Here is a 57,671-nt window from a genome sequence, read left to right on the forward strand (position 1 = left end):
GATCCCCGCTCCGAAAAGCGAATCGGCCGCAATCCAATAAAACGAGCACACCGAATAAGAACCAAGCCGCGACAAGACGCGACCCAGCCCGAACCAGGAAATGGTGTTTCAAAAGGATTGGCCGCCCCGGGACCGTCCGCGCCGATGCGTGTCCGGTGCTCCCAGCCAGGCAGCTCGAAGAACTCTACGCGTGATCGCGACCGGATGCAAACGGGGTGCAAAGGGCCGGCCGGACCCCGGGGAGAGGGGTCCGGCCGGCACGACCGCGGGGCGGGGGGATCAGCTGTTGGTGGGGAACCCGAGGTTGATGCCGCCGTGCGAGGGGTCCAGCCAGCGCTGGGTCACGGCCTTGCCGCGGGTGAAGAACTGCACGCCGTCCGGACCGTACGCGTGGGCGTCGCCGAACAGGGAGGCCTTCCACCCGCCGAAGGAGTAGTAGGCGACCGGGACCGGGATCGGCACGTTGATGCCGACCATGCCGACCTCCACCTCGAACTGGAAGCGCCGGGCCGCGCCGCCGTCGTTGGTGAAGAGGGCGGTGCCGTTGCCGTACGGGTTGGCGTTGATCAGTGCCAGGCCCTCGTCGTAGGAGGCGACGCGCACGACGGAGAGGATCGGGCCGAAGATCTCGTCGTTGTAGACGGACATGCCCGGCTTCACGTGGTCGAACAGCGTGGGGCCGAGCCAGAAGCCGTCCGAGGTCGGGGCGCCGTTCTCGTCCTCGGCGGTGACCGGGTGCTTGCGGCCGTCCACGGCGAGCTCGGCGCCGTCGGCGACACCGGACTCGACGTAGGAGGTGACCTTGTCGCGGTGCTGGCCGGTGACCAGCGGGCCCATCTCGGAGTCGCCGTTGCAGCCGGGGCCGACCTTCAGGGTGGCGATCCGCTGCTTGATCTTGTCGACCAGCTCGTCGCCGATCGGGTCGACCGCGACCAGGACGGACACGGCCATGCAGCGCTCGCCGGCCGCGCCGAAGCCCGCGTTGACGGCGGCGTCGGCGGCCAGGTCGAGGTCGGCGTCGGGCAGGACCAGCATGTGGTTCTTGGCGCCGCCCAGGGCCTGCACGCGCTTGCCGTAGCGCGTACCGGTCTCGTAGACGTAGCGGGCGATCGGGGTGGAGCCGACGAAGCTGACGGACTTGACGTCCGGGTGCTCCAGCAGGCGGTCCACGGCGGCCTTGTCGCCGTGCACGACGTTGAAGACGCCGTCCGGCAGGCCTGCCTCCTTCCACAGCCCGGCGAGGAAGTTGGCGGCGGACGGGTCCTTCTCCGAGGGCTTCAGGACGACGGTGTTGCCGGCCGCGATGGCGAGCGGGAAGAACCACATCGGCACCATGGCCGGGAAGTTGAACGGCGAGATGATCGCGACCGGGCCGAGCGGCTGGCGGATCGAGTAGACGTCGACGCCGGTGGACGCCTGCTCGGTGAAGCCGCCCTTGACGAGCTGCGGGATGCCGCAGGCGTACTCGACGACCTCCAGGCCGCGGGCGATCTCGCCGAGCGCATCGGAGTGGACCTTGCCGTGCTCGGACACGATGATCGCGGCCAGCTCGTCGCGGCGGGCGTTCAGCAGCTCGCGGAAGGCGAACAGCACGGTGGTGCGCTTGGCGACCGAGGCGGTGCGCCACTCGGCGAAGGCCGAGGCGGCGGCGGCCACGGCCTGGTCGACCTCGGCGATCCCGGCGAAGTCGACCTGGCCGGCGACCTGGCCGGTGGCCGGGTCGAAGATGTCACCGCGGCGGGGCGCCGCGCCGGCGGTGGCGACGGGCTCGCCGCCGATCCAGTGAGTGATGTGCTTGCTCAAGTCCGTCTGCCTCCGAAGTCCCGGGCGGCGTCCTGCCGCCGGTCCTGTCTGGCGCCGCCCGCGAGTGGGCCGGGCGACGGGATTCACGGGGCTACCGCGTTCGTCTCCAGTCTGGTGCCCGCCGTGCCAGGCCTCAACGAACAGGCTGACGGGGATCGCGGATTCAGCCTTACAGGTCGTCCGGTTGCTCGGCCGAATGCGTGAGGGGGCACGAACGAACGTGTGAAGCCGGACCCGCAAAGACGACCCCGCAAGACGAACACGCCAGGACGAACGCGGCAGGACGAACGCGCCAGGACGAAGCGCCGCCACCCCGCGTTCAGGACTCCTCGTCCTCCAGGTACGGGTCGTGCAGACCGTCGGCCGCCTCCTGGGTCTCCAGCAGGTCCAGCCGCAGGTCCTGGGCCCAGGCGAGCGCCCACCGCTTCAGCCCGCCGACCGCGCGTGCCGCGACACCCCGGGCCCGGAACCGGCCGTCCGCCGCCTCGGCCAGCGTCTCCAGCCGGTCGGCGAGCGCCGCGGGCTGGAAGTCCGCGTCCAATTCGCCTGCCAGCGCGATGAGTTCGCCCTCCCGGTAGCAGTCGGTGAGGGCGTGCACGTCGACCAGGTCCCGCGGCATGCCACGGTCCACCAGCAGCGCGGTGGTGAGCGCGGCGGCGTCCTCCAGGGCGACGACCGGCAGCACAACTGGCAGGACGACCGGCAGCGCCACCGGCAGGGCCGCCGGCAGCGCCACCGCCGGCTCGCCGGGCGGGGGCGCGGCGAGGTCGAAGCGCACCGGCCGGTGGGCCAGCGGCTCCTTCCGCAGCTCCACCGAGTGCGACCGCCCGCCGAGCGCGAGCCGGACGGTGAGCTGCTCCAGCCGCGGCGTGCCCGGGCGTTCGGCGACCCCGCCGCCGGCCGCGCGGTAGGCCTCGCCCAGCGCGGCGGCCACCTCCGGCAGGTCGGCCCCGCCGGTCACCAGGGTGAGTCCGTCCTGCGGGCAGGCCGCGACACCGTGGGCGCGCAGCGCGTGCCCACCGGCCAGGGCGAGCCCGTACCGGTCGCAGACGGGGGCCGCCAGTGCGGCGAGGCGCAGCTGGGTGTGGCCCGGTCGAAGGGGCGCGTCGACGGCGTCCGGGGCGGTGGTCACGTTTCCAGTCTGACGCGACCGCCCGCTCCGCGCGCCACCGCCGGCCGGGGGCCGGAGTCCGGACCGGGGGATCACCAGCCGCTGAGCCCGGCCGCGGCCTCGTGCAGGGCGAGCTCCAGCAGCACCGGGTCGTTGAGCCGTCCGGAGCCGTCGGGCGGGACGAGCCAGCGCACCCCGCGGCTGCGGCGCTCGGGGTGCGGGACGACGATCCAGGTGCCCTCCCCCGCGCTGCGCACGCCCGTCCCGATCCAGCGGGCGGCGGTGCCGACGGGGACCAGGAAGCTGACGTGTTCGTCCCCGAAGTCGGTGAGGACGGGGCCGCAGGAGCCAGGGTCCAGGATCTCCAGGGCCGGGCGCCCGAGCCGTCCGGGGACGGAGAGGACGTCCCAGCGGCGGCCGGCCGGTAGCAGCATCAGCCCCAGCCCGGTGCGCTCCCATTGCTCCCGGAAGGCCTCCGGGTCCGCTGCCACCTGAGCGAGCCAGTGCAGTCCGGTGCTCTCCATGTCTGTCCCCGCTTCTCGCCGCTGGTTCCGGTCGGGTCGTCCTGGTCGGGACGCGGCGGGGAGACCGAGACCCGCCGTCACCAAGGAGAGGCGGACGGCGGGTCTCTCTTACACGGATAGCAGGGATAGCACGGATAGCAGGGATAACACGGATGGCGAGGTCAGCTCACGGACAACGAGGTCAACTGTCGAAGCCGAGCCCCATGCGGTCGAGCGTGCGCAGCCAGAGGTTGCGGTGGCCGCCGTTGCGGTCCGCGCGCTCCAGCGAGCGGGTGGTGATCTCGATCCCGGCCCAGCGCACCGGCTCGGGCGGGAACGGCAGCGGCTTGCTGCGCACCATGTCCAGCGAGGTGCGCTCGGTGCGCTCGCCGGACAGCAGGTCGAGCATCACCTCGGCGCCGAAGCGCGTCGCGCCGACGCCGAGCCCGGTGTACCCGGCCGCGTACGCGACCTTGCCCCGGTAGGCGGTGTCGAAGAACGCCGAGAACCGGGTGCAGGTGTCGATGGCGCCGCCCCAGGCGTGGGTGAACCGCAGGCCCTCCAGCTGCGGGAAGCAGCGGAAGAAGTGGTTCGCCAGCGTGCGGAAGGTCTCCGGCCGCTGGTCGTACTCGTGCCGGACGTGGCCGCCGTAGTGGTAGACGGCGTCGTAGCCGCCCCACAGGATCCGGTTGTCGGCGGAGAGCCGGAAGTAGTGGAACTTGTTGGCGCTGTCGCCGAGTCCCTGCCGGCCGCGCCAGCCGATCGCGGCGAGCTGCTCGTCGCTGAGCGGCTCGGTCATCAGCGCGTAGTCGTACACCGGCACGATGTACGGCCGGACCCTCTTGACCAGCGACGGGAACACGTTGGTGCCGAGTGCGACGCGCCGGGCGAAGACCCGTCCGTACGGGGTGCGGACGGCCATGCCGCTGCCGTACTCCCGCAGGTCGGTGGCCCGGGTGTGCTCGAAGATCCGCACGCCCTGGCCGAGGCAGGCGTCCCGCAGGCCCCAGGCGAGCTTGGCGGGGTGGACCATCGCCACGCCCTCCTTGTCCCAGAGGCCGCCGAGGAAGGTCGGCGAGTCGACCTCGGCGCGCAGCTCGTCGGCGTCCAGGACGGTGATGTCGAAGCCGTACCGGGCGACGGCCTCGGCGATCTCGTGGAGTTCCTCGACCTGGTGCGGCTGGGTGGCGACGTCGATCTCGCCGGTGCGCTCCCACTCGGCGTCGATGCCGTAGCGCTTGAGGGTGGCCTCGATGCCGTCCAGGTTGGCGGCACCGAGGCGTTCCAGCTGGGCGAGTTCGGCGGGCCAGCGTTGCAGGCCGTTGCCGAAGCCGTGGGTGAGGCTGGCCGCGCAGAATCCGCCGTTGCGCCCGGACGCGGCCCACCCGACCTCGTTGCCCTCGACCAGCACGACGTCCAGCGAGGGGTCGCGTTCCTTGGCGATGAGGGCGGTCCAGAGGCCGGAGTAGCCGCCGCCGACGACCAGCAGGTCGCAGGTGGTGTCGCCGACCAGGGCGGGCAGTGCCGCCGGCCGGCCCGGGTCCTCCAGCCAGAAGGGGGTGGGCCTGGCGTCACTGAGTGCGCGGGCGGAGTCCATGCATTATCAGCCACTTTCTGTACTTAGGCGATGGTTTGTTCGGCCACCACACCCGACCGTACGTCAGGCGGTGGCCTTCCGGCGGTTGCCCAGCCACTGGCCGGCGACGGTCAGCGCGACGGCGGCGATGAACATCGCGGTGCCGATGACGTTGACCTGTACCGGGATGCCGCGCTGCGACGCGCCCCAGACGAACATCGGGAAGGTGACCGTGGTCGGGCCCGAGTTGAACTGGGTGATGATGAAGTCGTCGAAGGAGAGCGCGAAGCTGAGCAGCGCTCCCGCCGCGATGCCGGGGGCGGCCAGCGGCAGGGTGACCCGCAGGAAGGTCTGGGTGGGGGTCGCGTAGAGGTCCTGGGCGGCCTGTTCGAGCCTCGGGTCCATGCTCATCACGCGGGCCTTGACGGCCGTCACCACGAAGCTGAGGCAGAACATGATGTGCGCGATGAGGATGGTGGTGAAGCCGAACGGGATGCGCATGTTGAGGAACAGGGTCCCGAGCGAGGCGGCCATGACCACCTCGGGCATGGCCATCGGCAGGAAGATCATCGCGGTGGTGGCCGAGCGGCCGCGGAAGCGGTAGCGGGCCAGCGCGAAGGCGACCATGGTGCCGAGCACGGTGGCGCCGATGGTGGCGAGCACCGCGATCTGCAGGCTGAGCGAGAGCGACTGGCACATGTCGGCCACGCCGCAGGGGTTGGTCCAGGCGTCGGTGGAGAACTCGTTCCACTCGTAGTTGAACTTGCCGACCGGCTTGTTGAACGAGAAGGCGAGCACGACCAGGTTGGGCAGCACCAGGTAGGCGAGGGCCAGCACGCCGGCCAGCACCACCAGGTGGGCGCGTATCCACTTGGTAATCCGGGACATCAGACCAGTTCCTCCGTCCCGGCCTTGCGCATGTAGACCGTCACCATGCCCAGGATCAGGGCCATCAGGATGAAGCTCAGTGCGGCAGCCGTGGGGTAGTCGAGCACGTTCAGGAACTGCTTCTGGATGCCGTTGCCGACCATCTGCTCGCTCGGCGAGCCCAGCAGCTGGGCGTTGATGTAGTCGCCGGAAGCCGGGATGAAGGTGAGCAGGGTGCCGGCAACCACGCCGGGCAGCGAGATCGGGAAGGTGACCTTGCGGAAGGTGGTGAACGGCCGGGCGTACAGGTCGCCGGCCGCCTCGTGCAGGCGGGGGTCGATCCGCTCCAGCGAGGTGTACAGCGGCAGGATCATGAACGGCAGGAAGTTGTAGGTGAGACCGCAGACCACGGCGAGCGGCGTGGCGAGCACCCGGTCGCCGGAGGTGAGGCCGAGCGCGTTGGTGACGTCCAGGACGTGCAGGGTGTTGAGCACCCCGACCACCGGCCCGCCGTCGGACAGGATGGTCTTCCAGGCCAGCGTGCGGATCAGGAAGCTGGTGAAGAACGGCGCGATGACCAGGATCAGGATGACGTTGCGCCAGCGCTTGCCGGCCTTGAAGGCGATCGTGTACGCGAGCGGGTAGCCGACGGCCAGGCAGAGCACGGTGGCGATGCCCGCGTAGGAGAACGAGCGGACGAAGTGCCACTTGTACTCGACCAGGGCGTCCCAGTAGGTCGCGAGGTGCCAGGTGACCTTGAAGCCCGCTTCGAGCGAGCCGGTCTGCAGCGAGGTGGACGCCTGGTAGACCATCGGGACGGCGAAGAAGACGACGAGCCAGGCGATGCCGGGCAGCAGCAGCCAGTACGCGGTGAGCTTGCGCTTCGGCTTCCGTGCCGGTTCCGCGAGCGGTATGACCTGTGACGGAGCGGCCGGGGTGGTGGTGGTCATGCGGCCTCCTCCGCGGTGCCCGCGTCGATCGCCTGCGCGGCGTCCAGGGCGAAGGAGTGCGCCGGGTTCCAGTGCAGCAGGACGGGCGCGCCGGGGACGATCCGGGCGTCGCGCTCCATGTTCTGCTCGAAGACGGTGACCTCCTGGCCGCCGTCGGTGCGCACCACGTACTGGGTGGAGACGCCGATGAAGCTGGAGTCGAGGACGGTGCCGGCCAGCCGGTTGCGGCCGTCGGCGACCTCGGCGGAGGCGTGCGCGATGGTGATCTTCTCCGGGCGCACGCCCAGGTGAACCTGCCTGGCCTCGGTGGCGCAGCGCGCCTTGGGCACGGCGAGGCGGACGCCGGCCGCGGTGAGCAGCAGGTCGCCGCCGTCGGTGCCGGTGACCTCGGCGGGCAGCAGGTTGGACTGGCCGAGGAAGTTGGCCACGAAGGTGGTGGCGGGGTTCTCGTACAGCTCGGCGGGGGCGCCCAGTTGCTCGACCCGGCCGCCGTTCATCACCGCGATGGTGTCGGCCATCGTCATGGCCTCCTCCTGGTCGTGGGTGACGTGCACGAAGGTGATGCCGACCTCGGTCTGGATCCGCTTGAGCTCCAGCTGCATCTGGCGGCGGAGCTTGAGGTCGAGTGCGCCGAGCGGCTCGTCGAGGAGCAGCACCTGGGGGTGGTTGATCAGGGCGCGGGCGACGGCGACGCGCTGCTGCTGGCCGCCGGAGAGCTGGTGCGGCTTGCGCCGGGCGTACTGGCCGAGTTCGACCAGCTCCAGCATCTCCTCGACCTGCTTCTTGACGTCCTTGCGGCCGCGGCGGCGCAGGCCGAAGGCGACGTTCTCGAAGATGTCGAGGTGCGGGAAGAGCGCGTAGCTCTGGAAGACGGTGTTCACCGGCCGCTTGTACGGGGGCAGGGCGGTGACGTCCTGGCCGCCGATCAGGACGGTGCCGCTGGTGGGCTCCTCCAGGCCGGCGATCATGCGCAGGGTGGTGGTCTTGCCGCAGCCGGAGGCGCCGAGCAGGGCGAAGAAGGAGCCCTGCGGGACGGTGAGGTCGAGCGGGTGGACGGCGGTGAAGGCGCCGTAGGTCTTGCCGATGCCGGTGAGGCGGACGTCGCCGCCGGCGGCCGCGTCGCGCTGCTGGTCTGTCATGGGTGTCTTCCTGGGTTCTCTGCCGGGAGTGGGCCGCGCGTGGGGGGGTCAGGCGCCGATGAGCTTGGAGAACTTCTGCTCGAAGTCGCTCTCCTCGGTCTCGGTGAGAGTGCGGAACACGTGCGACTTGGCCGCCATCTCGGGGGTGGGTACGACCAGCGGGTTGGCCGCGCTGTCCGGGGCGAGGGCGCCGAGTTCGTCCTTCATCCCGGTGACGGCGGAGACGAAGCCGATGCCCGCGACCAGCTGCGCCGCGATCTTCGGCTGATAGTAGAAGTCGATCAGCTTTTCCGCGTTCGCCTTGTGCTGCGCCCGGGCCGGGATCAGCATGTTGTCCGTCGAGGAGACGTAGCCCTTCTCCGGGATGACGAACTCGATGTCCGGGTTGTCGGCGCGCAGTTGGATCAGGTCACCGCCCCAGGCGACGCAGGCCGCGATGTCGCCGGAGGACAGCTCCTGGCCGTAGTCGTTGCCGGTGAAACGGCGGATCTGCTTGCTGTCGACGCCCTTCTGCAGCCGGGCGACGGCGGCGTCGTAGTCGTCGGCGGTGAACTTCGCCGGGTCCTTGCCCAGGTCCAGCAGGGTGATCCCGATGCTGTCGCGCATCTCGGAGAGGAAGGTGACCCGGCCCTTGAGGTCGGGGTCGTCCAGCAGTTGGGAGACGCTGGTGACCTCCTTCCCCTTGGTCGCCTTCTTGTTGTAGGCGATGACGACCTGGATGCCGGCCCACGGGTAGGAGTACAGCCGGCCCGGGTCCCAGTCGGGGGCGCGGAAGCGGGAGTCGATGGTGGTGATCGCGGTGGTGACGTTCGCCGGGTTGAGCTTCTGCGCCCAGCCGAGCCGGATCATCCGGGCGGCCATCCAGTCGGTGAGGACCATCAGGTCGCGGCCGGTGTCCTGGCCGGCCGCGAGCTGCGGCTTGACCTTGCCGAAGAACTCGACGTTGTCGTTGACGTCCTCGTTGTACCTGACCTTGACGCCGGTGGCCGCGGTGAAGGCGTCCAGGGTGCCGTGCTTCTCCTTGTCCTTCTCGTCGGTGTCGATGTACAGCGGCCAGTTGGAGAAGTTGACCACCTTCTCGGTGTCCGAGAGGTCCTTGGCGGCGTTGGCGGTCGAGTCGCCGCCGACGGTCCTGGCCGCCGGGATCCCGCAGGCGGCCAGCGTGCCCGCACCGGCGGTCAGCGCGGCGGCCCGCAGCAGGGTGCGGCGGCCGATCGCGGCCCGGCCGCTGGTCAGGCTGCGTTCCCAGGCCTTGCGGACCGGTTCGGGCAGACCGTCGGTGAACTCGTTGAACGCCATGGAACGGGCCTCCTGGGGGTAAGAGGTCGAATCGGGGCGCCCTGGGGGCGGCGCCCCTGGGCAGGGGTTATCTGTCTCCGAAGACGGTGCGGTGCCAGTCCTTGCGGGCCACCGCGGTGGTGTCGAACATGACGTGCTTGACCTGGGTGTACTCGTCCAGCGAGTACTGGGACATGTCCTTGCCGTAGCCGGACGCCTTGTAGCCGCCGTGCGGCATCTCGCTGATGATCGGGATGTGGTCGTTGACCCAGACGCACCCGGCCGCGATCTCCCGGGTGGCGCGCAGCGAGCGGTGCACGTTGCCCGTCCAGGCGGAGGCGGCCAGGCCGTAGGGGGTGTCGTTGGCCAGCCGCAGGCCCTCGTCGTCGGTGTCGAAGGGCAGCACGACGAGCACCGGGCCGAAGATCTCGCCCTGGACCACCTCGCTGTCCTGGGCGGCGCCGGTGATCAGGGTGGGCGCGTAGTACGCGCCGCGGGTGAGGTCGGTGCCGTCGTGGCCCTTCTCCGGCGCGCGGCCGCCGGTGACCACGGTGGCGTAGGAGCGGGCGCGTTCGACGAAGCCGGCCACCCGGTCCCGGTGGGTGTACGAGACCAGCGGGCCGAGGTCGGTGTGCGGGTTGAGCGGGTCGCCGATCCGGATCGCGGCGTACAGCTCGGCCACGCCGGCCACGAACGCGTCGTACAGCGGGCGCTGGACGTACGCGCGGGTGGCGGCGGTGCAGTCCTGGCCGCCGTTGATCAGCGAGGCGGCGACCGCGCCGTGCACGGCGGCGTCGAGGTCGGCGTCGTCGAAGACCACGAACGGGGCCTTGCCGCCGAGCTCCAGGTGGGTGCGCTTGACGCTCGCGGTGGCGAGTTCGGCGACCCTGCGGCCGACCGGGGTGGAGCCGGTGAAGGACACCATGGCGACGTCCGGGTGCGCGACCAGGTGCTCGCCGGTGGTGCGTCCGGCGCCGGTGACCACGTTGACCACGCCGTCGGGGATGCCCGCCTCGGTGCAGGCCCGGGCGAACATCAGCGAGGTGAGCGGGGTCAGCTCGGACGGCTTGAGCACGATGGTGTTGCCCGCCGCGATCGCCGGCAGGACCTTCCAGGCGGCCATCTGCAGCGGGTAGTTCCACGGCGAGATCGAGCCGACCACGCCGATCGCCTCGCGGCGCACGTAGGAGGTGTGGTCGCCGGAGTACTCGCCGGCCGCCTTGCCCTCCAGGTTGCGGGCGGCGCCGGCGAAGAACGCCACGTTGTCGATGGTGCCGGGGACGTCGAACTCGGTGGCCAGCTTGACCGGCTTGCCGGTCTGCGCGGTCTCCACCCGGGCGAGGTCGGCGCTCGCCGAGGTCAGGACGGCGGCCAGTGCGGTCAGCGCCTCGGAGCGGGCGCCGGGGGTGGCGCGGGACCAGCCGGGCAGGGCCGCCTTCGCGGCGGCCACGGCCGCGTCGACCTCGCCGGTGGTGGCCAGGGCGACCTGCTCGACCACGCTGCCGTCCGCGGGGTTGACGACCTGGAAGGGCTCGCCGCTCCCCCGGGTCTGACGGCCCGCGATGTACTGCGCGCCCGCGCCGAAGTCGGTCAGGTCCATCTGGTTCCTCCAAGTGCCGGTGGGTCGACTGCCACGGCGATTCTCACGGTTGTGCGGTGGGGGAATCCGACCGGCTGATCACCGGGGTTGCGCGATCCTGGCAGTCCGGCGGACTCCGGGCAAGGGATTCCGCTGTTGCATTCCGGCAACGCGATGGATTCCGGCGTGAGGTCTGTTTTTCGCCACAGCCGACCCGCTGACCATGCCCGGTGCCGCCCCGGCGTGACAAGGGTCACTCCGACAACCTCGGTGGGTAGGGCCTTACAGGGTGCAAGGGTTCACCGAGGGCGACAGGTCGTCGCCGCGATGGATGATTTACCTGACACTCTGGTCCCTCAAGGCCCTGGAGGCCCGCGATGCTCCCCACCGTCGCCCGCGTGCTCGACCTGGAGGTGATGCGGCGCGGCCTGCCCCAGGTCGTCGCCGGCGCCGACCACCTGGAGCGGCCGGTCCGCTGGGTCCACGTGAGCGAACTGCCCGACGTCGCCGGGATGCTCCAGGGCGGCGAACTGGTGCTCACCACCGGCATCGCGCTGCCCGACGACCGCGAGGGCCTGGCCCGCTACGTCCGCGAACTGGACGAGGTGGGGGTCGCCGGACTGGTCGTCGAGTACGGCCGGCGCTACTTCGACTCGCTGCCCCGCGCCCTGGTGCACGCCGCCGAACAGCGCGGCCTGCCACTGATCACGCTCCGCCGCGAGCTGCGCTTCGTCGCCGTCACCGAGGCCGTGCACGCGCTGGTGGTCAACGCCCAGCTGGAGCAGCTGCGCGTCTCCGAGGCCGTCCACCAGGTGTTCAACGAGCTGGTGGTGGAGGGCGCCGAGCCGCCCGAGGTGATCCGCCAGGTGGCCCGGATGGCGGGCGCGCCGGTCGTCCTGGAGAACCTCGCGCACCAGGTGCTCGCCCACGACACCGCCGGCCGCCCGGAGGTCGAACTGCTGGAGGACTGGGAGCGCCGCTCCCGCGGGGTCCGCCCGCCCGGCCGCACCGGGCACGACCCGCGCAGCGGCTGGCTGGTGACCACGGTCGGCGCCCGCGGCCAGGACTGGGGCCGGCTGGTGCTGGTGCAGGATCCGGGCCCGCTGCCCGAGAACGAGGCCCACCCGCACACCATGCTGCTGGAACGCGGCGCCTCCGCCCTGGCGCTCAACCGGCTGGTGGTGCGCGACCGGGAGAGCCTGGAGCGGCAGACCCACCGCACCCTGCTGTCCGGCATCCTCACCCACGCGCTGACCGTCTCCGAGGTGGCCCTGCGCGCCCAGGCGCTCGGCGTCCCGCTGGAGGGCCGCCGGCTGGTCGGAGTGGTGCTGCGGCAGCGGCGCGGCCCGATCCCGGCCGCCCTGGAGGCGCAGGCCCGGCTGCGCGACTTCACCGAGCTCGCCGCGGGAGCCGTCCGGGCCTGCCGGCTCTCCGCCCTGGTCGGCGCGCTGGACGACGAGGGCGTCGGCGTGCTGATCACGCTCGGCACCCAGCAGGACGAGCACGCCGCCCTGGACGCCTTCTCGGCCACGCTGCGCCGGATGTCGGCCGAGGCCGGCCGGGACGACGACGCCGCCGCACCCGCCCCGGTGGTCGCGGTCGGCTCCTCGGTCGGCTCCGTCCGGGACGCCCGGCGCACCCTGCTGGAGGCCACCCAGGTCGCCGACGCGGCCCTGCACGACGCGCCCGGCGGCCGGGCCGCCTCGTACTACCGGCTGCCGGACGTCCGGCTGCGCGGCCTGCTCCACCTGCTGCGCGACGACGCCCGGCTGCAGACCTACGTGGAGCGGGAGCTGGGCCCGCTGCTGGCCCACGACGCCGAGCACAACGGCCAGTTGGTGCAGATGCTGCGGATCTACCTGGAGCAGGGCCGGAACAAGTCGGCGGCGGCCGACGCCGCGCACCTGTCCCGGCCGTCCTTCTACGACCGCCTGCACAAGGTCGAGCGGATCCTCGGCGTCGACCTCGACCAGGTGGAGTCCTGCCTCTCCCTGCACGTGGCGCTGCTCGCCCTGGACGCCGTCCGCCGCTGACCGCCGACCGCCGACCACTGACCACTGACCGCTGACCGCTGACCGCTGACCGCTGACCGCCGGTGGCCTACACGCCGGTGATGCGCCCCCAGACCTTGTGCAGTTCGGGCCGCTCCGCCGAGGTGACGTCGCGCATGGTGTGCAGCCGGGCGCGCATCTCGTCGGTCGGGAAGAGCAGCGGGTTCTCCGCCAGTTCGGCCTTGTCCTTGTCGCCGCTGGCCGCCAGCACCTCGCGGGCGGCTGGCACCGGGCAGATGTACTGGACGAACGCGGCGAGTTCGGCGGCCACCTCGGGCTGGTAGTAGTGGTCGATCAGCAGCTCGGCGTTGCGCTTGTGCCGGGCCCGGTTGGGGATCATCAGGCTCTCCGCCCACAGTTCGCCGCCCTCCTGCGGCACCACGAACTCGATGTCCGGGTTCTGGGCGGTCAGTTGGACGGCGTCGCCGGAGTAGGCCTGGCAGGCGACGGCGGCACCGGAGGCGAGGTCGCTGGTGTAGTCGTTGCCGGTGAAGCGGCGGATGTGGCCGGTGTCGACCATCTTCTGCACGGTGTCCATCGCCCGGTGCGCGTCGTCCTCGCCGAACCGGGAGACGTCCGCACCCTGGGCGAGCATCAGCAGCCCGAGCGCCTCGTCCAGCCCGGCGAACAGGGTGACCCGGCCCTTGAGATCGGGCGCCCAGAGGTCCGCGGTCGACTTCAGCTCCCGGCCGAGCGCCTTGCGGTTGTACGCGATGCCGGTGATCCCGGACTGCCAGGGCACGCTGCGCCGGCGCCCGGGGTCGAAGGCCGGGTCGGCGAGCTGCGGGTCCAGGTTGGCAGTGACGTTGGGCAGGTTGGCCCGGTCCATGGCCTGCACCCAGCCGAGCGAGACGTACCGGCCGGCCATCCAGTCGCTGACCACCATGAGGTCCCGGCCGGGGTCGGCGCCCTGGGTGAGCACCGGGCTGATCTTTCCGAAGAACTCGTCGTTGTCGTTGATGTCCTCGGTGTAGGTGACCGCGATGCCGGTCCGCTCGGTGAAGGCGTCCAGGGTCGGCCGGTGGCCCTGGTCGTCGGTGTCGATGTACTGGGTCCAGTTGGAGAAGGCGAGCCGCTGCTCGCGGTCCGAGCGGTCCTGGACCGAGCGGCGGTCCTCGGCGACGTACGCGGACGGGATGCCGCAGCCGGTCAGCGTGCCGGCGCCGAGCAGCGCGGCCCCGCCGAGCGCCGAACGCCGGCGGATCGTACGGGAGTTGTGGGGGCGGGTCGGGGTGGTGCTGCTGGGCATGGGGAAGGCCTCCGGAGCGTGGGACGGCCCCGGGCGTGCGCGACACCCGGGGCCGTCCGGTCGGTACGTCAGACGGTGTGCGCGTCGGCGAGCGACAGCACCTCGTCGAGCACCGCGAGACCGGTCTTGGCCTCCTCCTCGGTGACGGTGCACGGCGGGACGACGTGGAGGCGGTTCATGTTGACGAACGGCCAGAGCCCGCGCTGCTTGCAGGCGGCGGCCAGCTCGGCCATCGGCGCGTTGGCGGGGCCGGCCGCGTTGTACGGGACCAGCGGCTCGCGGGTCCCGCGGTCCTTCACCAGGTCGAGCGCCCAGAACACGCCGAGGCCGCGGACCTCGCCGATCGAGGGGTGCCGCTCGGCCAGCTCCCGCAGGCCGGGGCCGAGCACGGTCTCGCCGATGTGCTTGGCGTTCTCGACGATGCCCTCCTCCGCCATGGCGGTGATGGTGGCGACGGCCGAGGCGCAGGCCAGCGGGTGGCCGGAGTAGGTGAGCCCGCCCGGGAACGCCCGCTCGGCGAAGGTGGCGGCGATCTCGGCGCTGATCGCCACGCCGCCCAGCGGGACGTAGCCCGAGTTGACGCCCTTGGCGAAGGTCAGCAGGTCCGGGGTGACGCCCCAGTGGTCGGCGGCGAACCACTCGCCGGTGCGGCCGAAGCCGGCCATCACCTCGTCGAGGATGAACACGATGCCGAAGCGGTCGCAGATCTCCCGCACCCCGGCCAGGTAGCCCGCCGGCGGGATCAGGATGCCCGCGGTACCGACCACGGTCTCCAGGATGATCGCCGCGATCGTCCCGGGGCCCTCGAAGGCGATCACCTGCTCCAGGTGCTCCAGCACACGCTCGCACTCCTGCGCCTCGTTCTCGGCGTGGAAGTTGGAGCGGTAGGCGTACGGGCCCCAGAAGTGCACCACGCCGGAGACGCCGGTCTCGTTGGCCCAGCGCCGCGGGTCGCCGGTGAGGGCGATCGCGTTGGCGGTGGCGCCGTGGTACGAGCGGTAGGCGGACATGACCTTCTGCCGGCCGGTGTGCAGCCGGGCCAGCCGGACGGCGTTCTCGACCGCCTCGGCGCCGCCGTTGGTGAAGAAGATCTTGTCGAGGTCACCGGGGGTGCGCTCGGCGATCAGCCGGGCGGCCTCGCTGCGCGCCTCGACCGCGAAGCCGGGGGCGATGGTGCAGAGCTTCGCCGCCTGCTCCTGGATCGCGGCGACCACCTTCGGGTGCTGGTGGCCGATGTTGGTGTTGACCAGCTGCGAGGAGAAGTCGAGGTAGCGGTTGCCGTCGTAGTCCCAGAAGTACGAGCCCTCGGCGCCGGCCACCGCGAGGGGGTCGATCAGCGCCTGGGCGGACCACGAGTGGAAGACGTGCGCGCGGTCGGCGGCCTTGACCGCCTGGCCGGCGGCTGAGTCAGCGGTGGGGATGCTCATGCCGGTAAGGCTAGGGAGTCGCGGCCCCGAAGTGCAGTTTCATCTTGTCAGCCGGTCACGCGAACGGCCGACAGGATGCAAAGACGCCGGGCCCGGGTCGAAAGGACCCGGGCCCATTGTCCGTTCACACGATGGACGTGCGATCAGATCGCGGTCATACAGCGCCCGACCGTCACGACCCGCTAGATCGCGGTCATACAGCGCTCAACCGTCACGACCCGCTAGATCGCGGTCATGACGTGCTTCACCCGGGTGTAGTCCTCGAAGCCGTACGCGGAGAGGTCCTTGCCGTAGCCGGACTTCTTGAAGCCGCCGTGCGGCATCTCGGCGACCAGCGGGATGTGGGTGTTGATCCAGACGCAGCCGAAGTCCAGGCGGCGCGACATCCGCATGGCGCGGGCGTGGTCCTTGGTCCACACCGAGGAGGCCAGCGCGAAGTCGACGCCGTTGGCGTAGTCGACGGCCTGGTCCTCGTCGGTGAACTTCTGCACGGTGATGACCGGGCCGAAGACCTCGTTCTGGATGATCTCGTCGTCCTGCCGCAGGCCGGAGACGACGGTCGGGGCGTAGAAGTAGCCCTTCTCGCCGACCTGGTGGCCACCGGCCTCGATCTTGGCGTGGGTGGGCAGCCGCTCGATGAAGCCGGCCACCTGCTTCAGCTGGTTGGCGTTGTTCAGCGGGCCGTACAGCACGTCCTCGTCGTCCACGCCGCCGGTCTTGGTCTCGGCCGCGGCCTTGGCCAGCGCCTCGACGAAGGCGTCGTGGATCGACTCGTGCACCAGCACGCGGGTGGCGGCGGTGCAGTCCTGGCCGGCGTTGAAGTAGCCCGCGACCGAGATGCCCTCGACGGCCTCGGCGATGTCGGCGTCCTCGAAGACCACGACCGGGGCCTTGCCGCCCAGCTCCAGGTGGACGCGCTTGACGTCCTTGGAGGCGGACTCGGCGACCTGGATGCCGGCCCGGACCGAACCGGTGATGGAGGCCATCGCCGGGGTCTTGTGCTCGACCATCAGCCGGCCGGACTCGCGGTCGCCGCAGATCACGTTGAAGACGCCGGCCGGCAGCTCCAGGTCCTTGAGGACGCCGCCGATGATCTCGGCGAGCAGGACGGTGGAGGCCGGGGTGGTGTCCGAGGGCTTCAGGACGACGGTGTTGCCCGCGGCGATGGCCGGGGCGAACTTCCAGACGGCCATCATCATCGGGTAGTTCCACGGCGCGACCTGGGCACAGACGCCGACCGGCTCGCGGCGGACGATCGAGGTCATCCCGTCCATGTACTCCCCGGCGGCCTTGCCCTCCAGCATGCGGGCGGCACCGGCGAAGAAGCGGATCTGGTCCACCATCGGACCGATCTCCTCCGAGAGGGTCAGCCCGCGCGGCTTGCCCGTGTTGCGGACCTCCGCCTCGACGAGCTCGTCGGCCCGGGCCTCGACCGCGTCGGCGATCTTGAGCAGCAGCTTCTGGCGGGTGCTCGGGGTGGCGTCGCGCCAGATCGGGAAGGCGGCGGCGGCCGAGGCCATCGCGGCGTCCACATCGGAGGCACCGGACAGCGGGGACGTCGCGTAGGCCTCACCGGTGGTGGGGTCGACGATGTCGAGCGTGCGGCCGTCCGCCGCGTCGACGAACTCACCGTTGATGTAGTTGCGCAGCGTGCGAAGGTCGCTCACGGGGTCTCTCCTCGGTCTGGGCCTGCGGCGTTGCAGTTTCCGGCGCCATGGTACGTCGGCGGGTCCGGCGCACGAAGGGTGTCGGGTGGCCGGGCCCTGGACGGCGCGGTCCACTGGTTTGGGGGAACGCGCGCTGCGCTGCGGGGCTGCGCGCGTACCGTGCCAGGGTAGCCGCATGACTGCCGGTATCGACAGGTGCAGTGCATGTAGGCGATGAAATCCGTACGCGGATTCCAAGATCGCGACGAAATCAGCAGATTCCTCGCTTGCGAACAGGGGAACGATCAGGCACAGTGGCGGCGTGGCCAACCGCGACCGGAACGCGAGCGTTCCCCTCGATGCCGCCTCCAAGGCGATCATCGAGCAGCTCCAGGAGGACGGACGCCGCCCGTACGCCGCCATCGGCAAGGCCGTCGGCCTGTCCGAGGCGGCCGTGCGCCAGCGCGTCCAGAAGCTGCTCGACCAGGGCGTGATGCAGATCGTCGCCGTCACGGACCCGCTCACCGTCGGCTTCACCCGCCAGGCGATGGTCGGCATCCGGGTCGAGGGCGACATCGAGCCCGTCGCCGACGCGCTGGCCGCCCTCGACGAGGTCGACTACGTCGTCTGCACCGCAGGCTCGTTCGACCTCCTGGCCGAACTGGTCTGCGAGGACGACGAGCACCTGCTCGAACTGATCAACAAGCGCATCCGCGCGCTTCCCGGCGTGCGGAGCACCGAGAGCTTCGTCTACCTGAAGCTCCGGAAACAGACCTACACCTGGGGCACCCGATGACAGCCGACCCGGCGCAGAAGGACCTTTCCAAGACCGCCTACGACCACCTGTGGATGCACTTCACCCGCATGTCGTCGTACGAGAACTCCCCCGTGCCGACGATCGTCAAGGGCGAAGGCACCTACGTCTGGGACGACAAGGGACGCAAGTACCTCGACGGCCTCGCCGGCCTGTTCGTCGTCCAGGCCGGCCACGGCCGCGAGGAGCTGGCCGAGGCCGCCGCCAAGCAGGCCAAGGAGCTCGCCTTCTTCCCGGTGTGGAGCTACGCCCACCCGAAGGCCGTCGAGCTGGCCGAGCGCCTGGCCAACTACGCCCCGGGCGACCTGAACAAGGTCTTCTTCTCCACCGGTGGCGGCGAGGCCGTCGAGACCGCCTGGAAGCTCGCCAAGCAGTACTTCAAGCTGACCGGCAAGCCGACCAAGTACAAGGTCATCTCGCGCGCCGTCGCCTACCACGGCACCCCGCAGGGCGCCCTGTCGATCACCGGCCTGCCGGGCCTGAAGGCCCCGTTCGAGCCGCTGGTGCCGGGCACCCACAAGGCCCCGAACACCAACATCTACCGCGCCCCCGCCTTCCTCGAAGGCCCGGACGGCACGGTCGACCCCGAGGCCTACGGCCGCTGGTGCGCCGACGAGATCGAGGTGGCCATCCTCAACGAGGGCGCCGAGACCGTCGCCGCCGTCTTCGTCGAGCCGGTGCAGAACGCCGGTGGCTGCTTCCCGCCGCCGCCCGGGTACTTCCAGCGCCTGCGCGAGATCTGCGACCGCCACGACGTGCTGCTGGTCTCGGACGAGGTCATCTGCGCCTTCGGCCGCCTGGGCACCATGTTCGGCGCCGACAAGTTCGGCTACCAGCCCGACATGATCACCTGCGCCAAGGGCATGACCTCGGGCTACTCCCCGATCGGCGCCACGATCATCTCGGACCGCCTCGCCGAGCCGTTCTACAAGGGCGACAACACCTTCCTGCACGGCTACACCTTCGGCGGCCACCCGGTCTCCTCCGCGGTGGCGCTGGCCAACCTCGACATCTTCGAGCGCGAGGGCCTGAACCAGCACGTCCTCGACAACGAGGCCGCGTTCCTGGGCACCCTGAACAAGCTGCGCGACCTGCCGATCGTCGGCGACGTCCGCGGCAACGGGTACTTCTACGGCATCGAGCTCGTGAAGGACAAGGTCACCAAGGAGTCGTTCAACGACGACGAGGTCGAGCGCGTCCTCTACGGCTTCCTGTCGAAGGCCCTCTTCGACAACGGCCTGTACTGCCGCGCCGACGACCGTGGCGACCCGGTCATCCAGCTGGCCCCGCCGCTGATCTCCAACCAGTCGACCTTCGACGAGATCGAGCAGATCCTGCGGACCAGCCTCACCGACGCGTGGGCGAAGATCTGACCCCCTGATCCTCCTTCCCCACCCTCCGCCGAAGGGCGGTCCCACTCCCCCGGGACCGCCCTTCGGCGTTTTTCCGGCGCTGCCGGCCGATCAAACATGCCTGATTGCGGGTGATTTGCCCGCGATGGACCAGAGCGCCGCAACCGCACCAGGCCCCAGTCGTTCTAATCTGACGACTGTCATATCCCTGCGGCCACCCAGGATGGAACCTCATGTCAGCGGCACCGCCTGACAACGACGTGCTGTGGGCCCGGGGGATCGTCAAGTCCCATCACGGCACCCCCGCCCTGCGGGGCATCTCGATCGGCGTCCGCGAGGGCGAAGTGCTCGCCGTCACCGGCCCGCGCGGCTCCGGCAAGAGCACCCTCCTCGGCTGCCTCTCCGCCCTCCTCCCCGTCGACGAGGGCGAGGTCTGGTTCAACAGCGCGCCCGTCCACACCCTCGGCCGGGCCGGGCGCGAACGGCTGCGCCGCGACCGCTTCGGCTTCGTCGGCTCCGAACCCCACCTGGTGCCCGAACTGACCGCCCGGGAGAACGTCGCCCTGCCGCTGCTGCTCGCCGGCGCCGGCAACAAGGCCGCCTACACCGCCGCCGACGAATGGCTGGAACGCCTCGACGTCGGCGAGGTCGCCCGGCAGCGCCCCGACCGGCTGCTCCAGAGCCAGCGCCAGCGGATCGCCGTCGCCCGCGCCCTCGCCCCGCTGCCGCCCGTCGTCTTCGCCGACGACCCCACCGCCCCGCTCCACCGCGAGGCCGCCGACCAGGTCCTGCGGATACTGACCAGCGCGGCCCGGTCGCACCAGCTCACCCTCGTCCTGGCCACTCACGACCCCGAGCTCGTCCGGTTCGCGGACCGCGCCGTCGCCCTCGTCGACGGACGGCTCACCGCCCCCGCCGCCCCCGTCCCGCGCGGGCACGCCGTCCCGGGGGCGGCCGGCGCGTCCGCCGTCTCGGGCACCCGCCGCTGACGACGCCGAGCCGCTGAAAGAGTCGACGTGTTCTATCTCCGTCTGGCCCGGGGCTACCGGGTGCCCGACCTCGGCCGCTGGCTGCTCACCGTGCTGGCCGCCGCCGTGGTCTCCGCCTTCCTGCTGCGCTCCCTCGGCCGGGCCATGAGCGACCCGCTCGGCGGCGAGGACGCGCTGGTGCGACTGCTCTGGTGCCTGCCCCCGCTCGCCGCCGTCGCCTGGTTCGCGGCCGTCGCCGCCCGCGCCGTACCCGCCCAGCGGCCCGAACGGATCACCGGCCTGCGCGCCGCCGGAGCCGGCTCCGGCCGGATCCGCACCCTGATCGCCGGTGAGGTCGTGCTCGCCTGCACCCTCGGCAGCGTGCTCACCCTGCTGGTCTTCCTGGTCCTGCGCAACGACATCGCCGGGCCCGCGCTCGCCCCCGACCTCGGCATGGGCGTACCGCTGCCGGCCGTCGCGCCGGTCGCCCTGCTCGCCCTGGTCCCGCTCACCGCCGGGATCGCCGCCGCCTGCGCCGTCCCGCCCACCGAGTACCTGCCCGGCGGCCGCACCCGCACCCGCGGCGGCACCGGCTTCGGCGCCCTGCGGGTCGCCCTGCCCGTCGGGCTCGCCGTGATCGGCCTCGCCCTCGAACTCATCGCCCTGCGGCCCGGCGCCGCCGCCGACGGCCGGCCGATCCACCTGCCCGCCGGGCTCGGCAGCACCAGCACCGCCGCACTCGGCGGCTGGGCCGCCAGCGCGGTCGGACTCGCCCTGCTCACCGGCCCGTTGCTGTCCTGGACCGGGCGGCTGCTCGCGCTCGGCCGACCCACCCCGCTACGGCTGCTGGCCGGCCGCGGACTCACCGCCCAGGCCCGCCGCCTCGGCCCGCCGCTGGCCGTGCTCACCCTCGCCCTCGCGCTGGTGCTCACCACCATCCGCTACTGGATCGGCACGCCCGACAGCGCCGACGCGCTGCCCGCCGTCGAGGCCTGCCTGGTGCTCGGCTGCGCGGCCGCCGCCGTGGTCACCCGGCTGGCCGAGGTCCGCACCGACCGCCGGGACGTCACCGACGTGCTGCTGCGCCTCGGCACCTCGCCCCGGCTGCTGTTCGGCGCGGTCGCGCTGCGCACCCTGGCGGTGGGCACCACGCTGCTGGTGACCGGCGGAGCGACCGCCGCACTGGCGGCCGCCGGCCTGCGCTGACCTTGCGGCTTGCGCTGACCTGCCGCTGTCGCTGACCTGCCGGTTTGCGTTGGCCCGCCGGCTCAGCCCGCCGCGGCGAGCTGACCGCAGGCGCCGTCGATCTCCTGGCCCCGGGTGTCGCGGACGGTCGTCGGCACCCCGTGCGACTGGAGCCGACGGACGAACTCGCGCTCGTCCTCGGGCCGGGAGGCGGTCCACTTGGAGCCCGGCGTCGGGTTCAGCGGGATCAGGTTGACGTGCACCCGGTGGTTCTTGATCAGTCGGCCGAGCAGGTCCGCCCGCCACGCCTGGTCGTTGATGTCCTTGATCAGCGCGTACTCGATGGAGATCCGCCGGCCGGACTTCTCCGCGTAGTTCCACGCGGCGTCCAGCACCTCGGCGACCTTCCAGCGGGTGTTCACCGGCACCAGCTCGTCGCGCAGCTCGTCGTCCGGGGCGTGCAGCGACAGCGCCAGGCGGCAGCTGAGGCCCTCGTCGGCCAGCCGGTTCATCGCCGGGACCAGGCCGACGGTCGACACCGTGACACCGCGCTGGGACAGGCCGAAACCATCCGGCGCCGGGTCGGTCAGCCGGCGGATCGCGGCCAGCACCCGGTTGTAGTTGGCCAGCGGCTCGCCCATGCCCATGAAGACCACGTTCGACAGCCGCGCCTCGCCACCGGGGATCTCGCCGGCCTTGAGCGCGCGCATCCCCGCGGCGATCTGCTCGACGATCTCGGCGGTGGACAGGTTGCGGGTCAGCCCGGCCTGGCCGGTCGCGCAGAAGGGGCAGTTCATGCCGCAGCCCGCCTGCGAGCTGATGCACATGGTGACCCGGTCCGGGTAGCGCATCAGCACCGACTCGACGAGCGTGCCGTCGAAGAGCTTCCAGAGCGTCTTGCGGGTGGTGTCGTCGTCGCAGGACACGTGCCGCACGACCGACATCAGCTCCGGCAGCAGGCTCCCGGTGAGCTTCTCCCGGCTGGCGGCGGGGATGTCCGTCCAGCCCTCCGGGTCGTTCGACATCCGGCCGAAGTAGTGGTTGGAGAGCTGCTTGGCGCGGAACGGCTGCTCGCCCAGCTCAGCGACGGCCTCCTTGCGCTCGGCGGGGCTCAGGTCGGCGAGGTGTCGCGGGGGCTTGGCGCCGCGCGGCGCGACAAAGGTGAGTTCTCCGGGCTTAGGCATGGTTCATCCAGTGTCGCAGACGCCGGGAGCAGGCCAGGACGTGCGAGGGCCCCGGACGCGCAGGCGTCCGGGGCCCTTCCACCACTCGCGGCCGGAGGACAGGCCCTGAGGCGTCCTACGGCCGGACAAGGCCCTAGCTGCCGACGAAGGCCGCCAGCAGCAGCCAGACCACCGGGGCGGTCGGCAGGAGCGAGTCCAGCCGGTCCATGATGCCGCCGTGGCCGGGCAGCAGCGTGCCCATGTCCTTGATGCCGAGGTCTCGCTTGATCATCGACTCGCCCAGGTCGCCCAGGGTCGCGGTGACCGCCGCGCAGCCGCCCAGGATCAGACCCTGCCACCAGCTGCCGCCGTCGATGATCAGCTCCATCAGCACGGCGCCCGCCAGCATCGACAGGCCGATGCCGCCGGCCAGGCCCTCACGGGTCTTGCCGGGGCTGATCGTCGGGGCGAGCTTGGTCTTGCCGAACTTGTAGCCCACGGCGTAGGCGCCCGTGTCGCTGCAGATCGTGACGATCAGGAACAGCACGATCCGCTGGGGGCCGTCGTCGGCCGCCAGCATCAACGCCACGAAGGTGGCCAGGAACGGCACGTAGAAGGCGGTGAACACCCCGGCCGTTATGTCCCGCAGGTAGTCCTCCGGCGGCTCGGCCATCCGCCAGACCATCACCGCCAGCCCGGTCAGCGCGAGCGAGGCCGCGGCCCACTGCACCCCGGCCCAGTAGCCGGTGGCGATCATGGCGATGCCGCCTGCGACCAGCGGCACCAGCGGCGCCTTGATCTGCTTGCGCTCGGCGAGCCGGCTGGTCAGCTCCCAGATACCGACCGACACCGCGGCCATCACGACGAACAGGAACAGCGCCTTCACCACGAACAGCGAGGCGATGATCACCACACCGAGACCGACCCCCACGCCTATCGCGGCCTGGAGGTTACGGCCACCGCGCTGCTTGCGCGGCTGCGGCTGCGGGGCGGACTGGGCGGCCACGGGTGTCTCCTGCCCTGGATGGGACGACGGCACGAAGTGGGGCTGCCCGGCCGCCGGGTAGGTCGACGGCGGCGCGGGAGGCACCGGGGCCCCGGGGCGCGGCGGGGCGCCGCGGCCGGGGGTGGCGTCATCGGTTATCGCGCGCAGCACGACCGTCTCCGTCACACCCGGCACCGCCGCCTCGGACCGGTCGTCCCGGAACAGCGGGCCGCTCAGCCGACCGGCCTCCCGGGACTGACCGGCGGCGGGGTCACCCGGCCGACCGGGGCCCGCCGGCGGGCCCTGGTCCGGCACGCCGGGGAACGGGCCGGGGCCCGCCGGTACGGGAGGCATGACCTGAGTCTCCTCCGCGTCGCCGCCCCAGTACACCGGAGGCTGCTGCGAGTGATCCGAACGGTGGCCGGGGCCACCCGGCGCGCCGCCCGGCGCACCCGGGTGGGCCACCCGGCCGCCCGGGTGACCGGGGTAGCCCTGGGCCTGCGGCGGCGCCGGGTACTCGCCGTACCCCGGCGCCGGGTGCGCCTGCTGCAGAGGAGCCTGCGGCCGGGGCTGCGGCGCCGGGCGGTAGGGCTGGAACTGTTGGTCGGACGGGCCCCAGTAGCCAGGGGCGTCAGGGGCGTCGTTCATCAGACTTCGAGCAGCTCGGCTTCCTTGTGCTTCAGCAGCTCGTCGACGGCGGCCACGTACTTGGCCGTGGTGTCGTCGAGCTCCTTCTCGGCGCGGCGGCCGTCGTCCTCGCCGACCTCGCCGTCCTTGACCAGCTTGTCGATGGCGTCCTTGGCCTTGCGGCGCACCGCGCGGATCGAGACCTTCGCGTCCTCGCCCTTGCCCCGGGCCACCTTGATGAACTCCCGGCGGCGCTCCTCGGTCAGCTCGGGCAGCACCACCCGGATGAGGGAGCCGTCGTTGGACGGGTTGACGCCCAGGTCGGAGTCGCGGATCGCCTGCTCGATCGCCTTCAGCGCGGTCTTGTCGAACGGCGAGACGACCGCCATCCGGGGCTCCGGCACCGAGAACGAGGCCAGCTGGTTGATCGGCGTCACGGTGCCGTAGTACTCGGCGACGATCTTGGCGAACATCGCCGGGTGGGCACGGCCGGTGCGGATGGCGGCGAAGTCGTCCTTGGCGACGGCGACGGCCTTCTCCATCTTCTCCTCGGCTTCGAGGAGGGTCTCTTCGATCACTGTGATCTCCCTGTCCGGTTCATCTGCGATTGTCCCGACCGGTGTCGGCGTCGAGGCCGGTCACGGCGACGGCGCCGTCCCGTACGGCTGATTGCTGCTCAGGCCCGGACAGAATCCTGGCTGATGAGTGTGCCGATCTTCTCACTCTTCACCGCGCGCGCGATATTGCCCTCCGCCAGCAGCTCGAAGACCAGCATCGGGAGGTTGTTGTCCTTGCACAGCGTGATCGCGGTGAGGTCGGCGACCTTGAGGTCGCGCGTGATGACCTCGGAGTACTCCAGCGCGTCGAACTTCACCGCGTCCGGGTTGGTCCGGGGGTCCGAGTCGTAGACACCGTCCACGCCGTTCTTGCCCATCAGCAGGACGTCGGCGTGGATCTCCAGGGCCCGCTGGACGGCGGTGGTGTCGGTCGAGAAGTACGGCATGCCCATACCGGCGCCGAAGATCACCACACGGCCCTTCTCCAGGTGCCGGACGGCCCGCAGCGGCAGGTACGGTTCGGCGACCTGGCCCATGGTGATCGCGGTCTGGACCCGGGTCTCGATGCCTTCCTTGACCAGGAAGTCCTGCAGCGCCAGGCAGTTCATCACGGTGCCGAGCATGCCCATGTAGTCGGAGCGCGCCCGGTCCATGCCGCGGACCTGCAGCTCGGCGCCCCGGAAGAAGTTGCCGCCGCCGATGACCACCGCGACCTCGGTACCGGCACGGACGACGGTGGCGATCTCCCGGGCGATCGCGTGCACGACGTCCGGGTCGACGCCGAGTCCGCCACCACCGGCAAAGGCTTCACCGGACAGCTTGAGCAGCACCCGGCGGCGCGAGCCGACCTTGGGGTCCTGCGCGGTCTCCTGCGTCTCCTGCATGGACTTCTCCTTTTTGCACCTACTGGCTCACAGGCGCGGGTGTGCGGATGCCCGGCCTGCGCGTACGCGAGAGGAGGCCACTGCCGCGGGAACCGGTTCGGTGTCCTGCACGGCAATGGCCTCCTCGTCGTTCATGGTGCCGACGCGGCCCGCCCGTGGACGGTTGGCACTGGGTGAGCCCGTTCGGCGTTCCGCCCGCCCTGGTCAACGGGCGGGGGCGGTTCCCAGCGTAAGGGTGCCGGGGACCAGGTGGAACGTGGCTCAGGCGCCGACGCGGAAGCGGGCGAAGCGCTTGAGGGCGACGCCGTTCTCCTCGAGGACCTTGGCGACGGTCTTCTTGTTGTCCTTCGCGAAGGCCTGCTCCAGGACGGAGTTCTCCTTGACGAAGCCGGTGACGCGACCCTCGACGATCTTCGGCAGGGCAGCCTCGGGCTTGCCCTCCTCACGCGCGGTGGCCTCGGCGACGCGGCGCTCGTTCTCGAGGTCCTCGGCCGGGATCTCCTCGCGGGACAGGAACTTCGGCGCGAACGCGGCGATGTGCTGCGCGACGTCCTTCGCGACCTCGGCGTTCTCCTTGTCCAGCTCGACCAGGACGCCGACGGCCGGCGGCAGGTCGGGGCTGGTCTTGTGCAGGTAGACCGCGACGAAGCCGTCACCGTCGAACTGGGCGAAGCGACGGAAGACGATCTTCTCGCCCAGGGTCGCGTTGGCCTCGTCGACGAACTGCTGGACGGTCTTGCCGGCCTCGATCTCGGACGCCAGGGCGGCATCCAGGTCGGCCGGGGCGGTCTTGGCCACGTGAGCCGCGATCGCGTCGGCGACCTTGACGAAGTTGTCACCCTTGGCGACGAAGTCGGTCTCGCAGTTCAGCTCGACCAGAACGCCGGACTTCTTGTCCTCGGCGATCAGCGCGGCGACGGCGCCGTTGGAGGCGTCACGGCCCTCGCGCTTGGCAACGCCCTTCTGGCCCTTGATGCGCAGGAGCTCGACGGCCTTCTCGACGTTGCCCTCGGCCTCGTCCAGGGCCTTCTTGCAGTCCATCATGCCGGCGCCGGTGAGCTCACGGAGCTTCTTGACGTCCGCGGCGGTGAAGTTCGCCATGGTGTGAATCTCTTCTCGCGTCTCGCGTGTCTGCGTGGGGAGACGCCGGGACCGATGATTCGGTCCCGGCGCGGGAGAGAGGGGCACCTACCGGTGTCGTACCGGCGGGTGCCCCTCACCCTTGGTACGTCAGGCCTGCTCGGCCGGCGCCTCGGTGGCCTCAGCCTCAGCGGCGGGGGCCTCGACGGCCTCAGCCTCGGCGGCGGGGGCCTCAGCGGCCGGAGCCTCGGCGGCGGCGGGGGCCTCCTCGGCCTTCTTCTCGCCCTCGATGAGGTCCTTCTCCCAGTCGGCCAGCGGCTGGTCGGCGCCCGGCTCGGCCTTGACGTCGCCCTTGGCGACACCGGCGCGGGACTTCAGACCCTCGGCCACGGCGTCGGCGATCACGCGGGTCAGCAGGGTGACGGAGCGGATCGCGTCGTCGTTGCCCGGGATCTTGTAGTCGACCTCGTCGGGGTCACAGTTGGTGTCGAGGATGGCGACGACCGGGATGTTGAGCTTCCGGGCCTCGCCGACCGCGATGTGCTCCTTCTTGGTGTCCACGATCCACACGGCGCTGGGAACGCGCTGCATGTCGCGGATACCGCCGAGGGTCTTCTCCAGCTTGTCGTGCTCGCGCTGGAGGACCAGGAGCTCCTTCTTGGTGAGGCCGGAACCGGCCACGTCCGAGAAGTCCAGCTCGCCGAGCTCCTTCAGGCGCTGCAGGCGCTTGTAGACGGTCGAGAAGTTGGTCAGCATGCCGCCGAGCCAGCGCTGGTTCACGTAGGGCATGCCCACGCGGGTGGCCTGCTCGGCGATGGCCTCCTGGGCCTGCTTCTTCGTGCCGACGAAGAGGACGCTGCCGCCGTGGGCAACGGTCTCCTTGATGAACTCGAAGGCGCGGTCGATGTAGTTCAGCGACTGCAGGAGGTCGATGATGTAGATGCCGTTGCGCTCCGTGATGATGAAGCGCTTCATCTTCGGGTTCCAACGGCGGGTCTGGTGACCGAAGTGGACGCCGCTCTCCAGCAGCTCCCGCATCGTGACGACGGCCATAGCCGTGCTCCTCAGGTGTTACGGCCCGGCGGTCGCGCAACGGACGGCGGGTTCGCGCGGTGGCGCTCCCCGCTCGCGCGGTGCGTCCGGCCGGGTCAGGCTCGGTTTGTCCGTGGCAGCCAGGTGACAGCCACGCCTGACGCCCCGAACGTGCCGAGCCGCTTGAACCCGCACGGTCCGGGGACCAGGCGGGCTCGGCGGACCGAGCGGCACTCGCACCTGGCGGGGGCAGCGGCCGGGCCGCGTCCGTCCACCGGTGGCGGGGCGTGCGAAGTCGACCCGGCGGACCGGGTCGCGTGTGAAGTGTACGGGAAGCGCCGCGGAGCGGGCGACTCCGCGACTGGCGGAGGCCCTGGACGGGCGGGTCCGCGCTGGCGGGAGCTGGGCGGAGGCCGGGCCGAGGCGGGGCGGAGGCGGGGCGGCCGGGCCTTGGGAGTGCTGCTGCTGCGGTGCTTGTACACCGGATGGCGGCATCCGTACACCCGCTGGAGGGACGGGATCAGGCCACGAGGGCGGTTTGTCCACAGGAGTCCGGAAGTGGGTGGCGCCGGGGCGGCCGCGCAGCAAGCCTCGGGGCATGACCGCTCGCGCCGAATGCCCGGTTCCGCCCGCCATCGGTCCGGCCTGCTCGGGGCCGGGCCGGTTGAGCCTTGACCGATTGGGGCCGGGCCGGTTGGGGCCGGGCTCGTTTGGTGTGCTGCGGGGGCTGGTCGCCGTGCTGGCCGCGCTGGTGCTGCTGGTCTCGGGCAGTGCGGGGCGGGGCGCCGCTCTCAGCGGGGGCGGCGGAGGTGATGGCGGGGGCGGCGAGAGCGGCCGGACCGGTTCGGGCGGTGCGCGGGCCTGGCCGGTGGGCGGGCCCGGCGGGGTGCTCCGGCGGTTCGAGCCACCGGCCACGCCATGGGCCGCCGGACACCGGGGAGTGGACCTCGCCGCCGCGCCCGGGGCGGAGGTGCGGGCGGCTGCCGCCGGGGTGGTCACGTTCTCCGGGCTGGTGGCGGGGCGCCCGGTGGTGACCGTCACCCACCCCGGCTCGGGGTCACCCCCCTTGCGGACCACCTACCTGCCCATCGCCGGCACCGCCCCGGTCGGCACCGAGGTACCCGCCGGACAGGTGATCGGACGGCTCGCCCCCGACGGACGGCACTGCCCAGCGCGGGACTGCCTGCACTGGGGGCTGCTGCGCGGCGGGCGCTACCTCGACCCGCTGGCCCTGTTCGGCGCGGGAGCGGCGCGGCTGCTGCCGCTGGGCGGCGCCGGGCGCACCTGATGAATTCAGATGAACCGAACGAACCAAACGAACCGGGCCGGACGGCGGCTCAGGCCCGGTCGAGGCCGTGCAGGGCCATGGCCACGGCGGCGTCCGCGATCAGTTCGGGGCGCTCGGCCGCGCACCCGACACGCTCCCCCGCGGCCACTTGCTCGGCCCGGCGCACGGCCGCCTCCACGACTCCTTGGAGCAACGCCGCAGCGAGCCGGGGCTGCGCGTGACCGAGATCCTCCAGGGCCCGGACGACCAGGCCGACCAGCTTGCCGTGCGCCGCCCGGATGCGCTCGCGCGCGGCCTCGTCGAGTTCGAGCGCGGAGATCGCCACCACCGCCCGGTGGCGCGGGTCTGCGGCCAACGCCAGCTGGCCACGGACATACGCCTCGATCCGGTCGGCCGCGCTGTCGCAGCTCTCCATCCCGGCCTCGATCTCGGCCGCCCAGAGCGGGAAGTCCACCTCGCAGAGCGCCTCGACCACGGCGGCCCGGGAGCGGAAGTACTCGTAGACCGAGGAGCGCGCCAGGGAGGTGCGCGCAGCGAGCGCAGGGAAGGTCAGCGCCTCCATGCCGCCCTCCGTGAGCAGGGTGCGGGCAGCGTCAAGGAGGGCTGCACGCTGCAGCTGGCGATGCTCGGCCACCGTGGCCGCTCGGATCTTCGGCACGCTCCCACTGTACGGAGCCCTACCTGCGGCCGGTACGGCGCCGCGCATTTGAGCGGGGAGCGAGAGCGCGCAGGCGTGCGGCGAGGCGTGCGAGCGGGCGCGCAACCCGGGGATCCGGCCCGGAGTAACGGCCCAGGGTTACAGCCGGGCCGGTACGGCCGGGCAGGTACGGCCCGAGGATGCGGCCGGGCAGGCGCGGACCGGCAACGTGGCCGGGGTCGCGACCCGGAGGTCGGCCGGAACGGGACGGTCCCGGCCCGCGCTACCGGATGTCCGACAGCTTGGCGCGCAGCTGGAGGACGGACTTGGTGTGGATCTGGCTCACCCGGCTCTCCGTCACCCCCAGCACCTGGCCGATCTCGGCGAGGGTGAGGCCCTCGTAGTAGTAGAGCGTCACCACGGTCTTCTCCCGCTCGGGGAGGGTGTTGACCGCCTGGGCCAGCAGCCTGCGCAGCTCGCGGTCCTCGGCCACCTCGACCGGGTTGTCGGCACCGTGGTCCACCAGGGTGTCCATCAGGCTCAGCCGGTCGCCGCCCTCCCCCACCGGGTGCAGCAGTTCGTCCAGGGCCACCACGTTGGCCAGGGACAGCTGGCTGAAGATCGCGTGCAGATCCTCGATCGCGATGCCCATCTCGGCCGCGACCTCGGGATCGTGCGGCGTACGGCGCAGCCGGGCCTCCAGCGTCGCGTACGTCCGCTCGACGGCCTTCGCCTTCTGCCGCACCGAGCGCGGGATCCAGTCCAGGGCACGCAGTTCGTCGATGATCGCACCGCGGATCCGGCTGATCGCGTAGGTCTCGAACTTGATGGCGCGGTCGATGTCGAACTTCTCGATCGCATCGATCAGCCCGAAGACCCCCGAGGAGACGAAGTCGGCCTGCTCGACGTTGGAGGGCAGGCCGACCCCGACCCGCCCCGCCACGTACTTGACGAGCGGCGAGTAGTGCAGGATCAGCTGCTCGCGCAGCCGCTGGTCGCCGGTCTCCTTGTAGGAGCGCCAGAGCTCTTCGAGCGCGGTGCGCCCCTGGGCTCCGGGGCCTGGACCGCCCGGCCCCGGTCCCTGCTCCGGGCCGGGCGGGGGGGTGCCGTCCGGCGGCAGGGCACCGGCAGCGATCGGGCGGGCTGCGCCGTCGCCGGTGGCAGCGCCGACCGCGTCGGCGGGCTGGCCCGGCACCGCCGTCGGCCGGCCGCCCTGGCGCGACAGGCCCCCCATTGTCCCCGTCGCCTTGGGCGGGAACTCAGTCACGGGGCGCCGCTCGGTCCGCGGCCCTCCCGAGGACCGGGCGCCACCGGTCACTCTGTGTCCGGGAATGTGTGTGGGCATGCGTTGGTCTGCGCCGTTCTGCCGAGTCATGTGCTGATAGGGAAGGCATGTGGAGCGTAGCGTGACCGACTCGCTGCAATGCGCTACCGCCACTCGGTCGTCCCCCGATCCGGTGGCGTTCACGTCACCGGATCCGGGCACGCGAACGGACGAACCGGATCAGCAGGTCAACCGGGCGATCCCGACACTCCCTCCCCACGACCCCTCCCCACGACACGGATGTGCGCTTCGTCCCGACCGTCACCTCCTCCGCACCAGGCGCCAGTGCGCGCCGTGCCGCTCGACGTAACCGAGCGAGCCCAACTCGTAGAGCCGCTGCAGCACTTCGTCCGGCGGGAGTCCGGACTGCCGGGCCAACCGCTCGATCGGCGCGCCCTCCGCCGTCGCCGGGACGGCCTCCAGCACCCGGGCCACCGCCGGCTCCAGCAGATCCCGGGGCAGGACCGGGCCGCTGCGCTGCGGCGCCAGGTCGTCCCCGATCGCCCCGATCAGTTCGGCGATCTCGGCGGAGTCGGTGACCAGCGTGGCGCCGCCGCTGCGGATCAGGGCGTGCACCCCGGCCGAGAGTTCCGAGGTCACCGGGCCGGCGACGCCCATGGTGTGGCGGTTGAGGTCCCGCGCCCGTCTGGCCGTGCTCAGCGCGCCGCTGCGCATCGCCGCCTCGACCACCACCGTGCCCCGGGTGAGCGCCGCGATGACCCGGTTGCGGAGCACGAAGCGGAAGCGGTTCGGGTGTTCCCCGGGTGGGAGTTCACTGACCAGCAGTCCCTGGGCACCGATCCACCGGATCAGTTCGGCGTTCCCTTTCGGGTAGGCCACGTCGACCCCACAGGCGAGCACCGCGATCGTCATCCCGCCGACGGAGAGCGCCCCTCGGTGGGCGGCCGCGTCGATCCCGTAGGCGGCTCCGGACACCACGACCCAACCTCGCTCGGCCAGTTGGGCCGACAGCTCCCCCGCGACGTGGGCGCCGTAGGCCGTGCAGGCTCGGGAGCCAACCATCGCCACCGAGCGGAGCGCGAGCAGCCGCAGCGAACCCGTGCCGGTCGTCCAGAGCCCGATCGGGCGCCCGTCGCCCAGATCGTCCAGTTGGCTGGGCCATTCCGTGTCCCCCGGAATGATGAAGCGTCCACCGACGGCTCGTACCCGTTCCAGGTCCTCGGCCGGGTCCAGACCGGGGAGTCTCGCCTGGTAGCCGGCCAACCGGGGCCCGTCCAGCCCGGGGTGTGCGGGCACCGTCCCGTCACGGATCGCCCGGACGGCGTCGACTGCGGAGAGCTGACCGAGCCACCGGCCGACCACCGCGTCCCCGGGCTCGCTCAGCCGGCTGAGCACGGCGCGGGCGAGGCGCTCCGGATCGGGACCGGACTCGGACTCTGCCCGGCCGGGCGGCTGAAGGTGCATCATCATCGGGTTCATGCCTCACCGCCCTCGTCCGCCCGATGCTGGTCGCGCTTCCCGGACCGCTTGGCGGAGCCGGACCGGGTGGATCGGCCAAGGGCATCGGGGCGGTCCGGCGGACCAGGACTCTCCGGGTCAGGGCTCTCCGGGTCGGGACAATCGGGCTTCTCGAACCGGCCCGACCGGCTCTGCCCTTCGGGCGGCTCGTCGACCGGGCCGACGCGCTGGGCCGGGATGCCACCGAGTCGGCCGTAGACCCGCTCGGCCAGCGGCAGCCCCTGCTCGACGCCGGTGCGCAGGACCAGTGCGGTGCGGACGTCCCGCTGGTCCGGCCGGTCGCGACCGGCGAGGTCGGCGACCGTCCAGGCGACCCGGAGCACCCGGTCCAGGCCCCGGGCGGTCAGCAGCCCGCGCTCCAACTGGCGGGCGACATCGTTCAGTGCGCCGGGGGCGAGCTGCCAGCGGGTCCGCAGCTCGTGGCCCGGGACTTCCGCGTTGGTCCGCCACGGGGTGGTCGCCAGCCGGGCCGCTGCCCGTTCCCGCGCGGCCAGCACCCGGGCCGCGACGGTCTCGGTGCTCTCCGCCGTGGTGTCCCGCTCCATGAGTTCGATCCTCGTCACCGGGGCGACCTGGACCTGGAGGTCGACCCGGTCCAGCAGCGGCCCGGAGAGCCGCCCCTGGTAACGACTGACCATCGCAGGGCTGCACTCGCACCCCTCACCCCGTCGTGAATGGCGGCCGCACGGGCAGGGGTTGGCGGCCAGGCAGAGCAGGAACCTGGCCGGAAGCCGGAGCGAGCCGGCCGAGCGGGCGATCACCACCTCGCCCGACTCCAGCGGCTGGCGCAGCGAGTCGAGCACCCGGACCGGAAACTCCGGCGCCTCGTCCAGGAACAGCACGCCCCGGTGGGCCAGCGAGACCGCCCCCGGTCTCGGCAGGCCACTGCCGCCGCCGACGATCGCCGGCATCGTCGTGGAGTGGTGCGGGGCGCAGTACGGCGCCGTGTCGATGAGCGGGCGCCCGACCGGGAGCAGCCCGGCCACCGAGTGCACGGCGGTGACCTCCAGAGCCTCCTTCTGGGTCAGTGGCGGGAGCAGCGAGGGCAGCCGCTCCGCCAGCATCGTCTTGCCCGCGCCCGGTGGGCCCTTGAGGTACAGGTGGTGACCGCCGGCAGCGGCGATCTCCAGGGCGCGCCGGGCCTCGTACTGTCCGGCCACGTCGGCCAGATCGAGGCGCGCCGCCTTGTCGTCGACCAGCCCTCGGACGCCGGCGCTGGGCAGCATCAGGCCGGCCATCAGCGGATCCGGCCGGCCGGCGATCGGGTCGGGCGGCTCCTCCGGCGCGGACGCGCCGGTCAGGACGGCGACCAGCTGCCGCAGGCTGCGGACGCCGATCACGGTCACGCCAGGGACGAGCGAGGCCTCGGGCGCGGTCTGCTCCGCGACCACGACCCGCTGGTATCCCGCGTCGGCCGCGGCCAGCACCGACGGCAGCACCCCGCGGACCGGCCGCACCCGGCCGTCCAGACCCAGTTCGCCGATGATCAGCAGCTCGGCGATGGAGGAGGGGTCGAGCCGTTCGGCCGCGGCCAGGACGGCGCAGGCCACCGCGAGGTCGAAGCCACTGCCGCTCTTGGGCACCGAGGCCGGGCTGAGCCCGACGGTCAGCTTGCGCTGCGGCCAGGCCTCACCGCTGTTGACCACGGCCGCGCGCACCCGGTCGCGGGCCTCGGACAGCGCCTTGTCGGGCAGGCCGACCAGGGCGAACGCGGCCACCCCTGGCTCCAGATCGGCCTGGACCTCGACGATCACTCCGTCGACGCCGACCAGCGCGACGGAACAGGTACGGGCGAAGGCCATCTCAGACCACCCCCCGCAGGTGGTCGACCAGGGCCGCACCCCGGGCCCGGTTGACCACGGCCACCAGGTCGATCCGCACGCCCCCGGGCGGAGCGGGCGGCCAGTGCGGGTCCGTGGGCCCGGGGTCGTACCCGGGACCGGCCAGCCGTGCGAAGTGGCCGGGCCAGCGCTCGGCCATCCAGCGCTCCGCCAGGCGTTGCAACCGGGCGGCCTTGGCCTGGCCGATGGCCTCGCTGGGTTGTTGGAAGCCCCGCTCGGAGCGGGTCTTCACCTCGCAGACCGCCACGGTGTCGCCGTCGAGGGCGACGATGTCCAACTCGCCCTCGACACAGCGCCAGTTGCGGTCCAGGATGCGGAGCCCGGCCTCCGTGAGACGGCGGGCGGCGACCCGCTCGCCGTAGCGGCCGAGCCCGTTGTTGGTACTGCGACCGCCGGTACTGCGACCCGGGCCCGGCCCGGTGCCGTCCCTCGTGCCGTCCCGCACGGCTCCGGCCGCTGTGGCCGCTGCGGCCTGGTCCAGTACGGCCGCACCCGGTACGGCCTGGTCCTGCGTGATCGTGTTCTGCACGGTGACCACCTCCGACGTGGAGGTTGCACCGTCGCGCACGGCGAGGCCGGGAATTTCCGTTTCCCTGTGGATAACTCGGGCCTGTGGATAACTTTTGTCACCCGCAGGAGTGAGACGCCCCGATCGCGCGAAATTCCGCTGGACAACGCGGGTCCGAGCGGTCCAACGTCAGTTCCCGAAGCCGGACTCGTCCGAGGGCAGCTCCAGATCGCTCTTCGCGAGTTCCTCGATGTTCACGTCCTTGAAGGTCAGCACCCGGACCTTACGGACGAACCGGGCCGGCCGGTACATGTCCCAGACCCACGCATCCGCCATCGACACCTCGAAGAAGACCTCGCCCTGCACCGAGTGCACCTGCAACTCGTAGTCATTGGTGAGGTAGAACCGTCGCTCGGTCTCGATCACGTACTTGAACAGGCCGACGACGTCCCGGTACTCCCGGTAGAGCTTGAGCTCCATCTCGGTCTCGTACTTCTCGAGATCTTCGGCACTCATCCAGGCGTCCCCTCAACTTGTCACGTCCACCCATTGTGGACCACCGCACCCACGCTCAGAGCCGTACCGGGGCGACCGGCGGGCCCTCGGCCAGCAGTCGCTCCAGGAAGTCCGCCAATCCGACCGGGTAGACCGTCTCGGCGGTCCCCCTCAGCTCCTCGACCGTCCACCAGCGCGCCGCGAGCAGTTGGGCGTGTTCCTCCTCGCCCATCCCCGAGTGGTCGAGACCCGTCTCCGTGGTCCGGGCCAGATGGAACCACTGATCCTGCTCGTAACGCCGTCCCTGAAAGGAGAACGACACCGTGCCGTACGCCACCAAGGGCCCCAGGTCCACACCCCGCAGGCCGGTCTCCTCCGCGAGTTCCCGCGCGGCGGCCTCCCGCACGTCCTCCCCGGGCTCCAAGCCGCCGCCGGGCGTGAACCACCACGCCTCCCCCGGCGTCGCCGGGTCGGAGCCCAGGAAGAGAAGGATGCGGTCCTGCCCGTCCAGCAGCAGGATCCGCGCCGCCCTGCGCCGTTGTGCCGTCATGGCAGCGCTCCACGCTCCTTCCGTTCGCGTCGGTGGCGCTACCGATCCTGCCACCCGGCGCCGCCGTCCGGGGCGATGTTCGGCAGAGCGGCCCGGGCCGCGACGACCGCGATCAGGAGCTGCGCCCCCGGCTGAGCCGGCGGGCCAGGCCCGCCACCCCGCCCACCGCCGAAGTCACGAGGATCAGCGCCGCGCCCGCAACGGTCGCGAAGGCAGCCGGTTGCAGCGGCCCGGGCGGACCGGCCTTCGGTCCGGGAAGCCCGTCGAAGGCCGCGGTCCGGCCGAGGTCGCCCGTCCTGCCGAACGGCATCAGGGTGGCCTCGACCCTGGCCTCCACCGCGCCGGCCGGGACGGTCCCGCCGTCGACCTCCAGGTGGGTGCGGGAGTCGAGCGAGCCCAGCCGGTTGTCGCCGAGCAGGAACAGCCGCCCCGGCGGCACCGTGACGCTGAACGAGGAGCCTTGCGGGCCCTGCGCCGCGAGGTACGGCTCCTCCACCACCTGTCCGTCGACCGTCAGCCGGTGGTCGTTGCCGGTGGCCGCGACGGTGTCCCCGCCGACCGCGACCACGCGCTTGACCATGAGCTCGCCACCCCAGTCCTGGTCCCGGAAGACCACCACGTCCCCCCGGCCGACGGCCCCGCCGCCGATCTTCCGGGCGAGCACGGTGTCCCCGATCCGAAGCGTGGGGGACATCGAGGCGGTCGGGATGCTGTACGGCCGGTAGTCGATCGCGATCAAGGCGAAGCCGCCGATCATCAGCACCAGCCCGAGCGCGAGCGCGACGCCCTGCAGCACCGCCGCGGGCCGGCGGCCCGGACGGGCGGGCGAAGCCGGGTGGTCGGCCGTCTGCTCAACGACACCGCTCATCGAAACCGTCCACCTCTGGCCGACCGGAGAACACCAATGGCACGCCGGGGGCACCGGCAGAAAAGCCGACGGGCCGTGGCACGTCCGAGCAGATTACTCGTCGGTACCACGGCCCGCGCAAGGGCTGAGGAGAACCCGGTGGAGCTCAGGAGTCCTTCCGGCCGTCCCTCCGCTCCCGCACCCGACGCACCAGCGGAAGCAGCGCGACCGCGCCCACCGCGCCAGCCACGGGAGGCGCCAGAGGCGCGGCCGCCGCCAGGCCCTTCTGGTCGAAGGTGTTCGGCACCGAGAGCGTCGACCAGTGACCGACCGGCCAGGCCACGACGAAGGCCCGCCCGATCACGTTGCCCACCGGAACGGTGCCGCCACCCGGCTGGTCCATGTGGAAGCGGGAGTCCAGCGAGTCCGCGCGGTGGTCGCCCATCACCCAGATCCGGCCGTTGGGCACCTTCACCGGGTCGAACGGGTGGTCACCGCAGGGGGTGTTGCCCTGGTAGACGTACGGCTCGTTGAGCGCGACGCCGTTGACCTTCACCGGCCCGGTGCCCTGGCACTCGACGGTGTCCCCGCCGACCGCGATGACCCGCTTGATGAGGTCCTTCTCATTGGCCGACGGCATCAGACCGACGAAGCTGAGCACGTCCTGGACGCCCCGGACGAAGGAGTTGCTGCTCTGCGGGGTCGGCTCGTCGTTCAGCCAGCCACCCGGGTCGTGGAACACCACGACCTCACCGCGCTCGGGCTCCGCGCCGAACCAGGGGGTCAGCTTGTCCACCAGGACACGGTCACCGACCTGCAACGTGTTCTGCATCGACTCCGACGGAATGGAGAAGGCCTGGACGAAGAAGGTCTTGATCACTAGCGCCAGGACCAGCGCGATGCCGACCAGGATCGGCAGTTCCTTCCAGAAGGAACGCTGCTTGCGCTGCTTGCCGGGGGCCTGCGACTCCGACTGGTCCGCCGACTCGGCGTCGGGCCGGTGGGACTCCGAAGAGCCCCCGGTGGGGCCCTCCGTCCCGTCGCCATGTTCGTCGGCGGTCTGGGCCGCCGCGTCCTCGACCGAGGCCGAGGACGCACCGGACTCAGCGGACCGGGCCGCTCGACCGCCAGAGCCCTCGGGCTCGCCGGCACCTGAGCGGGCGCCGATCACCACATCCCCCACAACGTCTCCTCCCTGCTGTGCGGACGCCCGAGCGCCCGCGCTCACAGTGCCGCACAGCGGGCACCACGCTCACCACGACCATGGACGCTTCGGGACTGCCCATCACGGGCTCCCCTGACACCAGCACAGCCTCGACGCACGACCGGGACCTCCCGGCCGCACCTGCACTTCTCTATCACTCCAAGGCATCCGGCTCGCGGTCCCACGCGCGCGGCCCGGCCGCGAGACGCCCGGCCCGGCTCACTCGGGCGGCCGCCCTGACCGGCGAACGACGGCCGGAAAGATGCCCAACACACCCATAACGAGCGGAGGTTCCACCGGAACCGGCCCAACGCCCACGGATTCCGGCGCAGTTCCGCGCGCCTGCGGAGCCCGCGCCAACGAGGAGAGTGAACTCGGCACGTCAAGTTGATGGAGGCGGTCCAGCGGCCAGGCGTTCATGAAGGCCCGGCCGACCACACCGCTCAGCGGGATGGTCCCCTGCCCCGGGTTCCCCATGTGGAAGCGGGAGTCGGCGGACACGTCCCGGTGGTCGCCCATGACCCAGAGCCGACCCTGCGGCACCTGCACCTTGAAGGGCTGCCGGGACGGCGGGTTGGCGGGCGCGAGGTACGGCTCGTCCACCGGCGTGCCGTTGACGCTCAACCGCCCCTGCGCGTCGCAGCACTCCACGGTGTCCCCGCCGACGCCGATGACCCGTTTGATCAAGTCCTGCTCGCTGTCCGACGGCAGCAGCCCGACGAAGGTGAGGACCTGCTTGGCCGCCCCCAGCACCGGACCGTCGTCGGACGGCTTGTGGTCGCTCTCCAGCCAGCCGCCCGGATCCTTGAACACCACCACGTCGCCGCGCTGCGGCTCGCTGCCGAACCAGGGGGTCAGCTTGTCCACCAGCACCCGGTCCCCCACCTGGATGGTCTGCTCCATCGAGCCGGAGGGGATCACGAACACCTGGAGCAGGAAGGTCTTCATCACCAGCGCGACCAGCAGCGCCACCACGATGATCAGCGGGAACTCCCGCAGCAGCGACCGCTTGCGCCGCCGGGCCGCGCGTCGGGCGCTGCGGCGGCGATCGGCCCGGCCCCGGACGGGCAGCACCACGGCCGGGCCCGCACCCCCGGGGGAGGCGCCTCCTGGCCCGGCACCGTCAGATCCGGCACTCACGGATCCGGCACTCGCCGATCCGGCATCCGCGGGTCCGGCACCTGCTGATCCGGCGCCGACCGGTCCGCCGGCATCCGGCTCCGGGCCCGGGCGGTCCGCCAGCCGGTCCCTGCCTCTGCTACCCCTGCTCCCCATGACCGCCCGTTCCCGCAGTCGCGGCGAAGGCCGCGGGCCGGTCAAGGCCGGTCAAGCGCGAGAACGGGTAGACCACCCAGTCCGCCCGGCCGATCACCCTGCTCTCGGGCACGAAGCCGCCGCCGGGCTCGCCGAGGTGGTCGCGCGAGTCACGGGAGGCGCTGCGGTGGTCCCCCATCACCCAGAGCTTGCCGGTCGGCACCACCACGTCGAAGGCCACGCTCGACGGCTGGTCCCCCGGGGCCAGGTAGGAGGACTCGTCGATCGGCACCCCGTTGACGGTGATCGGCCTGCCCGGGCCGGTGCTGGTCACCCGGTCCCCGCCGACGCCGATCACCCGTTTGACGTAGACCGTGTTCCCGGCCGGGGCCAGCCCGAGGTCCCGGCCGAGCGAGCTCAGCCCGTCCCGGAAGCCGGTCGGCCCGCCCGACTCCGGAAGGAAGGAGCCCGTCCCGTCGAAGACCACGACGTCGCCCCGCTGGGGGTGGCCGCCGAAGGCGTAGGCGAGCTGGTTCGCGATCAGCCGGTCGCCCGGCCGCAGGGTCTCCTCCATCGATCCGGACGGCACCGAGAACGGGCGCACGACGAAGGCGTTCACCAGCAGCAGGGCCAGCAGGCAGATCCCCACGAGCAGCAACAGGTCCCGCGAGCGCGAGTGGCCCGGCTCCTCATCCCCCGGTGCGCTCTCATCCCCCCGTGCGTTCTCACCCTCTGGCGCGCTCTCGTCCTCGGACGCGACCTCGCCCTCCGGCGCACCCCCGGCGTCCGCCCGCGGATCCCCACCGGGGCCGGATCCCTCCCCACCGGGCCCCGGGACGACCCCGGAAACGACCGCGGACCGCGACAGCGAGTCCGCACCGGTGGGTGCGGGACTGCCGTCGCGGTCCGCGGGTGGTTCGTGCGTGCTCATCGGGGGCTGAGCTTACCGTGCGGTGGCCCGGCCCCTCGGAGCGATCCGATCCCCCGACGAGGCCGGGGGACGGTGGATCAGCGGTCGCGCTTCTCCTTGATCTTCGCGGCCTTGCCGCGGAGGTCACGCAGGTAGTACAGCTTGGCGCGGCGAACCGCACCGCGGGTCACGACCTCGATCTTCTCGACGACCGGGGTGTGCACCGGGAAGGTGCGCTCCACGCCGACGTTGAAGCTGACCTTGCGAACGGTGAAGGTCTCACCGACGCCGGCGCCGTGGCGGCGGATGACGACGCCCTGGAAGACCTGGACACGGGAGCGGTTGCCCTCGATGACCCGGACGTGGACCTTCAGGGTGTCACCGGCGCGGAAGGCCGGAATGTCGCTACGCAGCGAGGCCGCGTCGACAGCAGCGAGCTTGTTGCTCATGTTGCTCTCCATCGCAGGCGCCACGGGCCGCCCACGGAAGTTCGTCACAATGGGGTTTGCTGCGGGCCGCATCGGCTGACGGCGATCCCCCCGTGGCGAGGGCGCCGGTCCACGTGGCCCCTACGAAGGGGGCCCAGCGACAGACAACAGCGGCCTATTCTTCCACACCAACGGCCACGGACCGAAATCGGCCGAGCTCCTCGTCCCAGGCCAGGCCGAGGATGCTGAGCGCCTCCCGGTCCTTCTTGTCGAAGGCGCCGTAGCGCCAGCGCTCGACCAGGTCGGTGCGGTTCGCCAGGGTCCGGGCGAAGGCCTGTTCCCGCCGCCAGCGGGCGATCCGGCCGTGGTTTCCGCTGAGCAGCACGTCCGGCACGGTCCGGCCGCGCCACTCGGCGGGCTTGGTGTAGACCGGGCCCTCCAGCAGGTCGGCCATCGCGCCGGGCGCGAAGGAGTCGTCCCGGTGGGACTCGGCGTTGCCGAGCACCCCGGGCAGCAGCCGGGCGATCGCCTCGACCATCACCAGCACGGCGACCTCGCCGCCGGCCAGCACGTAGTCGCCGATCGAGGCCTCGACCACCGGCATCCGGGTGGCCGCCTCCTCGATGACCCGCCGGTCGATGCCCTCGTACCGGGCGGGGGTGAACGCCAGCCAGGGGCGGCTCGCCAGCTCCTGGGCGAGTTCCTGCGTGAACGGCCGCCCGCTGGGGGTGGGCACGACGAGCGTCGGCAGCTGGCCCTCGGGCCCGCCGGCGACCACCGCGTCCAGCGCCTCGCCCCACGGCTCGGGCTTCATCACCATGCCGGGGCCGCCGCCGTACGGGCTGTCGTCCACCGTCCGGTGCACGTCGTGGGTCCACTCGCGCAGGTCGTGGACGTGCACGTCCAGCTGGCCGCGGGAGCGGGCTTTGCCGACCAGCGAGATGTTCAGCGGTTCCAGGTACTCGGGGAAGATCGAGACGACGTCGATCCGCATCCCGTTCTGGACCTGCGCGACGCCCTCCTCCACCGTCACTTCGCCCCCTCCGCGCCCTTGGCACCGGCCGCGCCCTCGGCGCCGTCGACAACCTCGACAACCTCGGCGCCCTCGGCGCCCTCGGCGCTCTCGGTGTCCTCGGCCTCCTCGCCCTCGGCGGAAGCGCCACGGGCGACCTCGGCCTGCTCGGGTTCGATCAGGCCGACCGGCGGGGTGATCACGGCGCGCTGGTTCTCCAGGTCGATGGTCGGCACGATCTGGCGGACGAAGGGCACCAGCACCTCCGTCCCGTCGGCCTTCTCCACCGTGAGCAGGTCCTGGTACGGCAGGTGGACGACCTCGGTCAGCTCACCGACGAGGGTGCCGTCGAGCAGCACCACGTCCAGGCCGATCAGCTGGTGGTCGTAGTACTCCTCCGGGTCCTCGGGGCTCTCCTCCGGGTCGACCTCGGAGATGAGCAGCGTGCCCCGCAGCGCCTCCGCCGCGTTGCGGTCCTTGACGCCGGCGAAGCGCAGCAGCAGCCGGCCGCTGTGCACCTTGCCGGACTCGATGGTCAGCGGTCCCACCGACGCGGGGTCGGTGAACAGGACGGCACCGGGGCCGAGCCGGAGCTCCGGCTCGTCGGTGCGGACCTCGACGCTGACGTCCCCCCTGATGCCGTGGGCGCGGCCGATCTTGCCGACGACGAGCTGCACGGTGATCGTTCTCCTGGAGTTCCTAGAGCGGGACGGAATGCGGAAAGCGCGAGAAACGCGAAAAGGCCGACCGGGACGACATGCGTCCCGGTCGGCCTCACAAGCCCTGACGGCTGAACGAGCAGCTGTGTCAGCGAATGTTGTCCACGTCGACCAGGTCGACCCGGACGTTGTGACCGCCGAGGGCGCCGACGACGGTGCGCAGTGCGCGCGCCGTACGGCCACCCCGGCCGATCACCTTGCCGAGGTCATCGGGGTGCACTCGCACCTCGATGGTGTTGCCCCGACGCAGGTTGCGCGAGCGCACCTGCACGTCGTCGGGGTGCTCGACGATGCCCTTCACCAAGTGGTCGAGGGCGTCCTCGATCACGCTCAGGCCTCGGCGGCGGCGTCGGCCTCAGCCTCGACCTTGTCCGACTTCTTGGCCTTCGGGGTGATGGCAACACCGGTGGTGGCGTCCTCGAAGCCGGCGACGGCCTTCGCGAACAGGTGCGAGAAGTCCTCGACCTTGGGCTCGGCAACCAGCAGCGGCGCCGGGGCCGGGAGGCCCTTGAACTTCTGCCAGTCGCCGGTCAGCTTGAGGATGGCGAGCACCGGCTCGGTCGGCTGGGCGCCGACGGACAGCCAGTACTGGGCGCGGTCGGTGTCGACCTCGATCTTCGAGGGGTTGTAGGTCGGCTGGTAGATGCCGATCTCCTCGATCGCGCGGCCGTCACGCTTGGTGCGCGAGTCGGCGACGACGATGCGGTAGTGCGGGGAGCGAATCTTGCCGAGACGCTTGAGCTTGATCTTGACTGCCACGGGAGTGGATTCTCCTGGTGTTGACGTGGGTGAGCGGCCGCGCCGTCGCGTGGGGTTGCGCCGTGGGCCGTTCAAGGGACACGCCAGCCGTAGGAGAGAGGGGTCCTGCTCGGCTGCCGAGTACTCAGCTGTCCATTCTGCCATACCGGCGCGAACCGCCTTCGCTCGGCCATCCGCGGGACGCATCCCGGCTGCATCTCAGCCGTACCCGGCGCCGCGCGCCCGGCCGTCCGCGGGCCGCGCGAGACCCTCCGGAGGCCGCCCCCGACTGCCTCCGCAGGCCCGTTCACAAGGCGCGACCGGGAGCCCTCGCTCCCGGTCCGCCCACGAACTCACCGATGTACCGCTCGCTCCGGCCGGATCCGCTGCCCGCACAGCCGTCCGCCGGCCTTCCCCGTCTTCTGGTGTTCCGGCCTAACCGATCTCCTGGCCTGACCGATCTCCCGGTCTAACCGATGTCCGGGTCCAACCGATCTCCCGGTCCAACGGTCTTCCGGTTCAGCGATCTCCCGGTCCAGCAGTCCTCCGCCGCACCGGTCGCCCGGCAGGACGGTCTTCCGCCACCCCGGTCATCCGACGCGCCGGTCGTCCGATCCGACGACCGCCCGGCCCTCCGGTGTCCCGGTGGACCGATCGGTCACGAGATCTTGAACGGCTGCTGGCACGCGCCGCAGACGATGGACGCCTGGGCGAGCACCGACGGCACGACCCGGACGTTCCGTCCGCAGCCGCACACCGCCTTGACCCGGACGCCGCCCCCGGAGGAACCGTGCCGGGCGGCCGGGCCGCGGAAGGCCCGCGTCGTACCGTCGCCGGCCACCGCCTCCTGGTGCGCGCCGAGGGCGCGGTCCAGTCGCTCGATGGTCTCCGCGTACCGCTCCTGGGTCTCCTTGAGCATGGTCACCTGGGAGAAGCCGCTGCTCGCGTGCGGTTCGACCGGGTGCGCCAGGCCGAGCTCGGAGGCGAGCAGCAGGAAGCGCCGGTTGTGGTAGCGGCCGGCTCGCGAGGTGTCCCGGATGTCCCGGGCCGCGGCCAGACCGTGGGCAGCCTCGTGGAGGAGCCGCTCGAAACCGAGCCGGGTGCCACAGGCCGAGGAGGATTCGCCGATCAGGGCCTCGGGCGAGGCCAGGTCGGGGAGGTCCTGGTGGTGGGCCTGGATGTCACTCCAGGCGGCGGCCAGTTCGGCCGCGAGGACGAGGGGCTGTGTCGTGCTCACGCTAGACCAACGATGGAGTGCGAGCCGATGTTCCGCATGTTCTCGTTCTTCGGGAATTCCCAGGGAACTCCCAGGAATGCATGGTCGCGCGCGAATTGCGCGTTCCGGATCTGATGCAAGACCAACCCCCTGCCGGTTTCGGCCCGCCGCAGCTCGGCGGGCCTCGTGAATTCCGCCCGGGGGCGGGCTGTCGCCCCCTGGACGTACGGCCCGTGGGCCCGTCGAGTTGACAGGGCCACGGGCCGTACACCGTACCGCTATTGCGTTAATACCGGCAGTTGACCGGCCAGTAGGGATGTCCGCGGTCGGGGCGCCTCTCGGACAGTTACCGGATTCTTACTCATCCGCATTCCGGGCAAATGTCGCCACCAACGGTCATTACCTGCTGGTAACAGGCATCAGTACGCGCGGGCGACGATCGCGATATTGCCGTCCTGGTCGTCCGCCAGCGGCACCGAGCCGTCGGCCGCGACAATGCAGCGCACCGAAACGCCCTGCTCGGCGAGCTTGGCCTCGCCCTCCGGACCGAGGTCGGCCCAGGAGATCCGGCCCCAGCCGGTCGCGGCGGCCTCGGCGGCCTCCTCGATGGTCTTGACGTCGACGGTACGGGCCTCGCGGCGCTCGCGGGACTGGCGCAGCAGCAGCGCCTGGTCCTCCTCCAGGATGCCCGGGACCAGCGCGGCCAGGGAGTCGATGGAGACGGGCTCCTTGCCGCCGGGGATCCGGCGGGCCAGCATCGCGGTGCCGTTCTCGAGGTCGCGCGGGCCGACCTCGATGCGCAGCGGCACGCCCTTGAGCTCCCAGTCCACCGCGCGGCGGCCGAACGGGGTGTCGGTGCGGTCGTCAACGACCACCCGGACACCGGCGGCCTCCAGCGTGGCGCCGATCTCGCGCACCTTGGCGATGACCGCGTCGTCGCCCTTGATGGCGAGCACGACGGCCTGGACGGCGGCCAGTCGCGGGGGCACCCGCAGGCCGTTGTCGTCGCCGTGGGACATGATCAGGCCGCCGACCATGCGGGTCGAGACGCCCCAGGAGGTCTGCCAGACGTGCTCGCGCTCGGCGCCCTGGAGCTGGTAGGTCGTGTTGAACGCCTTGGCGAAGTTCTGGCCCAGCTCGTGGCTGGTGCCCATCTGCAGCGCCTTGCCGTCGCCCATCATGCCCTCCAGGGTGAGGGTGTTGATGGCGCCGGCGAACCGCTCCTTGGCGGTCTTGCGGCCGAGCACGACGTCGATGCCGAGCACGTTCGTCATGAAGTCGCCGTAGACCTGGGTGTGGATCATCGACGCGTACGCGCGGGCGTCCTCGTAGGTGGCGTGGGCGGTGTGGCCCTCCTGCCAGAGGAACTCGGTGGTGCGCAGGAAGACGCGCGGGCGCAGCTCCCAACGGACCACGTTGGCCCACTGGTTGATCAGCAGGGGCAGGTCGCGGTGGCTCTGCACCCACTTCGAGAAGTACTCGTTGATGATCGTCTCGGAGGTGGGCCGGACGACGACCGGCTCGTCGAGCTGCTTGCCGCCGCCGTGGGTGACCACCGCGAGCTCGGGGGCGAAGCCCTCGACGTGCTCGGCCTCCCTGGTCAGGTAGGACTGCGGGATGAACATCGGGAAGTAGGCGTTCTGCGCGCCGGCCTTCTTGATCCGCGCGTCCATCTCCTGCTGCATCCGCTCCCACAGGCCGTAGCCGTACGGTCGGATGACCATGGTGCCGCGCACCGGACCGTTGTCGGCCAGCTCGGCCTTGTTGATGAGGTCCTGGTACCAGCGCGGGAAGTCTTCCGCCTGAGGGGTGAGAACGGGTGCCTTAGCCATGGCCCGAATGGTACGGGGCGCGGCCCCCTGACTTCGAATCGATAACACGCCAGCGGCCGCCGGACGGACGACCACCGCACCCGCCGGACGGACGACCGCGCACCCGCCGGCAGCAGACGGCGGCACCCGCCGACCGCAGGGGGCGCACGACCGCGACACGCGCGCACCACCCTGCACCCCTCTGGACGCCGGGCCCGACCCGCTGTTCGCTGGAGTGGGGCGGGACTTTGGGGGAGCCGTAGCAGCACACCGAAGGACCGGATGGGAGGCCGCGATGGCTTCAGCTCGGACGACCGGCACGACCGTACGACCGACAGGCGCACGACCGCACCACCCGCAGCCCGGGGCGGCGCGGCCCGCGCGGGCGCGCGACTGGGCGGAGATCCAGGAGCGCATGCTGGTGCCGCTCTACGAGGCGGTCCACGACCGGCTGGAGGTCGGCCCGGCGACCAGCGTGCTGGGCCTGGGCTGCCGGTCCGGACTGGCGCTGCTGCTCGCCGCCGGGCGCGGTGCCCAGGTCACCGGCCAGGAGCCGCGGGACGAGCTGCGCGAGCTGGCCCGCGGCCGCCGGCTGCGGGTGTGCGCGGGGGCCCGGCCGACCGCGGCCGTCCCCCGCTCGGCCCATTCGCTGGTGACGGTCTTCGAGCAGTTGCCCGGTTGCGCCGAGCCGGGTCCGGTGGTCGTCGAGGCCGCCCGGCTGACCCTCCCGGGCGGGCATGTGGTGCTGGCCGCCTGGGGCCCTCCGGAGCGCTGCCAGAGCGCCCCGGTGCTGGACGTGGCGCGGCGGCGGGCGGGCCGGACCACCGCGCGCGACCCGTTCGAGCTGAGCACGCCCGGCACGCTGGAGGACCTGCTCGCCCCGGCCGGCCTGCGCCCGGCCGGCAGCGGGCGGGTGAGCTGCCCGTTCGCCTACGCGGACCTGGACAGCGCGGTGCGCGGCCTGCTCTCCACCGGCCTGTTCGAGGCGGCCGAGGAGTTCTCCGGCGCGTCGCTGGTCGCCAAGGAGCTGGAGGAGGCGCTGCAGCCGTACCTGCGCGCGGACGGCTCGGTCCGGATGGAGAACGTCTTCCGCTACCTGGTCGCCGAACGGCCCCGGTAGCGGCGGCCGACCGGCCCCGACGGCGCGGGGAACGGGCCCACGGCGACGCCCGGACGAGCCCCCGGCGGCACCGGGAACGAGACCCCCCGGCAGCAATCGGACGGGCCCGGGCGACAACAGATCCGACAGCGACGAAACCGGGGGCGCCCGCCCGCACGGCGAGCGCCCCCGGCCCGCCGGTTCACGCCTGGTCGAGCGACTTCCCGTCGGACCCGGAGCCCTTCCGCGGCACCCCGGCCGCCCGGTACGCCTGCTCCTCGTCCAGCGTCTCCGCCTCCAGCAGCGCCGCCGCCAGCGCGTCCAGCCGGGCCCGCTCCTCGGTCAGCAGCCGTACCGCGTGCTCGTAGCACTCGGCGACGATCCGCCGGGCCTCCTCGTCCACCGCGTCGAGGGTGGTCGGCGCGGCGGAGAGCCCGTAGGCGCCCTGCGGGTCGGCGGGCACCGCGGTCAACCGGCCGACCCGCTCGCTCATCCCCCACCGGCCGGCCATCCCGCGGGCGATGTTGGTGACCTGCTCCAGGTCGCTCTCCGCTCCGGTGGTGATCACCCCGTAGACCACCTGCTCGGCCGCCATCCCGCCGAGCGCGCCGATGATCCGGCCGCGCAGGTAGGGCTCGGTGTACGAGTAGCGGTCGTTCTCCGGAGTGGACAGGGTGACGCCGAGCGCCCGGCCGCGCGGCACGATGGTGATCTTGCGGACGGGGTCGGCGCCGGGCTGCAGCATGCCCAGCAGCGCGTGCCCGCTCTCGTGGTAGGCCGTGCGCTCGCGCTCCTCCTGCGGCATCACCAGCGGCCGGACGGCGCCGAGCTGGACCTTCTCCAGGGCGTCCGAGAGGTCCCGCTCGTTCACCGCGTCCTGCTTGCGCTTGACGGCCAGCAGGGCGGCCTCGTTGACCAGGTTGGCGAGTTCGGCGCCGGTCATCCCGGGGGTGACCTTGGCCAGCCGGGTGAGGTCGGCATCGCCGGCCAGCGGGACGGTCCGGGTGTGGATGCGCAGGATGGCGGCGCGGCCGTCCCGGTCGGGCGGGCTGACGGTGATCCGCCGGTCGAACCGGCCGGGGCGCAGCAGCGCCGGGTCGAGCACGTCCGCGCGGTTGGTCGCGGCGATCACGATGACGCCCTCGGAGCCGGTGAAGCCGTCCATCTCGGTGAGGATCTGGTTGAGCGTCTGCTCGCGCTCGTCGTGCCCGCCCATGCCGCCGCCCGCGCCGCGCTGGCGGCCGATGGTGTCGATCTCGTCGATGAAGATGATCGCCGGGGCGACCTTGCGGGCCTCGGCGAACAGTTCGCGGACCCGGCTGGCGCCGACGCCGACGATCATCTCGATGAACTCGGAGGCGGAGGCGGAGAAGAACGGCACGTCCGCCTCGCCGGCGACGGCCCGGGCGAGCAGGGTCTTGCCCGTCCCGGGCGGGCCGCTCAGCAGCACGCCGCGCGGCATCTTGGCGCCGAGCCTGCGGTACTGCTGCGGGTTCTTCAGGAAGTCGACCACCTCGGTGAGTTCGGCCTCGACCTCGTCGATGCCGGCCACGTCGGCGAAGGTGGTGCGCTTGCCCTGGTCGGCGGTGAGCGGCTTGGGCGGGGCCTTGCGGCCGAGCGCGCCGGCGCCCAGCCCGCCGGCCATCCGGCGGGCGAGCAGCACCCAGATCAGGATCAGCAGCACCATGGGGGCCAGCGAGATCAGCAGGTTGGCGAGGAAGCTGCGCTGCTGGACCACCGGGGAGGTGGCGGTGACCTCGACGCCCTGCTGCTGCAGCGTGGTCCACAGGTTGTCGTTGGCGAAGGACGGCCGCTGGGTGGCGAAGTCGGTGTAGTCGCCCTTGCCGCCGTCCGGCTTGGGCTGGGCGCTCTTGAGGGTGCCCTCGATCGCGTCGCCCTTGGAGTAGATCTTGGTGATGTTGCCCTTGTTCAGCTGGTTGTTGAACTCGGTGTAGGAGATCGTGGTGGCGCCGGCGTTGCCGAAGAAGGACAGCAGCAGGTCGGAGATCAGGAACACCACGAGCGCGGTGAGGGCGAGTCCCATCCAGCCGCCGGGCATCCGGCGGCGGGGCGGCGGCGGGGGCGGGGCGCCCTCGGAGCGCCAGGGCTGGTCGGGGGTCTGGCGCGGCGGCACGGGTTCGGTCACCCATCGGACGATACGGACGCGGGCTCGGGCGAGCCACCCGAAACGCCGCGCCGAGCACGCCCCTGACCAGCCGCGACGGGGCCCCGCCGGTGCCTGATCCCCGCCGCCCCGTCAGTGCCTGCGCCCTGAGCCCCGCCCGTGACTCAGAGGCCTCGGCGCCCCGCCTGTGGCTACGCCTCGGCGCCCGGCCACTCCTCGGCGGTCAGCGCGAACCGCTCGTGGTCCCGCCAGTCGCCCTGGAGGAACAGCATCCGGGGGGTGAAGCCCTCGTGCCGGAAGCCCAGCCGCTTGGCCATCGCGACCGACCGCTCGTTGTCCGGCTGCACGTTGATCTCCAGCCGGTGCAGGCCCAGCCCGCCGGCCGACTGCGGGGCGAAGCAGCGGTCCAGGACCAGCCGCAGCCCCTCCGTCATCCGCCCGGTGCCGGCGAACGGCAGGTACGCGTCGTAGCCCAGCGCGCCGTTGCAGAACCGGCCCATCACGATGTTGGCGACGTTCACCTTGCCGACCAGCCCGCCGGTGTCCCGGTCGACGATCAGAAAGGTACGCAGGCCCGGCCCCTGGCGGTCCAGCAGTTCGGCCAGGCCGTCCGGCTCGACCGGGTTCCACCGCCCGATGTGGTCGGCGGACCGTCGGACCGCCTCGGCGTACACGTCCTTGTCCTCGGCCCGCGGGGCCCTGATCGTCACTCGCACACCACCATCATCGGGCATGCGAGCGGCCCGCCGCCCGGAAGATCCCGGACGGCGGGCCGCTCGAACGACGGACCGGTCTACAGCAGGTCCTTGAACTCCTTGGGCAGCTCGAAGTCGGCCGGGCCCTTGCCCGCGCCGAGGCCGAACGCGCCGCCGCCGGCCGGGTCCTGGTCGCCGCCCGGGCCGAGCGCGCGGCGCTGGGCGGCCGCGGCCTCCTCCTGCGCCCGCTTGAGCGGGTTGCCGCTCTTGCGCTTGCCCTTGGCCTGCGGGGCCTTCTTGCCGGACTTCTTGGCGCCGCCGCCCATGCCCGGGATCCCCGGCATACCGGGCACGCCCTTGCCGGAGGCCATCGCGGACATCATCTTGCGGGCGTCGAAGAACCGCTCGACCAGGTTCTTCACCTCGCCGACCTGGACACCCGAGCCCTTGGCGATGCGGGCCCGGCGGGAGCCGTTGATCAGCTCCGGCTCGGCGCGCTCGGCCGGGGTCATCGACTTGATGATCGCGCCGACCCGGTTGACGTCCTTGTCGTCGATGTTGTTGATCTGGTCGCGGATCTGACCCATCCCGGGCAGCATCCCCAGCAGCTTGGAGATCGAGCCCATCTTCTGGACCTGCTCCAGCTGCGACAGGAAGTCGTCCAGAGTGAACGCCTTCGGACCGCCGCGCAGCTTGGCGGCGATCTTCTCGGCCTCCTCCTGCGAGAAGGTCTGCTCGGCCTTCTCGATCAGCGAGAGGACGTCACCCATGCCGAGGATGCGCGAGGCCATCCGGTCGGGGTGGAAGGCGTCGAAGTCGTCGACCTTCTCGCCGTTGGAGGCGAACATGATCTGCCGGCCGGTGACGTGCGCGACCGACAGGGCGGCACCGCCGCGGGCGTCGCCGTCGAGCTTGGAGAGCACGACACCGGTGAAGTCGACGCCGTCGAGGAAGGCCTGCGCGGTGGTGACCGCGTCCTGGCCGATCATCGCGTCGACGACGAACAGGACCTCGTCCGGGTTGACCGCGGCGCGGATGTCCGCGGCCTGCTGCATCAGCTCGGCGTCGATGCCCAGGCGTCCGGCGGTGTCGACGACGACGACGTCGTACTGCTTCTGCTTGGCGTACTCGATCGAGTCCTTGGCCACCTGCACCGGGTCGCCGACGCCGTTGCCCGGCTGCGGGCCGTAGAAGGCCACACCGGCGCGCTCGGCGACCACCTGGAGCTGGTTGACGGCGTTGGGCCGCTGGAGGTCGCAGGCGACCAGCAGCGGGGTGTGCTTCTGGCTCTTCAGCCAGTGGCCGAGCTTGCCCGCGAGGGTGGTCTTACCGGCACCCTGCAGACCGGCGAGCATGATCACCGTCGGGCCGCTCTTCGCGAACCGGACCCGGCGGGTCTCGCCGCCGAGGATCGCGATGAGCTCCTCGTTGACGATCTTGATGATCTGCTGCGCGGGGTTGAGCGCGCCCGAGACCTCGGCGCCGGCCGCCCGCTCCTTGACCTGCTTGATGAAGGCCCGCACGACCGGCAGCGCGACGTCCGCCTCCAGCAGCGCGATACGGATCTCGCGGGCGGTGGCCTCGATGTCCGCCTCGCTCAGGCGGCCCTTGCCCCGGAGGTTCTTGAACGTCGCTGCGAGGCGATCGGAAAGAGTGTCGAACACGTCGTCGCGGGTCCTCTGCGGCATCGGTATCGGTACGGTCGTCGCCCACCAGGGTATCCGGCCGCCCCGGGTATGGTCTCCACCCGGGTTGCCACGACCTCGGAACGGGCCTCGGAACAGGCCTTGGAACGGACCTCGGCAGGCGTCGGCGGACCCCGGCGGACCGACCCCCGGCGAGCCCCGAACGGCCGCGGCGAGACTCAGCCCAGCGCCGCCCGGACCGCCGCCGCCACCTCCCCCGCCCGCCCGGCGGCGAGCGGCCGACCCGCCCCGTCGGTCAGGTAGAAGGAGTCGACGGCCTCCGCGCCCAGCGTCGAGACGTGCGCCGTCCGCACCCGCACGCCCGCCCCGTCCAGCGCCCGGCCGATCCGGTGCAGCAGCCCCGGGGCGTCGTGCGCGCGGACCTCCAGGACGGTCGCGGTCGCCGAGGCCACCGCGGGCGCCACCGCGACCACCGGCGGCGGGGTGGGGATGCCCCGGCGGCGCGGGGCGGCGGCGTCCCGCTCGGCCAGCCGGCGCGCGACGTCCAGCGAGCCGTCCAGCGCCCGGCGCAGGTCGGCCCGCAGCCGGGCGGCCTCCGGCAGCTCGCCGAACTCGGCGGCCACCCGCCAGGACAGCAGCAGCACCGGGCCGGCGCCGATCGGGTCCAGCTCGCGCAGGCCGGCCGAGCGGACGGCCAGCCGGTGCAGCGCGAGCACCCCGGCGACGGTGCCGAGCAGTCCGGGCCGGTCCGGGACGGCCAGGGTCAGCTCGACGCCCATCGGCTCGGCGCCCGGGTCCGCCCCCTCGGACTGCGCCAGCAGCGACAGGGCGGGCCCGCCGGTCCGGGCGGCCTCCACCGCGAGCCGCTCCTGCGCGGCGGTCGGCGCGGCCTCCACGGGCGCGGCGTAGGCGCCGGCCAGCCGGGCGGCGACCCGGGCCGCCAGGCCGTCCACCAGCGAGGCCCGCCAGCCGCTCCACGCGGCCGGGCCGGTGGCCAGCGCGTCCGCCTCGGTGAGCACGTGCAGCAGCTCCAGTTGTGCCGCGGTGCCGACCACCTTGGTGATCGCCTCGACGGTGGCCGGGTCGTCCGGGTCCCGTCGGGTCGCGGTGTCGACCAGGGTCAGGTGGTGGCGGACCAGCACCGCCAGGGTCTCGGTGTCCTCGGGGCCGAAGCCCATCCGGGCGGCGACGTCACGGACGATGACCTCGCCGGCCTCGCTGTGGTCGCCGGGCCAGCCCTTGCCGATGTCGTGCAGCAGCGCGGCGACCAGCAGGAGGTCCGGCCGGGCCACCCGGCGGGTCATCGCCGCGGCCCGCACCGCCGTCTCCACCAGGTGCCGGTCGACCGTCCAGCGGTGCACGGCATTGCGCTGCGGACGGCAGCGCACCCGCTCCCAGTCCGGCAGCAGCCGGGTGACCAGTCCCTCCGCCTCCAGCGCCTCCCACACCGGGACGGCCGCCTCGCCCGCGCCCAGCAGGGTGACCAGCTGCTCGCGCGCCTCGTCCGGCCAGGGCACCGGCAGCGGGCGGCACTCGGCGGCCAGCCGGCGCACCGTCGCGTACGAGACGGTGAGCCCGTACTGCGCGGCGGCGGCCGCGGCGCGCAACGGCAGCACCGGGTCGGCGGCCGGGCGGGCGCCCTGGGCGAGCACCGCCTCGCCGTCCTGCTCGACCACGCCCTCGGCGAGCGGCCGGCGCGCGACCGTGCCCCGGGCCACCGCGCCCGCGCCGCGCCCGGCGCCGGTGAACGGGAAGGCCGGCCGGGCGGCCCGGCGGCCCCGGCCGGACCGGGCGGCGAGCACCCGGTCCACCGCCCGCCAGGTGACGTCACTCGCGTAGGCGATGGTGCGGGCGGCCTCGTAGACCTGGCGCAGCAGGGTGTCGGCGTCCAGCACGCCGAGCCGTTCGGCGACCTGGTCCTGGTCCTGGAGGCCGAGCCGCTCGGTGGCCCGGCCGGTGGCCAGGTGCAGCGCGTCGCGGACGTCGGCGAGCCGCAGCGCGGCGGCGTCCAGGCCGTCCCGGGGGGCGTCGGCGAGCCAGGTCGCGGCGACGGCGTTGAGCGCGACGGCGTCGCGCAGGCCGCCGCGGGCCTCCTTGAGGTCGGGCTCCAGCAGGAACGACAGCTCGCCGTGCCGCTCGGCCCGCTCCCGCCCGAGGTCGCGCAGCTCCGGCAGGCGCGCGGGGGCGCTCGCGCGCCAGTCGGTGAGCACGGCGGAGCGCAGGGCGGCGGTGAGCGCCTGGTCCCCGGCGAGGTGGCGGGCGTCCAGCAGGCCGAGCTGGGCCTTGAGGTCGGCGGCGGCGACGGACCGGGCCTCGGCGACGGTGCGCACCGAGTGGTCGAGCGCGGCGCCCGCGTCCCAGACCGGGTACCAGATCCGCTCGGGCAGGTCGGGGTCGAGCCGGCCGTCGTGCAGCAGCAGGACGTCGAGGTCGCTGCGCGGGGACAGCTCGCCGCGCCCGTAGCCACCGACCGCGACCAGCGCGACACCGGGCGGGCCGCCGGCGGCCGCGAGCAGACCGGCCAGCCAGTCGTCGGTGAGCCGGGCGAGAGCCGCGCGGCGGGGCCGCCCGGCCGGGCCGGGGCCGGCGAGCAGCGCGGCCCGGGCGGCGCCGTAGTCGGGAGGGCTGGTCTCGGTGGTCATGGCGTGGTCCCGTCCGTCGTGCGGTTGAGCGGGCGGCGCCGGACGGCCTGCGGACGGCCGCGGGGAGGTCCGCGGGCGGCCTGCGGGCGGCCCGGCGCCGATGCGCCGTCGGCGGGCCCTACGGTTCAGGGCCCTCGACGAAGGGCCCTCGGCGAAGGCCCCTCGGCGAAGGGCCCTCAGAGGGCGTCCGGCCCGCGCTCGCCGGTGCGGACCCGGACGGCGGTGTCGACCGGGACGCTCCAGACCTTGCCGTCGCCGATCTTGCCGGTCCGGGCGGCCTTCACCAGGACCTCGATCAGCTCGTCGGCGTCCTCGTCCTCGACCAGCACCTCGATTCTGACCTTGGGGACCAGGTCCACGGTGTACTCGGCGCCCCGGTAGACCTCGGTGTGGCCGCGCTGGCGGCCGTAGCCGCTGGCCTCGGTGACGGTCAGGCCGTGCACCCCGAAGGCCTGTAGGGCGGCCTTCACCTCGTCCAGGCGGTACGGCTTGATCACGGCGGTGATGAGCTTCATCGGGCGTCGACCTCGGTCTTCTCGGCGGGCTCGGCGGTGGTCTTGTCGGCGGCCTTCCCAGCAGCCTTGGCGGCGGGCTCGGCGGCGGTCTTCCCGGTGGCGGGCTTCTCCGCGGACCTCGCGGCCGCCGCGGCACCGACCAGGCCCGGCAGGGCCCGCGCCAGGCCCGCGCCCACCGCGCTGAAATCGTAGGCGGACTCGGCGTGTTCGGCCTGGTCGATGCCGGCCACCTCGACCTCCTCGGCGACCCGGAAGCCGACCGTCCTGTCGATCGCCTTCGCCAGCAGCCAGGACAGGACGAAGGAGTACGCCGCGACCACGGCCACGCCCATCGCCTGCTTGCCGAGCTGCGCCGGCCCGCCGCCGTAGAACAGGCCCTTGGCGGTCTGGCCGACCCCGCCGGTGGCGAACAGGCCGATCAGCAGCGAGCCGATCGCGCCGCCCACCGCGTGCACGCCGACCACGTCGAGCGAGTCGTCGAAGCCGAGGCGGTACTTGAGGCTGACCGCGGCGGCGCAGACCGCGCCGGCGATCAGGCCGATCGCCACCGCGCCCAGCGGGCTGACCGAGCCGCAGGCCGGGGTGATCGCGACCAGGCCGGCCACCGCGCCGGAGGCGGCGCCCAGCGTGGTGAACGCGCCGTGCCTGAGCTTCTCGTAGACCAGCCAGCCGACCAGCGCCGCACCGGTGGCGACCTGGGTGTTGACCATCGCCATCGCGGCGACGCCGTTGGCGGCCAGCGCCGAGCCCGCGTTGAAGCCGAACCAGCCGAACCACAGCAGCCCGGAGCCGAGCATCACCAGCGGCAGGCTGTGCGGGCGCATCGGGTCCTTCTTGAAGCCGACCCGCTTGCCCAGCACCAGGCAGAGCGCGAGGCCGGCCACGCCCGCGTTGATGTGCACGGCCGTGCCGCCGGCGAAGTCGATCACGCCGTTGCGGTCGCCCAGCCAGCCGCCGTGGCCGCCGTCGAAGAAGAACACCCAGTGCGCGACCGGGAAGTAGACGACGGTCACCCAGAGCGCGATGAACAGGCCCCAGGCGCCGAACTTGGCCCGGTCCGCAATCGCGCCGCTGATCAGCGCCGGGGTGATGATCGCGAACATCAGCTGGAAGGTGGCGAACGCGGTGACCGGGATGGTCCCGGTGAGGTCGTTCAGGCCGATGCCGCGCATCCCGAGGAAGTCCAGGTTGCCGATCAGACCGGCGAAGGAGTCGGGTCCGAAGCTGAGCGAGTACCCGTAGAGGACCCAGAGCACGCTGACGATGCCGAGCGAGAGGAAGCTCATCGCCAGCATGTTCAGGGTGCTCTTGGCCCTGACCATGCCCCCGTAGAAGAAGGCCAGGCCCGGGGTCATCACCATGACCAGGGCCGCACTGATGAGCACGAAGGCGGTGTCGCCCGCGCTGAAGCCGTCCGGCATCGGCGTCTCCTCTGCGTGGAAGCCGATCCAAACCCGGATTACCCGTCCCGTGCCACCCGGGGTGTCGGCGATGAAGAGGAGAGTGCCGAAGGCTGGTTTCGGCCAGTGCGGCTCGTTGTTTCGCGGCCGTGACGCGTGCGACGCCCGGGTTACACCTGCGTGAACGACGGCCGTGCCGCAGGGCCGAACGGGTTACCGTGCCGCCGAACGGGACGGCCGATGGCACGACGGCCACCGACCGTGGCGGCGGCGGCCGTCACGGTCGGCGGGGTCCTCGGGCCGGGTCCGCGGCCCACGGGCTCGGGGTGCTCAGACCACCGAGACGTACTCGGGGATGTCCTGGACGACGCGCTCCTTGAGCCGGCTCACCGCGTCCACGCCCTTGAACCGGGCAGCCGCGGCCTCGGTGGTCTTGCGGACCCGGGAGTTCAGCCGCTCCGAGCGCACCTTGGTGGCGATGTCCACCGCCTGCTCGGCCATCACCGCGGCCTGCTCGGCCTCCCGCTGCAGCAGGTGGACGCTGGCCATGCCGATCAGGTTGAAGGCGTACGAGCGCACGTGGTCGCCGTCCTGGCGGAACAGGTCGACCGCGCGCTCCATCACCGGCGCGGACATCGAGGCGTACAGCTGGGCGTTGTCGGAGTGGTACGCGAGGTCGCGGAAGGAGTGCGCGTTCTCGGCGTTCAGCTCGGCCGGCGAGAAGAACTTCAGCCAGTCCGGCTCCGCCTCCCCCTCGCGGATGTCGGTGAAGGTGTCCTCGGCCAGCCGGACGGCCCGGGCGCAGCGGTTCACCTCGCCGATGGTGGCGTAGGCGCGCGCCTCCATCGCGTACAGCAGGGACTGCTGGCGCGCGCTGGCGGTGTCCCGGCTGCCGTACTGCGCCAGGTGGATCAGCTCCAGGGCGTCCTCGCCCCGGTTGAGGTGGATCATCTGGCGGCTCATGTCGGTGAGGATGAGTGCGCCGAACGGGCGGTCCCCGGCCTCCTTGGCGGCGTGCAGGGCCAGCACGTAGTACTTCTGCGCGCTCGGGTGCATCCCGACGTCGTACGACATCCACCCGGCCAGGTGGGCGAGTTCGGCGGTGAGCCGGAACAGCCGCCGGGTGGTGTTCTCGTTGTACGTCTCCTGGAGCAGGTCGGTGACCTCGTGGAGCTGGCCGACGACGGCCTTGCGGCGCAGCCCGCCGCCGTTCTGCGCGTCCCACTGCCGGAACATGACCGTGGTCTGCTCCAGCAGTTCGAGCTCGGGCTCGGACAGCCGGCCGGTGAACGGGTCGCCGCCGTTGGCCGCGGCGAGGATCGGGGTGGGGGCGCCGGTCGGGCCGGGGGTGAGCCAGCGCTGCATGGGCTCGATCAGCGCTGCGCCGGCGGTCAGCGCGAGCGAGGTGCCGAGGAAGCCCCGGCGGTTGAGCATCAGGTCGCTGCGGGAGTAGTCGCTGATC

Annotated in this window: 50 protein-coding genes (1 of these 50 running past the window's edge); 7 read left to right on the plus strand and 43 right to left on the minus strand. The window is 72.2% G+C overall.

The genetic code is table 11. The features are described from left to right. Window positions 1–279: 279 nt before the first annotated feature. From ACFVHI_RS18410 to ACFVHI_RS18450, 9 genes are all read right to left on the minus strand, one after another. Entirely contained in the window at window positions 280–1,803 is a 1,524-nt protein-coding gene (locus tag ACFVHI_RS18410) for a CoA-acylating methylmalonate-semialdehyde dehydrogenase (protein ID WP_350882849.1), read from the minus strand. A gap of 319 nt (window positions 1,804–2,122) precedes the next feature. Next, window positions 2,123–2,935, minus strand: coding sequence for a hypothetical protein (locus ACFVHI_RS18415; RefSeq protein ID WP_380340573.1), 813 nt, complete (start codon window positions 2,933–2,935; stop codon window positions 2,123–2,125). Between the two features lie 71 nt (window positions 2,936–3,006). Then, on the minus strand, window positions 3,007–3,438 hold the full coding sequence (locus tag ACFVHI_RS18420; protein ID WP_063347650.1) for a hypothetical protein: 432 nt from the start codon (window positions 3,436–3,438) through the stop codon (window positions 3,007–3,009). Between the two features lie 181 nt (window positions 3,439–3,619). Further along, entirely contained in the window at window positions 3,620–5,014 is a 1,395-nt protein-coding gene (locus ACFVHI_RS18425) for an FAD-binding oxidoreductase (protein ID WP_063347651.1), read from the minus strand. A gap of 63 nt (window positions 5,015–5,077) precedes the next feature. Further along, window positions 5,078–5,881 (minus strand): ABC transporter permease, encoded by an 804-nt coding sequence (locus ACFVHI_RS18430; protein ID WP_063347652.1) that lies wholly within the window; start codon window positions 5,879–5,881, stop codon window positions 5,078–5,080. Further along, window positions 5,881–6,810, minus strand: a complete 930-nt coding sequence (locus tag ACFVHI_RS18435) for an ABC transporter permease (RefSeq protein ID WP_063347653.1) — start codon at window positions 6,808–6,810, stop codon at window positions 5,881–5,883. The genes ACFVHI_RS18430 and ACFVHI_RS18435 overlap by 1 nt, the downstream gene beginning before the upstream one ends. Beyond that, window positions 6,807–7,949 (minus strand): ABC transporter ATP-binding protein, encoded by a 1,143-nt coding sequence (locus tag ACFVHI_RS18440; protein WP_380340579.1) that lies wholly within the window; start codon window positions 7,947–7,949, stop codon window positions 6,807–6,809. The genes ACFVHI_RS18435 and ACFVHI_RS18440 overlap by 4 nt, the downstream gene beginning before the upstream one ends. A 48-nt stretch (window positions 7,950–7,997) precedes the next feature. Beyond that, entirely contained in the window at window positions 7,998–9,248 is a 1,251-nt protein-coding gene (locus ACFVHI_RS18445; protein ID WP_380340582.1) for a spermidine/putrescine ABC transporter substrate-binding protein, read from the minus strand. Window positions 9,249–9,315: 67 nt separating this feature from the next. Then, window positions 9,316–10,827, minus strand: coding sequence for a gamma-aminobutyraldehyde dehydrogenase (locus ACFVHI_RS18450; RefSeq protein ID WP_063347656.1), 1,512 nt, complete (start codon window positions 10,825–10,827; stop codon window positions 9,316–9,318). 356 nt (window positions 10,828–11,183) lie between these two features. Here ACFVHI_RS18450 and ACFVHI_RS18455 point away from each other — a divergent pair, with 356 nt between their 5' ends. Further along, a complete protein-coding gene (locus ACFVHI_RS18455) occupies window positions 11,184–12,839 on the plus strand; it encodes a PucR family transcriptional regulator (RefSeq protein WP_380340586.1) in 1,656 nt (551 codons plus the stop codon). A 67-nt stretch (window positions 12,840–12,906) separates the two neighbouring features. Here ACFVHI_RS18455 and ACFVHI_RS18460 read toward each other — a convergent pair whose 3' ends face one another. The 3 genes from ACFVHI_RS18460 to ACFVHI_RS18470 all read right to left on the minus strand — a co-directional run bounded on the left by ACFVHI_RS18460 (window position 12,907) and on the right by ACFVHI_RS18470 (window position 17,200). Then, a complete protein-coding gene (locus ACFVHI_RS18460) occupies window positions 12,907–14,106 on the minus strand; it encodes a spermidine/putrescine ABC transporter substrate-binding protein (protein ID WP_380340589.1) in 1,200 nt (399 codons plus the stop codon). Between the two features lie 68 nt (window positions 14,107–14,174). After that, complete coding sequence (locus ACFVHI_RS18465) at window positions 14,175–15,533, minus strand: aspartate aminotransferase family protein (protein WP_380340592.1); 1,359 nt, start codon at window positions 15,531–15,533, stop codon at window positions 14,175–14,177. 221 nt (window positions 15,534–15,754) lie between these two features. Further along, entirely contained in the window at window positions 15,755–17,200 is a 1,446-nt protein-coding gene (locus tag ACFVHI_RS18470; protein ID WP_380340595.1) for a gamma-aminobutyraldehyde dehydrogenase, read from the minus strand. A gap of 301 nt (window positions 17,201–17,501) precedes the next feature. On the opposite strand from ACFVHI_RS18470, the gene ACFVHI_RS18475 reads away from it, so the two are divergent. The 4 genes from ACFVHI_RS18475 (at window position 17,502) to ACFVHI_RS18490 (ending at window position 21,519) form a co-directional block, all read left to right on the plus strand. After that, complete coding sequence (locus ACFVHI_RS18475) at window positions 17,502–17,975, plus strand: Lrp/AsnC family transcriptional regulator (RefSeq protein WP_030243538.1); 474 nt, start codon at window positions 17,502–17,504, stop codon at window positions 17,973–17,975. Then, a complete protein-coding gene (locus tag ACFVHI_RS18480; protein WP_063347661.1) occupies window positions 17,972–19,366 on the plus strand; it encodes an aspartate aminotransferase family protein in 1,395 nt (464 codons plus the stop codon). The genes ACFVHI_RS18475 and ACFVHI_RS18480 overlap by 4 nt, the downstream gene beginning before the upstream one ends. A 212-nt stretch (window positions 19,367–19,578) precedes the next feature. Beyond that, the gene (locus tag ACFVHI_RS18485; protein ID WP_063347662.1) at window positions 19,579–20,334 is read left to right on the plus strand and encodes an ABC transporter ATP-binding protein; all 756 of its coding nucleotides are present in this window, start codon (window positions 19,579–19,581) and stop codon (window positions 20,332–20,334) included. 27 nt (window positions 20,335–20,361) lie between these two features. After that, a complete protein-coding gene (locus ACFVHI_RS18490; RefSeq protein ID WP_063347663.1) occupies window positions 20,362–21,519 on the plus strand; it encodes a hypothetical protein in 1,158 nt (385 codons plus the stop codon). A gap of 62 nt (window positions 21,520–21,581) precedes the next feature. Here ACFVHI_RS18490 and rlmN read toward each other — a convergent pair whose 3' ends face one another. The 6 genes from rlmN to rpsB all read right to left on the minus strand — a co-directional run bounded on the left by rlmN (window position 21,582) and on the right by rpsB (window position 27,847). Further along, window positions 21,582–22,682: a 23S rRNA (adenine(2503)-C(2))-methyltransferase RlmN gene (gene rlmN, locus ACFVHI_RS18495; protein WP_063347664.1), complete on the minus strand. Its 1,101-nt coding sequence runs from the start codon at window positions 22,680–22,682 to the stop codon at window positions 21,582–21,584. Window positions 22,683–22,815: 133 nt separating this feature from the next. After that, window positions 22,816–24,294: a phosphatidate cytidylyltransferase gene (locus ACFVHI_RS18500; protein WP_380340600.1), complete on the minus strand. Its 1,479-nt coding sequence runs from the start codon at window positions 24,292–24,294 to the stop codon at window positions 22,816–22,818. Beyond that, window positions 24,294–24,851 carry a ribosome recycling factor gene (frr, locus tag ACFVHI_RS18505; protein WP_063347665.1) on the minus strand — a complete coding sequence of 186 codons (558 nt, stop codon included), beginning with the start codon at window positions 24,849–24,851 and terminating at the stop codon, window positions 24,294–24,296. Before frr ends, ACFVHI_RS18500 begins: the two co-directional genes overlap by 1 nt. 98 nt (window positions 24,852–24,949) lie before the next feature. Beyond that, window positions 24,950–25,714, minus strand: a complete 765-nt coding sequence (gene pyrH, locus ACFVHI_RS18510; protein ID WP_380340604.1) for a UMP kinase — start codon at window positions 25,712–25,714, stop codon at window positions 24,950–24,952. 261 nt (window positions 25,715–25,975) lie between these two features. Then, entirely contained in the window at window positions 25,976–26,815 is an 840-nt protein-coding gene (gene tsf / locus ACFVHI_RS18515; protein ID WP_063347667.1) for a translation elongation factor Ts, read from the minus strand. Window positions 26,816–26,944: 129 nt separating this feature from the next. Next, window positions 26,945–27,847 (minus strand): 30S ribosomal protein S2, encoded by a 903-nt coding sequence (gene rpsB, locus ACFVHI_RS18520; protein WP_063347668.1) that lies wholly within the window; start codon window positions 27,845–27,847, stop codon window positions 26,945–26,947. Between the two features lie 694 nt (window positions 27,848–28,541). On the opposite strand from rpsB, the gene ACFVHI_RS18525 reads away from it, so the two are divergent. Continuing rightward, entirely contained in the window at window positions 28,542–29,114 is a 573-nt protein-coding gene (locus ACFVHI_RS18525; RefSeq protein ID WP_380340609.1) for a murein hydrolase activator EnvC family protein, read from the plus strand. Between the two features lie 49 nt (window positions 29,115–29,163). Here the strand turns inward: ACFVHI_RS18525 and ACFVHI_RS18530 are convergent, their stop codons facing one another. The 18 genes from ACFVHI_RS18530 to proS form a co-directional block, all read right to left on the minus strand. Then, window positions 29,164–29,748 carry a TetR/AcrR family transcriptional regulator gene (locus tag ACFVHI_RS18530; protein WP_380340664.1) on the minus strand — a complete coding sequence of 195 codons (585 nt, stop codon included), beginning with the start codon at window positions 29,746–29,748 and terminating at the stop codon, window positions 29,164–29,166. A 286-nt stretch (window positions 29,749–30,034) separates the two neighbouring features. Beyond that, window positions 30,035–30,985, minus strand: a complete 951-nt coding sequence (gene whiG / locus ACFVHI_RS18535; protein ID WP_380340611.1) for an RNA polymerase sigma factor WhiG — start codon at window positions 30,983–30,985, stop codon at window positions 30,035–30,037. Between the two features lie 351 nt (window positions 30,986–31,336). Continuing rightward, window positions 31,337–32,506: a DNA-processing protein DprA gene (gene dprA, locus ACFVHI_RS18540; protein ID WP_380340666.1), complete on the minus strand. Its 1,170-nt coding sequence runs from the start codon at window positions 32,504–32,506 to the stop codon at window positions 31,337–31,339. Between the two features lie 5 nt (window positions 32,507–32,511). Next, entirely contained in the window at window positions 32,512–34,356 is a 1,845-nt protein-coding gene (locus ACFVHI_RS18545) for a YifB family Mg chelatase-like AAA ATPase (protein WP_380340614.1), read from the minus strand. Window position 34,357: 1 nt separating this feature from the next. Further along, complete coding sequence (locus ACFVHI_RS18550; RefSeq protein WP_063351118.1) at window positions 34,358–34,840, minus strand: YraN family protein; 483 nt, start codon at window positions 34,838–34,840, stop codon at window positions 34,358–34,360. A gap of 252 nt (window positions 34,841–35,092) precedes the next feature. Beyond that, window positions 35,093–35,419 (minus strand): DUF2469 domain-containing protein, encoded by a 327-nt coding sequence (locus ACFVHI_RS18555; protein WP_030056781.1) that lies wholly within the window; start codon window positions 35,417–35,419, stop codon window positions 35,093–35,095. Window positions 35,420–35,474: 55 nt separating this feature from the next. Next, a complete protein-coding gene (locus tag ACFVHI_RS18560; protein ID WP_363375893.1) occupies window positions 35,475–35,948 on the minus strand; it encodes an NUDIX domain-containing protein in 474 nt (157 codons plus the stop codon). 112 nt (window positions 35,949–36,060) lie between these two features. Then, window positions 36,061–36,816 (minus strand): signal peptidase I, encoded by a 756-nt coding sequence (gene lepB / locus ACFVHI_RS18565; protein ID WP_380340618.1) that lies wholly within the window; start codon window positions 36,814–36,816, stop codon window positions 36,061–36,063. Window positions 36,817–36,961: 145 nt separating this feature from the next. Continuing rightward, on the minus strand, window positions 36,962–37,978 hold the full coding sequence (lepB, locus tag ACFVHI_RS18570; RefSeq protein WP_208869071.1) for a signal peptidase I: 1,017 nt from the start codon (window positions 37,976–37,978) through the stop codon (window positions 36,962–36,964). Between the two features lie 240 nt (window positions 37,979–38,218). Continuing rightward, window positions 38,219–39,076: a signal peptidase I gene (gene lepB, locus ACFVHI_RS18575; protein WP_380340622.1), complete on the minus strand. Its 858-nt coding sequence runs from the start codon at window positions 39,074–39,076 to the stop codon at window positions 38,219–38,221. Window positions 39,077–39,257: 181 nt separating this feature from the next. Beyond that, complete coding sequence (gene lepB / locus ACFVHI_RS18580; RefSeq protein WP_380340625.1) at window positions 39,258–39,911, minus strand: signal peptidase I; 654 nt, start codon at window positions 39,909–39,911, stop codon at window positions 39,258–39,260. A 350-nt stretch (window positions 39,912–40,261) separates the two neighbouring features. Further along, window positions 40,262–40,612 (minus strand): 50S ribosomal protein L19, encoded by a 351-nt coding sequence (rplS, locus tag ACFVHI_RS18585; protein ID WP_063347674.1) that lies wholly within the window; start codon window positions 40,610–40,612, stop codon window positions 40,262–40,264. A 154-nt stretch (window positions 40,613–40,766) separates the two neighbouring features. Then, complete coding sequence (trmD, locus tag ACFVHI_RS18590; RefSeq protein ID WP_063351119.1) at window positions 40,767–41,585, minus strand: tRNA (guanosine(37)-N1)-methyltransferase TrmD; 819 nt, start codon at window positions 41,583–41,585, stop codon at window positions 40,767–40,769. Window positions 41,586–41,620: 35 nt separating this feature from the next. Next, window positions 41,621–42,280, minus strand: a complete 660-nt coding sequence (gene rimM, locus ACFVHI_RS18595) for a ribosome maturation factor RimM (protein WP_380340628.1) — start codon at window positions 42,278–42,280, stop codon at window positions 41,621–41,623. 130 nt (window positions 42,281–42,410) lie between these two features. Next, a complete protein-coding gene (locus tag ACFVHI_RS18600; protein WP_063347675.1) occupies window positions 42,411–42,650 on the minus strand; it encodes an RNA-binding protein in 240 nt (79 codons plus the stop codon). Window positions 42,651–42,652: 2 nt separating this feature from the next. After that, window positions 42,653–43,081, minus strand: a complete 429-nt coding sequence (gene rpsP, locus ACFVHI_RS18605; RefSeq protein ID WP_063347676.1) for a 30S ribosomal protein S16 — start codon at window positions 43,079–43,081, stop codon at window positions 42,653–42,655. A gap of 637 nt (window positions 43,082–43,718) precedes the next feature. After that, window positions 43,719–44,297, minus strand: coding sequence for a hypothetical protein (locus ACFVHI_RS18610; RefSeq protein ID WP_063347677.1), 579 nt, complete (start codon window positions 44,295–44,297; stop codon window positions 43,719–43,721). A 398-nt stretch (window positions 44,298–44,695) separates the two neighbouring features. Beyond that, window positions 44,696–46,108: a proline--tRNA ligase gene (proS, locus tag ACFVHI_RS18615; RefSeq protein WP_063347678.1), complete on the minus strand. Its 1,413-nt coding sequence runs from the start codon at window positions 46,106–46,108 to the stop codon at window positions 44,696–44,698. 274 nt (window positions 46,109–46,382) lie between these two features. Here proS and ACFVHI_RS18620 point away from each other — a divergent pair, with 274 nt between their 5' ends. Continuing rightward, complete coding sequence (locus ACFVHI_RS18620; protein ID WP_079135602.1) at window positions 46,383–47,207, plus strand: class I SAM-dependent methyltransferase; 825 nt, start codon at window positions 46,383–46,385, stop codon at window positions 47,205–47,207. Window positions 47,208–47,388: 181 nt separating this feature from the next. Here ACFVHI_RS18620 and ftsH read toward each other — a convergent pair whose 3' ends face one another. From ftsH to ACFVHI_RS18655, 7 genes are all read right to left on the minus strand, one after another. Beyond that, a complete protein-coding gene (ftsH, locus tag ACFVHI_RS18625; protein ID WP_380340634.1) occupies window positions 47,389–49,332 on the minus strand; it encodes an ATP-dependent zinc metalloprotease FtsH in 1,944 nt (647 codons plus the stop codon). Between the two features lie 170 nt (window positions 49,333–49,502). After that, on the minus strand, window positions 49,503–50,045 hold the full coding sequence (locus tag ACFVHI_RS18630; protein ID WP_363375916.1) for a GNAT family protein: 543 nt from the start codon (window positions 50,043–50,045) through the stop codon (window positions 49,503–49,505). 59 nt (window positions 50,046–50,104) lie between these two features. Then, the gene (gene ffh, locus ACFVHI_RS18635) at window positions 50,105–51,670 is read right to left on the minus strand and encodes a signal recognition particle protein (RefSeq protein WP_063351120.1); all 1,566 of its coding nucleotides are present in this window, start codon (window positions 51,668–51,670) and stop codon (window positions 50,105–50,107) included. A 200-nt stretch (window positions 51,671–51,870) separates the two neighbouring features. Beyond that, window positions 51,871–54,294: a [protein-PII] uridylyltransferase gene (locus ACFVHI_RS18640; RefSeq protein ID WP_380340638.1), complete on the minus strand. Its 2,424-nt coding sequence runs from the start codon at window positions 54,292–54,294 to the stop codon at window positions 51,871–51,873. A gap of 176 nt (window positions 54,295–54,470) precedes the next feature. After that, entirely contained in the window at window positions 54,471–54,809 is a 339-nt protein-coding gene (locus ACFVHI_RS18645; protein ID WP_063347683.1) for a P-II family nitrogen regulator, read from the minus strand. Next, window positions 54,806–56,230: an ammonium transporter gene (locus ACFVHI_RS18650; RefSeq protein WP_363375921.1), complete on the minus strand. Its 1,425-nt coding sequence runs from the start codon at window positions 56,228–56,230 to the stop codon at window positions 54,806–54,808. Before ACFVHI_RS18650 ends, ACFVHI_RS18645 begins: the two co-directional genes overlap by 4 nt. A 309-nt stretch (window positions 56,231–56,539) precedes the next feature. Next, window positions 56,540–57,671, minus strand: partial view of a hypothetical protein gene (locus ACFVHI_RS18655; RefSeq protein WP_363375923.1) — the 3' portion only. Its footprint extends 323 nt past the window's final position; only the last 1,132 of its 1,455 coding nucleotides appear in the window; its start codon lies off the right edge, out of view — the gene reads right to left on this strand; its stop codon occupies window positions 56,540–56,542.

It is taken from the genome of Kitasatospora sp. NPDC127121, assembly GCF_042677305.1.
Classification (GTDB): Bacteria; Actinomycetota; Actinomycetes; order Streptomycetales; family Streptomycetaceae; genus Kitasatospora.

Coding starts and splice junctions, on each gene's coding strand:
- ACFVHI_RS18420 (WP_063347650.1), bottom strand. CDS start 3,438: ATGGAGAGCACCGGACTGCACTGGCTCGCTCAGGTGGCAGCGGACCCG.
- ACFVHI_RS18425 (WP_063347651.1), bottom strand. CDS start 5,014: ATGGACTCCGCCCGCGCACTCAGTGACGCCAGGCCCACCCCCTTCTGG.
- ACFVHI_RS18430 (WP_063347652.1), bottom strand. CDS start 5,881: ATGTCCCGGATTACCAAGTGGATACGCGCCCACCTGGTGGTGCTGGCC.
- ACFVHI_RS18435 (WP_063347653.1), bottom strand. CDS start 6,810: ATGACCACCACCACCCCGGCCGCTCCGTCACAGGTCATACCGCTCGCG.
- ACFVHI_RS18440 (WP_380340579.1), bottom strand. CDS start 7,949: ATGACAGACCAGCAGCGCGACGCGGCCGCCGGCGGCGACGTCCGCCTC.
- ACFVHI_RS18445 (WP_380340582.1), bottom strand. CDS start 9,248: ATGGCGTTCAACGAGTTCACCGACGGTCTGCCCGAACCGGTCCGCAAG.
- ACFVHI_RS18450 (WP_063347656.1), bottom strand. CDS start 10,827: ATGGACCTGACCGACTTCGGCGCGGGCGCGCAGTACATCGCGGGCCGT.
- ACFVHI_RS18455 (WP_380340586.1), top strand. CDS start 11,184: ATGCTCCCCACCGTCGCCCGCGTGCTCGACCTGGAGGTGATGCGGCGC.
- ACFVHI_RS18460 (WP_380340589.1), bottom strand. CDS start 14,106: ATGCCCAGCAGCACCACCCCGACCCGCCCCCACAACTCCCGTACGATC.
- ACFVHI_RS18465 (WP_380340592.1), bottom strand. CDS start 15,533: ATGAGCATCCCCACCGCTGACTCAGCCGCCGGCCAGGCGGTCAAGGCC.
- ACFVHI_RS18480 (WP_063347661.1), top strand. CDS start 17,972: ATGACAGCCGACCCGGCGCAGAAGGACCTTTCCAAGACCGCCTACGAC.
- ACFVHI_RS18485 (WP_063347662.1), top strand. CDS start 19,579: ATGTCAGCGGCACCGCCTGACAACGACGTGCTGTGGGCCCGGGGGATC.
- rlmN (WP_063347664.1), bottom strand. CDS start 22,682: ATGCCTAAGCCCGGAGAACTCACCTTTGTCGCGCCGCGCGGCGCCAAG.
- ACFVHI_RS18500 (WP_380340600.1), bottom strand. CDS start 24,294: ATGAACGACGCCCCTGACGCCCCTGGCTACTGGGGCCCGTCCGACCAA.
- pyrH (WP_380340604.1), bottom strand. CDS start 25,714: ATGCAGGAGACGCAGGAGACCGCGCAGGACCCCAAGGTCGGCTCGCGC.
- tsf (WP_063347667.1), bottom strand. CDS start 26,815: ATGGCGAACTTCACCGCCGCGGACGTCAAGAAGCTCCGTGAGCTCACC.
- rpsB (WP_063347668.1), bottom strand. CDS start 27,847: ATGGCCGTCGTCACGATGCGGGAGCTGCTGGAGAGCGGCGTCCACTTC.
- whiG (WP_380340611.1), bottom strand. CDS start 30,985: ATGGGGGGCCTGTCGCGCCAGGGCGGCCGGCCGACGGCGGTGCCGGGC.
- dprA (WP_380340666.1), bottom strand. CDS start 32,506: ATGATGATGCACCTTCAGCCGCCCGGCCGGGCAGAGTCCGAGTCCGGT.
- ACFVHI_RS18545 (WP_380340614.1), bottom strand. CDS start 34,356: ATGGCCTTCGCCCGTACCTGTTCCGTCGCGCTGGTCGGCGTCGACGGA.
- ACFVHI_RS18555 (WP_030056781.1), bottom strand. CDS start 35,419: ATGAGTGCCGAAGATCTCGAGAAGTACGAGACCGAGATGGAGCTCAAG.
- ACFVHI_RS18560 (WP_363375893.1), bottom strand. CDS start 35,948: ATGACGGCACAACGGCGCAGGGCGGCGCGGATCCTGCTGCTGGACGGG.
- lepB (WP_380340618.1), bottom strand. CDS start 36,816: ATGAGCGGTGTCGTTGAGCAGACGGCCGACCACCCGGCTTCGCCCGCC.
- rplS (WP_063347674.1), bottom strand. CDS start 40,612: ATGAGCAACAAGCTCGCTGCTGTCGACGCGGCCTCGCTGCGTAGCGAC.
- trmD (WP_063351119.1), bottom strand. CDS start 41,585: ATGCGGATCGACGTCGTCTCGATCTTCCCCGAGTACCTGGAACCGCTG.
- proS (WP_063347678.1), bottom strand. CDS start 46,108: ATGGCTAAGGCACCCGTTCTCACCCCTCAGGCGGAAGACTTCCCGCGC.
- ACFVHI_RS18620 (WP_079135602.1), top strand. CDS start 46,383: ATGGCTTCAGCTCGGACGACCGGCACGACCGTACGACCGACAGGCGCA.
- ACFVHI_RS18630 (WP_363375916.1), bottom strand. CDS start 50,045: ATGCCCGATGATGGTGGTGTGCGAGTGACGATCAGGGCCCCGCGGGCC.
- ACFVHI_RS18640 (WP_380340638.1), bottom strand. CDS start 54,294: ATGACCACCGAGACCAGCCCTCCCGACTACGGCGCCGCCCGGGCCGCG.
- ACFVHI_RS18645 (WP_063347683.1), bottom strand. CDS start 54,809: ATGAAGCTCATCACCGCCGTGATCAAGCCGTACCGCCTGGACGAGGTG.
- ACFVHI_RS18650 (WP_363375921.1), bottom strand. CDS start 56,230: ATGCCGGACGGCTTCAGCGCGGGCGACACCGCCTTCGTGCTCATCAGT.